Origin of the sequence: Streptomyces sp. NPDC057287, assembly GCF_042667905.1 — a bacterium.
In the GTDB taxonomy this organism is placed as follows: domain Bacteria; phylum Actinomycetota; class Actinomycetes; order Streptomycetales; family Streptomycetaceae; genus Streptomyces.
Genome location: NZ_JBHUYV010000013.1, coordinates 1 through 57,671, shown reverse-complemented (window position 1 = coordinate 57,671; position 57,671 = coordinate 1). Strand labels below are relative to the sequence as shown.

General features: G+C 70.5%; 45 protein-coding genes and 1 riboswitch (1 of these 46 running past the window's edge). Of the genes, 18 read left to right on the top strand and 27 right to left on the bottom strand.

The features are described 5' to 3' along the window. Positions 1 to 569, top strand: the 3' portion of a protein-coding gene (locus tag ACFUNE_RS24445; protein ID WP_383571875.1) for a hypothetical protein. 469 nt of this gene lie to the left of the window's left edge; 569 of the gene's 1,038 nt are visible here — the last part of the coding sequence; the start codon falls outside the window, past its left edge; the stop codon is at positions 567 to 569. A 155-nt stretch (positions 570 to 724) separates the two neighbouring features. Here ACFUNE_RS24445 and ACFUNE_RS24440 read toward each other — a convergent pair whose 3' ends face one another. From ACFUNE_RS24440 to ACFUNE_RS24430, 3 genes are all read right to left on the bottom strand, one after another. After that, a complete protein-coding gene (locus ACFUNE_RS24440; protein ID WP_383571872.1) occupies positions 725 to 1,342 on the bottom strand; it encodes a TOPRIM nucleotidyl transferase/hydrolase domain-containing protein in 618 nt (205 codons plus the stop codon). 153 nt (positions 1,343 to 1,495) lie between these two features. Beyond that, positions 1,496 to 3,193 carry an adenine deaminase C-terminal domain-containing protein gene (locus ACFUNE_RS24435; protein WP_383571869.1) on the bottom strand — a complete coding sequence of 566 codons (1,698 nt, stop codon included), beginning with the start codon at positions 3,191 to 3,193 and terminating at the stop codon, positions 1,496 to 1,498. Positions 3,194 to 3,204: 11 nt separating this feature from the next. Next, positions 3,205 to 4,533, bottom strand: a complete 1,329-nt coding sequence (locus tag ACFUNE_RS24430) for an NCS2 family permease (RefSeq protein ID WP_383571866.1) — start codon at positions 4,531 to 4,533, stop codon at positions 3,205 to 3,207. Between the two features lie 109 nt (positions 4,534 to 4,642). On the opposite strand from ACFUNE_RS24430, the gene ACFUNE_RS24425 reads away from it, so the two are divergent. Continuing rightward, positions 4,643 to 5,626: a LacI family DNA-binding transcriptional regulator gene (locus ACFUNE_RS24425; RefSeq protein ID WP_383571863.1), complete on the top strand. Its 984-nt coding sequence runs from the start codon at positions 4,643 to 4,645 to the stop codon at positions 5,624 to 5,626. A gap of 21 nt (positions 5,627 to 5,647) precedes the next feature. Here ACFUNE_RS24425 and ACFUNE_RS24420 read toward each other — a convergent pair whose 3' ends face one another. The 8 genes from ACFUNE_RS24420 to ACFUNE_RS24385 form a co-directional block, all read right to left on the bottom strand. Next, a complete protein-coding gene (locus ACFUNE_RS24420; protein ID WP_383571860.1) occupies positions 5,648 to 6,817 on the bottom strand; it encodes a hypothetical protein in 1,170 nt (389 codons plus the stop codon). A gap of 122 nt (positions 6,818 to 6,939) precedes the next feature. Further along, entirely contained in the window at positions 6,940 to 7,974 is a 1,035-nt protein-coding gene (locus ACFUNE_RS24415; RefSeq protein ID WP_383571857.1) for a 2-hydroxyacid dehydrogenase, read from the bottom strand. Continuing rightward, on the bottom strand, positions 7,971 to 8,594 hold the full coding sequence (locus tag ACFUNE_RS24410) for a histidine phosphatase family protein (RefSeq protein ID WP_383571854.1): 624 nt from the start codon (positions 8,592 to 8,594) through the stop codon (positions 7,971 to 7,973). Before ACFUNE_RS24410 ends, ACFUNE_RS24415 begins: the two co-directional genes overlap by 4 nt. Beyond that, on the bottom strand, positions 8,591 to 10,087 hold the full coding sequence (locus ACFUNE_RS24405) for an FGGY-family carbohydrate kinase (RefSeq protein WP_383571851.1): 1,497 nt from the start codon (positions 10,085 to 10,087) through the stop codon (positions 8,591 to 8,593). Before ACFUNE_RS24405 ends, ACFUNE_RS24410 begins: the two co-directional genes overlap by 4 nt. After that, positions 10,084 to 11,589: an FGGY family carbohydrate kinase gene (locus ACFUNE_RS24400; protein WP_383571848.1), complete on the bottom strand. Its 1,506-nt coding sequence runs from the start codon at positions 11,587 to 11,589 to the stop codon at positions 10,084 to 10,086. The genes ACFUNE_RS24405 and ACFUNE_RS24400 overlap by 4 nt, the downstream gene beginning before the upstream one ends. A 4-nt stretch (positions 11,590 to 11,593) precedes the next feature. Beyond that, a complete protein-coding gene (locus ACFUNE_RS24395) occupies positions 11,594 to 12,844 on the bottom strand; it encodes a sugar ABC transporter permease (RefSeq protein ID WP_383571845.1) in 1,251 nt (416 codons plus the stop codon). Beyond that, positions 12,841 to 13,671 carry an ATP-binding cassette domain-containing protein gene (locus tag ACFUNE_RS24390; RefSeq protein WP_383571842.1) on the bottom strand — a complete coding sequence of 277 codons (831 nt, stop codon included), beginning with the start codon at positions 13,669 to 13,671 and terminating at the stop codon, positions 12,841 to 12,843. The genes ACFUNE_RS24395 and ACFUNE_RS24390 overlap by 4 nt, the downstream gene beginning before the upstream one ends. Positions 13,672 to 13,703: 32 nt before the next feature. Next, positions 13,704 to 14,774 carry a sugar ABC transporter substrate-binding protein gene (locus ACFUNE_RS24385; RefSeq protein WP_383571839.1) on the bottom strand — a complete coding sequence of 357 codons (1,071 nt, stop codon included), beginning with the start codon at positions 14,772 to 14,774 and terminating at the stop codon, positions 13,704 to 13,706. Positions 14,775 to 15,100: 326 nt separating this feature from the next. On the opposite strand from ACFUNE_RS24385, the gene ACFUNE_RS24380 reads away from it, so the two are divergent. Further along, on the top strand, positions 15,101 to 15,910 hold the full coding sequence (locus ACFUNE_RS24380; RefSeq protein ID WP_383572290.1) for a DeoR/GlpR family DNA-binding transcription regulator: 810 nt from the start codon (positions 15,101 to 15,103) through the stop codon (positions 15,908 to 15,910). 291 nt (positions 15,911 to 16,201) lie between these two features. Here ACFUNE_RS24380 and ACFUNE_RS24375 read toward each other — a convergent pair whose 3' ends face one another. The 4 genes from ACFUNE_RS24375 to ACFUNE_RS24360 form a co-directional block, all read right to left on the bottom strand. After that, a complete protein-coding gene (locus ACFUNE_RS24375) occupies positions 16,202 to 16,669 on the bottom strand; it encodes a hypothetical protein (RefSeq protein ID WP_383571836.1) in 468 nt (155 codons plus the stop codon). A 175-nt stretch (positions 16,670 to 16,844) separates the two neighbouring features. Next, positions 16,845 to 17,417, bottom strand: a complete 573-nt coding sequence (locus ACFUNE_RS24370) for a VOC family protein (RefSeq protein ID WP_383571834.1) — start codon at positions 17,415 to 17,417, stop codon at positions 16,845 to 16,847. 142 nt (positions 17,418 to 17,559) lie between these two features. After that, on the bottom strand, positions 17,560 to 18,408 hold the full coding sequence (locus ACFUNE_RS24365) for a fumarylacetoacetate hydrolase family protein (protein ID WP_383571831.1): 849 nt from the start codon (positions 18,406 to 18,408) through the stop codon (positions 17,560 to 17,562). A gap of 473 nt (positions 18,409 to 18,881) precedes the next feature. Then, positions 18,882 to 19,361 carry an Lrp/AsnC family transcriptional regulator gene (locus ACFUNE_RS24360; protein ID WP_383571828.1) on the bottom strand — a complete coding sequence of 160 codons (480 nt, stop codon included), beginning with the start codon at positions 19,359 to 19,361 and terminating at the stop codon, positions 18,882 to 18,884. A gap of 275 nt (positions 19,362 to 19,636) precedes the next feature. Between ACFUNE_RS24360 and ACFUNE_RS24355 the strand changes: the two genes are divergently transcribed. Continuing rightward, positions 19,637 to 21,964 carry a pyruvate dehydrogenase gene (locus ACFUNE_RS24355; protein ID WP_383571825.1) on the top strand — a complete coding sequence of 776 codons (2,328 nt, stop codon included), beginning with the start codon at positions 19,637 to 19,639 and terminating at the stop codon, positions 21,962 to 21,964. Positions 21,965 to 22,059: 95 nt separating this feature from the next. Here ACFUNE_RS24355 and ACFUNE_RS24350 read toward each other — a convergent pair whose 3' ends face one another. The 6 genes from ACFUNE_RS24350 to ACFUNE_RS24325 form a co-directional block, all read right to left on the bottom strand. Continuing rightward, positions 22,060 to 23,250 carry an amidohydrolase family protein gene (locus tag ACFUNE_RS24350; RefSeq protein ID WP_383571821.1) on the bottom strand — a complete coding sequence of 397 codons (1,191 nt, stop codon included), beginning with the start codon at positions 23,248 to 23,250 and terminating at the stop codon, positions 22,060 to 22,062. Positions 23,251 to 23,636: 386 nt separating this feature from the next. Next, positions 23,637 to 24,311, bottom strand: a complete 675-nt coding sequence (locus tag ACFUNE_RS24345) for a GntR family transcriptional regulator (protein ID WP_383571818.1) — start codon at positions 24,309 to 24,311, stop codon at positions 23,637 to 23,639. 312 nt (positions 24,312 to 24,623) lie between these two features. Next, on the bottom strand, positions 24,624 to 25,724 hold the full coding sequence (locus ACFUNE_RS24340) for an amidohydrolase family protein (protein WP_383571815.1): 1,101 nt from the start codon (positions 25,722 to 25,724) through the stop codon (positions 24,624 to 24,626). A 244-nt stretch (positions 25,725 to 25,968) separates the two neighbouring features. Next, on the bottom strand, positions 25,969 to 27,600 hold the full coding sequence (locus ACFUNE_RS24335; RefSeq protein WP_383571812.1) for an FAD-dependent monooxygenase: 1,632 nt from the start codon (positions 27,598 to 27,600) through the stop codon (positions 25,969 to 25,971). Then, entirely contained in the window at positions 27,600 to 28,508 is a 909-nt protein-coding gene (locus ACFUNE_RS24330) for an alpha/beta fold hydrolase (protein WP_383571809.1), read from the bottom strand. Before ACFUNE_RS24330 ends, ACFUNE_RS24335 begins: the two co-directional genes overlap by 1 nt. A 389-nt stretch (positions 28,509 to 28,897) precedes the next feature. Continuing rightward, complete coding sequence (locus ACFUNE_RS24325; RefSeq protein ID WP_383571806.1) at positions 28,898 to 31,498, bottom strand: glycoside hydrolase family 97 catalytic domain-containing protein; 2,601 nt, start codon at positions 31,496 to 31,498, stop codon at positions 28,898 to 28,900. Between the two features lie 630 nt (positions 31,499 to 32,128). Between ACFUNE_RS24325 and ACFUNE_RS24320 the strand changes: the two genes are divergently transcribed. From ACFUNE_RS24320 to ACFUNE_RS24310, 3 genes are read left to right on the top strand one after another with little or no spacing between them, the layout of a single operon-like run. Continuing rightward, positions 32,129 to 33,409, top strand: a complete 1,281-nt coding sequence (locus ACFUNE_RS24320) for an ABC transporter substrate-binding protein (RefSeq protein WP_383572287.1) — start codon at positions 32,129 to 32,131, stop codon at positions 33,407 to 33,409. Then, positions 33,406 to 34,407 carry a carbohydrate ABC transporter permease gene (locus ACFUNE_RS24315; RefSeq protein ID WP_383571803.1) on the top strand — a complete coding sequence of 334 codons (1,002 nt, stop codon included), beginning with the start codon at positions 33,406 to 33,408 and terminating at the stop codon, positions 34,405 to 34,407. Before ACFUNE_RS24320 ends, ACFUNE_RS24315 begins: the two co-directional genes overlap by 4 nt. After that, entirely contained in the window at positions 34,404 to 35,312 is a 909-nt protein-coding gene (locus ACFUNE_RS24310) for a carbohydrate ABC transporter permease (RefSeq protein ID WP_383571800.1), read from the top strand. Before ACFUNE_RS24315 ends, ACFUNE_RS24310 begins: the two co-directional genes overlap by 4 nt. Before the next feature lie 48 nt (positions 35,313 to 35,360). On the opposite strand, the gene ACFUNE_RS24305 is transcribed toward ACFUNE_RS24310, so the two are convergent. Then, a complete protein-coding gene (locus tag ACFUNE_RS24305) occupies positions 35,361 to 36,563 on the bottom strand; it encodes a PucR family transcriptional regulator (RefSeq protein ID WP_383571797.1) in 1,203 nt (400 codons plus the stop codon). A 174-nt stretch (positions 36,564 to 36,737) separates the two neighbouring features. On the opposite strand from ACFUNE_RS24305, the gene ACFUNE_RS24300 reads away from it, so the two are divergent. The 3 genes from ACFUNE_RS24300 to ACFUNE_RS24290 are packed head-to-tail and all read left to right on the top strand — an operon-like array spanning position 36,738 to position 40,800. Beyond that, complete coding sequence (locus ACFUNE_RS24300; protein WP_383571794.1) at positions 36,738 to 38,078, top strand: spinster family MFS transporter; 1,341 nt, start codon at positions 36,738 to 36,740, stop codon at positions 38,076 to 38,078. After that, positions 38,075 to 39,631, top strand: a complete 1,557-nt coding sequence (locus tag ACFUNE_RS24295) for a flavin-containing monooxygenase (protein ID WP_383571791.1) — start codon at positions 38,075 to 38,077, stop codon at positions 39,629 to 39,631. The genes ACFUNE_RS24300 and ACFUNE_RS24295 overlap by 4 nt, the downstream gene beginning before the upstream one ends. Next, positions 39,628 to 40,800 carry a zinc-binding dehydrogenase gene (locus ACFUNE_RS24290; protein WP_383571788.1) on the top strand — a complete coding sequence of 391 codons (1,173 nt, stop codon included), beginning with the start codon at positions 39,628 to 39,630 and terminating at the stop codon, positions 40,798 to 40,800. The genes ACFUNE_RS24295 and ACFUNE_RS24290 overlap by 4 nt, the downstream gene beginning before the upstream one ends. A gap of 93 nt (positions 40,801 to 40,893) precedes the next feature. Here ACFUNE_RS24290 and ACFUNE_RS24285 read toward each other — a convergent pair whose 3' ends face one another. After that, positions 40,894 to 41,745 carry a FadR/GntR family transcriptional regulator gene (locus ACFUNE_RS24285; protein WP_383571786.1) on the bottom strand — a complete coding sequence of 284 codons (852 nt, stop codon included), beginning with the start codon at positions 41,743 to 41,745 and terminating at the stop codon, positions 40,894 to 40,896. Positions 41,746 to 41,963: 218 nt separating this feature from the next. Here ACFUNE_RS24285 and ACFUNE_RS24280 point away from each other — a divergent pair, with 218 nt between their 5' ends. From ACFUNE_RS24280 to ACFUNE_RS24255, 6 genes are all read left to right on the top strand, one after another. Then, entirely contained in the window at positions 41,964 to 42,806 is an 843-nt protein-coding gene (locus ACFUNE_RS24280) for a fumarylacetoacetate hydrolase family protein (RefSeq protein WP_383571783.1), read from the top strand. 33 nt (positions 42,807 to 42,839) lie between these two features. Beyond that, entirely contained in the window at positions 42,840 to 43,766 is a 927-nt protein-coding gene (locus ACFUNE_RS24275) for a VOC family protein (protein ID WP_383571780.1), read from the top strand. Between the two features lie 4 nt (positions 43,767 to 43,770). After that, positions 43,771 to 45,405, top strand: a complete 1,635-nt coding sequence (locus ACFUNE_RS24270) for a bifunctional 3-(3-hydroxy-phenyl)propionate/3-hydroxycinnamic acid hydroxylase (protein WP_383571777.1) — start codon at positions 43,771 to 43,773, stop codon at positions 45,403 to 45,405. A 245-nt stretch (positions 45,406 to 45,650) separates the two neighbouring features. Then, the gene (locus tag ACFUNE_RS24265; protein WP_383571774.1) at positions 45,651 to 46,433 is read left to right on the top strand and encodes a CoA transferase subunit A; all 783 of its coding nucleotides are present in this window, start codon (positions 45,651 to 45,653) and stop codon (positions 46,431 to 46,433) included. Beyond that, positions 46,433 to 47,083 (top strand): CoA transferase subunit B, encoded by a 651-nt coding sequence (locus tag ACFUNE_RS24260; protein ID WP_383571771.1) that lies wholly within the window; start codon positions 46,433 to 46,435, stop codon positions 47,081 to 47,083. The genes ACFUNE_RS24265 and ACFUNE_RS24260 overlap by 1 nt, the downstream gene beginning before the upstream one ends. Positions 47,084 to 47,403: 320 nt before the next feature. Further along, positions 47,404 to 48,699 (top strand): MFS transporter, encoded by a 1,296-nt coding sequence (locus ACFUNE_RS24255; protein WP_383571768.1) that lies wholly within the window; start codon positions 47,404 to 47,406, stop codon positions 48,697 to 48,699. A gap of 234 nt (positions 48,700 to 48,933) precedes the next feature. Here ACFUNE_RS24255 and ACFUNE_RS24250 read toward each other — a convergent pair whose 3' ends face one another. Both ACFUNE_RS24250 and ACFUNE_RS24245 read right to left on the bottom strand, forming a co-directional pair. Further along, on the bottom strand, positions 48,934 to 49,749 hold the full coding sequence (locus tag ACFUNE_RS24250) for an IclR family transcriptional regulator (protein WP_383571765.1): 816 nt from the start codon (positions 49,747 to 49,749) through the stop codon (positions 48,934 to 48,936). Positions 49,750 to 49,757: 8 nt separating this feature from the next. Next, positions 49,758 to 51,332, bottom strand: coding sequence for a bifunctional 3-(3-hydroxy-phenyl)propionate/3-hydroxycinnamic acid hydroxylase (locus ACFUNE_RS24245; RefSeq protein ID WP_383571762.1), 1,575 nt, complete (start codon positions 51,330 to 51,332; stop codon positions 49,758 to 49,760). A 107-nt stretch (positions 51,333 to 51,439) separates the two neighbouring features. Here ACFUNE_RS24245 and ACFUNE_RS24240 point away from each other — a divergent pair, with 107 nt between their 5' ends. Together ACFUNE_RS24240 and ACFUNE_RS24235 are read left to right on the top strand one after the other, a co-directional pair. Then, complete coding sequence (locus tag ACFUNE_RS24240; RefSeq protein WP_383571759.1) at positions 51,440 to 52,399, top strand: amidohydrolase family protein; 960 nt, start codon at positions 51,440 to 51,442, stop codon at positions 52,397 to 52,399. Positions 52,400 to 52,465: 66 nt separating this feature from the next. Further along, complete coding sequence (locus ACFUNE_RS24235; protein WP_383571756.1) at positions 52,466 to 53,920, top strand: aldehyde dehydrogenase family protein; 1,455 nt, start codon at positions 52,466 to 52,468, stop codon at positions 53,918 to 53,920. Between the two features lie 165 nt (positions 53,921 to 54,085). Here ACFUNE_RS24235 and metE read toward each other — a convergent pair whose 3' ends face one another. Together metE and ACFUNE_RS24225 are read right to left on the bottom strand one after the other, a co-directional pair. Then, positions 54,086 to 56,404, bottom strand: a complete 2,319-nt coding sequence (gene metE, locus ACFUNE_RS24230; protein ID WP_383571753.1) for a 5-methyltetrahydropteroyltriglutamate--homocysteine S-methyltransferase — start codon at positions 56,402 to 56,404, stop codon at positions 54,086 to 54,088. Between the two features lie 161 nt (positions 56,405 to 56,565). Next, positions 56,566 to 56,783, bottom strand: a riboswitch (cobalamin riboswitch). 525 nt (positions 56,784 to 57,308) lie between these two features. Beyond that, positions 57,309 to 57,671 (bottom strand): cobalamin-dependent protein (locus ACFUNE_RS24225; protein WP_383571750.1); only part of this gene is annotated, 363 nt, incomplete at its 5' end.

Sequence of the window (57,671 nt, the reverse complement as noted above, 5' to 3'; positions counted from 1 at the left end):
GTGCTGCGCCCGGCCGAACCGTCGACGCCGAGCGGCTGGCCCTCCTGTACGGGGCGGATCCCGCACAGGTCGCATCCGGTACACGCCTGAAGGACCTGCAGGCCGTGGAGGGCGGCCGCGCCCACTGGGGCCGGCAGTGGGAGAGCTGCTGTTTCGGGCAGGCGGGCGGGTGGACGTTCCTGCTGTACCACGAGACGCCGCCGGGCTCCTTCGCCGACAAGGAGGCGTACGCGGCGCTCGGGATCAGGGAGAGCGTGTGGCTGACAGCCACCTCGGCGAAGGCCATCTACACCTTCGACTACATGCGGGACGGCCGCCGTGTGGACGACGACTGGGGCCTGCTCGAGTTGATCTGGTACGAGCGTGGCCGCGCGCCCTATATGCGCGGCGGCGAACTGGACTTCCTCAACCGGGCCGTGCGCCGTGCCGAGCTGGACCACCCCGACCTGACGAGCACGTACGAGCTGTACTTCCACGCGTTGGAGGAGTCCCTCGGCCTGCGGCTGCCCCGCAGGCACTTCGCCGAGGGGGAGGTGCGGGCCGCGTACTGGGCCGGCGAACAGCGGTGAGTGCGACGCGAAGGCGCAGGAGTGCCCCAGGACCAGGAAGAGGTCTCCCGGCTCGGGCGCACTCCTGAAGTACGACCGGGGCGGTCCCGGTCGCCCCTCTCGGCGCGCACGTCGGCTGCACCGGTCCGGCGGCCCGAATCGGCACGGCCCCGGTGTCAGAGACAGGCGAGCAGGCTGTCCAGCGGGGCGGGTACGCGGTGGGAAGCCAGCGCCTCGACCAGGACGTGTCCGTACCGGATCTTGCGACCCTTCTTCGTACCGAGGAAACGCCGCAACTGCTGCTCGGGCGCCCGGCCCTGCTGCGCCGGCTGGTTCAGGAAGGTCTGCAGGGGGCGCAGGTCCCCCTCCTCCCGGACCAGCTCCTTCACCCGCGTCACGCCCAGTGCGCGGATGAGCTCGTCCTCCAGATCCGCCGCGCAGACGAAGAAGCCCTGCCGCGCCGCACCGGCTCGCTCCAGGCCGCGGTCGAAGAAGCGCCACTCGTTCTCGTCGCACAGCCCGGTGAGGCCGAGGCCCAGGCCGGGGGGTCCGAGGAGGTGGCTGTAGCGTCCGATGTTCATCGCGCCGCCCATCGGCAGGACACAGACCCCTTCGGCCGCCAGGTCCCGGCCGCGGGCGGCTGCCAGCGCGTCGACCGCTGCGACGTCGCTCGGGCCTTCGAGCAGGACGGCTGTCCGGACGGACAGCCGGGCGGCCAGTTCGCGCGCGGGGTCACCGGGCCCACCAGCCGCCCACGCCGCGACCGACTCCCGGAACGTACCCATGTCAGACACGGGACGAGTCTCCGCGCCTCCGGGCCGCCACGCCAGAGAATATTCACGGCCCGCGGCGCTGTCCGGTCAGGGACGCCGGACCCTCGGCGTCCTGGAGCCCCAGGCGTCCCGGGATTCACCGGGGTCCAGGGGCCGCCCGGGCCGCCGGAACTGTCAGTGGCACCCGTCCAGGACCTGCGCGGTCCAGTCGCGGGCGAGGACGTCCACCAGGCCCAGGTCGGTGATCTTCATGGTGGGGGAGACGGCCAGAGTGAGCGTCGAGACGCTCATGAACGGGTTGCGGTGTCGCCAGCCCCACGCGCCGAGCTCGTCCCGCACCCGCCGGGAGGCGTCGGCGACCTCGGCCGTCGGCGCCGTCGACATGACGCCGCCGACGGCCAGCGGCAGCCGGGCGGTGACGGCGCCGTCGCGGGCGACGGCCACGCCGCCGTCGTCCTCCAGTACGGCCCCGGCGGCTGCCCGCATGGAGCGGCGCGTGGTGCCGAGGGTGACGAGGTTGTGGCTGTCGTGCGCGTACGTGGTGGTGACCGCCCCGTCGCCGAGGTCCATGCCGGTCACCGGCACGCAGGCCGTGTGGTCGCGGCCGTGCCGGTTGCGCACCCAGCACAGCGCGGTGCGGCCCTCCCACTCGACCTCGCCGCCGGTCACGTCCAGTTCGATCTCGGTCGGCTCGGTGTACGTGTCGACCGGGTTGACGCGCAGGGCCCGGAAGCGGTGGCGCCCGTCCGGCAGATGCACCCGCCACCTGTACTCGTCGTCCGGGAGCCCTGGCACGTGGACGGAGCCGGCGAAGGGGTGGTCGCCCGGGTGCGGTTCCTCGTACACCGGCTGCCCGCCTGCCGCGACGAGCCGGCCGCCCGCGATGACGGAGTCGACGGCGAAGTCCTCCAGGGGCCCTTCGAGCAGCACGAGGTCGGCGCGCTTGCCCGGCGCGACGACACCCCGGTCGGGCAGCCGAAGCCGCTGGGCGGGCGTCCAGGTCAGCGCGCGCAGCGTGTCGAGCGCGGGCAGCCCGGCCGCCACGGCCGTACGGGCGATGTGATCCAGGTGCCCCTTCGCGGTGATGTGGTCGGCCGCCAGGTCGTCGGTGACGAGGCAGACGGGCGGCAGCTGCGGCAGGGCGGTGAGGGCCCGGACGACCTCGGGCTCCAGGCACTTCTCCTGGAGCATGACGGTCATGCCGAGACGGGCCTTCTCGACCACGACCGCGGGGGTGTTCTTGGTGTGGTCGGAGTCGATGCCGGTGGCCATGTACCGGCTGAGCTCCTCTCCGGTGAGGCCGGGGCAGTGTCCGTCGAGGATCGCGCCCCGGTCCCGCGCGGTCGCGATGATGGAGTGCATCCGCTTGTCGCCGGAGACCACCGCGCGGTAGTCCATGACCTCGGCGAGCGCCCGTACGCCGTCCCAGCGCAGCAGTTCGTCGACGTCGGCGGCGTCCAGATGGGCGCCGGAGTGCTCGAAGCCGGCGAGAGCGGGTACGCAGGACGGCACACCCCAGAGCTGTGTCTGCGGGGTGGACCGCCCGGCGTCGATCATCCATCGCATCGCCGCGCGCCCGGCGACGTTGACGATCTCGTGCGGGTCCGCCAGCACGGTGGTGGTGCCGCGCGGCAGCGTCAGCCACGCGAACGCGGCCGGGGTGAGGAAGGAGCTCTCGACGTGCATGTGCGCGTCGAGGAACCCCGGGACGATGAGCCGTCCGGTGGCGTCGATCAGGCGGGCGGCCTCGCCCCCGGTACCCGGCGGCACCACCCCGCTGATGACCTCGCCGGTGACGAGGACGTCAGCGGTGAAGACCTCGCCGGTGAAGACGGAGACGACACTGCCCCCGAAGATGCGGACGTCGTGCACGAGATTTCCGATCAGTGGATGGAGTTGTAGAAGAAGTAGCCGAGGAAGGGCAGCAGGACCCACATCCCGACGTGGATGTCCTTGAAGCGCCCGGCCGCGGCCTTGATCAGCACGTACGAGGTGAGACCGGCGGCGATGCCGGTGCCGAAGTTGCCCCAGAAGAGCGTGCAGGCGACGGTGAGCGCCGCGGGGAGGGCGTCGGTGAGGTCGGACATGTCGACCTTGCGCAGCCCGGCGAGCATCGACAGGCCGATGAACATCAGCACCGGGGCGGTCGCCGCTTCCGGGATCATGGTCGCGACCGGCGTGAAGAGCAGCAGCAGGGCGAACAGTCCGCCGGTGACGACCGAGGTCAGGCCCGTACGGCCACCGCTGTCGGAGCCCGCCGCCGACTCCAGGTACGTCGTCACGCTCGGACCGCCCATGGCCGAACCGCCGATCACACTGACCGAGTCGACGAGGAACGGCTTGTTGACGTCCTGCATCTGCCCCTGGTCGTCGGTGAGTCCGATCCGCTCGCCCACAGCCATCACGACGCCCGTGGTGGAGAAGAACTCGGCGGCGAAGAGGGCGAACAGGTAGGGCAGGTAGTGCGGTTCGAGCGCGCCCCACAGGTCGATGTCGAATGCCACCGGGCCCATGCTTCCGGGGGCCTCGAAGAGGGAGTCGGGAACCTCGGCGACACCGAGGGGGATCGCCGCGACGGTCAGTACCGCGATGGCGATCAACAGTGTGCCCGGCACCTTGCGGGAGGACAGTGCGGCGATCAGGACCAGGCCCGCGAGCGCCAGCAGCGCGGCCGCGGATCCGAGGTCGCCGAGCTCGAGCCCCTTCCTGCCGACCCCGATGAGACCGGCCGAGCGGAAGCCCAGCATCGCGATGTAGAGGCCGATGGCGGGCCCGATCGCCAGCCGTACGCAGTCCGGGATGATGCGGGTGACGAGCTGGCGGATGCCGAGCAGGGTCAGCACCAGGAACGCCACGCCGGACCAGAAGACCATGCCCATGGCCACCGGGTACGGCACCTTCTCCTGCCCGATGAGGGTGACCGCCACCAGCGCCACGCCGCCGAGCCCGGGGGCGAGGACGAACGGCAGGTTGGCGTAGAGCCCCATGAAGAGGGTCGCGAGCACCACCGTCACGATCACCCCGGTGGTCGCTGCCGCGTGCGGCACCCCGGCGCCGGCGAGCATCCCGGGGACCACGACGACCACGTAGGCCGAGGCGAGGAACATGCTCACACCGGCGAGCAGTTCCGTGCGGACGGTGGTTCCCCGCTCACTCAACCGGAAGAACCGGTCCACCCTCGGGACGCTCCGCGCGCTCGTATCGGTCGCCATCGCCGCTCCTCATCAATGCAATCGCTTGCAGCATGCGTTTGCACGGTAGGGTACGGACCGGCCCAGGCAGATGTAAAGCCGCGGGGAACGAAGCAGAGGAGGGGCCGCGATGGCGAGGCTCGAGGACGTAGCCCGGGAGGCCGGGGTGTCGGCGTCCACCGTGTCCCGGGCGCTGAGCCGGCCCGACATGGTCTCGGCGGCCACCCGCACCCGGGTGGTGGCCGTGGCCGAGAGGCTCGGCTACCGCCACAACTCCGCGGCCCGCGCGCTGGTCACCGGCCGGACCGGGCTGCTCGCCTTCAGCGTGCCCTCCCTTGCCAACCCCTTCTACGCGCCTGTCATCGCCGGCGCCCAGGAGGCCGCGGAGGAGGCCGGCTGCGAGCTGATCGTGGTGGTGACCAACGGGTCGCCCGCGCGTGAGCGGGCACTTTTCGACCGGCTGGCCCAGCGCGTCGACGGCTTCGCGGCCGCAGCCCCGCTCTCTCCGAGCCCGCTGTTGACGGAGGTCGCCGGCCGGCTGCCGCTGGTCACCCTCAACCGCCGCGTCCGCGGCGTCAGTTCCGTCGTGATCGACACCCCGTCGGGACTGGGCGAACTGGGCGCCCACCTGTCCGGCCTCGGCCACCGCCGGATCGCCTACCTGGGCGGCCCCGAGGGCTCATGGCTCGACCCGCGGCGGCTGCGCGGCCTGCGCGAGGCCGCCCCCGACTGCGAGGTGCTCGCTCTGGGACCCCACCCGCCGGAGTTCGAGGCCGGCGTCCGCGCCGCGGATGCGGTCCTCGACTCGGACTGCACGGCGGTCGTCGCCTACAGCAGCACTCTGCTCCTCGGCCTGCTGCACCGTATGACCATGCTGGGTGTGACCACCCCCGGGGACGTCAGCCTGGCCTGCGCGGACGACCTGTCCGCGGCCGGCCTGGCGATGCCGGACGTCACGGCGCTGCACGTGCCGGCCGCTGAGGCGGGGCGGCGCGCGGTGGAGCGTCTCCTGCACCTGGTCTCCACCGGGGCCGAAGGGGCCGGCCACCAGCTGCTGCCCGTCGAGCTGCGCGCCCGGGCGTCGACGGGGCGGCCGCCCGAGCCCCGGGGCTGACGGTCCGGTGGCGGGGCGATGTCAGCCGAGTGGGGCGAACGGGCCCGGGGTGTCGCCCGTCCAGCGGTGCAGACGGATCGCCCCTTCCTGCTCGGGGACGCCGTCCTCCTCCACGGCGCGGCCCTCCGCCACGTAGTAGCGTCCGTCGCCCAACGCGTCGAACCCGTAGCTGCCGTGGAACTCCCAGCCGCGGATCCCGGTCGCCTCGTCGCGCAGGCCGGCCTCGCGGAGGACGAGGAGACGGCCCGTCTCCGGCGCGGCCTGCCCCTCTATCTCGCCGCGCACCGGCGCGGCCGAGCCGTCGACGGTGAAGAGGGAGTAGTTGGGGAACCCCTCCTTCTTGCCCTTGTAGACCGCCATGATCCAGTTCCTGGTGTACGGGTCGTACTGGAGGTTCTGCACGCCGTAGGTCGTGTTGCCGGTACGGACGAAGAACTTGCCGTCGGGGTGCGCGGGGCCACTGTGGTGCGGGGCGTCCTGGGAGAGCGGTCGCGCGTACCTGCCCCAGGTGCTGATGTCGTAGTCCAGGATCACCTGGTAGTCGTTGTCCGTCCGGCCGGTGTGGGAGTAGACGCCGTACGCGACCTTCAGCGTCTGCTTGCCGTCGCGCCTGCCGAACCCGGGGCCGAACGACACGCCGTCGATACCGCTGCACCCGTACCGGTGGTCGGCGGTGTCGGCGGTGTCGCCGTCGAAGACACCGTCGCCGTCCATGTCCGCGGTGAAGTCCTCGGCCACCTCGTCGAGATGGACCGCGGTCATGACGCCGTCCCGCTCGGCGTCCATCCCCACCCGGTCGATCCCGCGGGCGTCGAAGACCGCGATGTAGAACGATTCCGCCGCCTTGTACTCGAGCGATCCGTAGACCCTGCCGTCCCGTTCGTCGACGTCGATGTCACCGAGGTGACCGGTGAGCCCCTCGACGGTGCCGAGGACCTTGCCGCCGAGGTCGGTCTTGACCAGCACCTGGGTGAACGACCAGTAGACGGAACCGCGTCGGCGGTCCACGGTCACGCCCTGCAGATGGCTGGTCGGCCAGGCGCCGCCGTACACCGTGGAGGGCAGCCCGGGCATCCGGTTGCCGCCGGCCCCTTCGGCGGCGACGCCGGGGGAGGGGACGGCAAGGAGGAGGACCGGGACGCTGATCCCGGCCACGAGTACGGTTCGGAACGTCCTGAGCTTGCCTCGCACGTGGTTTCCTTTCCACGAGAGCGTGAGCCGTGACCCACCGGACCGCCCCACGCCGTCCACCACGGGGCGAGCAGGGGGCGAACGGGTGGTGACCGAGCCGGGAGAGAGCCGTCGTGTGCCGGTCAGGGCCAGGTCCGCAGCACCTCCGGGTTCGCGCAGTGGGCCGGTTCCCTGCCGGCCAGGAACCGGGCGACCTCACCGGCCACGAGGGCGGACGCGTTGTGGGCGGTCTGTTTGCTGGCTCCGGCCAGATGCGGGGTCATGACGACGTTGGGGGTACGCCGCAGCCGCGACCCGGCCGGGAGCGGTTCCTCCGGGAAGACGTCGAAGGCTGCGCCGAAGAGCCGCCCCTCGTCCAGGGCGTCGCAGACGGCGTCGTAGTCGACCAGGGAACCGCGGGCACAGTTCACGAGTACGCCGCCGGGAGGCATGAGCCCGATCAGCTCGCGGGAGAGCAGCCCCTCGCTCCTGGGGGTGGCACGGGCGTGCACGGTGACGAACGAGGAGCGCCGCATCAGTTCGGGGAGGTCCACCCGGAGTGCCGGGGCCGTGTCGGCCTCACCGAGGTACGGATCGGAGACCAGGACACGGGCGCCGAAACCCTGGACGATGCGGGCCACCCGGGAGCCGATGGCGCCGTATCCCACGATGCCGACCGTGCTGCCCTCCAGCTCGGGTCCCACGCTGTCGTAGCGGTAGTAGTCGCCCCGCCAGACTCCTTCGGTGAGGTCCTGGTTGGTGGCGGGGACCCGGCGGGTGGCCGCCAGCATCAGGGCGACCGTGTGCTCCGCCGTGGCGGTGGCGTTGCGGCCGGGCGCGAAGGTGACCGCGACACCGTGCCGGGTGGCCGCCGCGAGATTGGCGTTGACCGGGCCGCCCCGGCCGACGCAGAAGAGACGGAGCCCGGGGCTCTCCGCCAGGACGCGTTCCGTCAGCGGCGCCATCTGGGTGACGCAGATGTCCGCACCGTGCAGGGCCTCGATGAGCTGGTCCTCGGTGCCGGAGGCCTCGTGGACCTCGGCCACCGCGCCGAAGGGCTCGACGGGCCAGGGCAGGGTGAGTTCGCGGAAGACCGCCTCGGGTGCGACGGGCCGGATGCGGTCGGTGAGCAGCGAGTTGCGGACGAAGTGGTCGCCGGCCGCGAGGATCGTGGTCACTCGGAGACTCCCGGGGTCACGTGCTGGTTCAGCGCCAGCAACGAGGGTGTGCCGTCGCGGAGGACGAGTTCGTTGACGGCGCAGTTGGCCAGGTGGGGGAAGACGCGGCGGTAGTCCCGCAGCGGAATCCCCAGCAGTCGGCAGAGGGCGAGCCGGATCGCGGTGGAGTGCGCCACGACGAGCACGCGGCCCTCCTGGTGTCCGGCCCGCAGGCCGCCGAGGACGTCGGCGTACCGTTCGCCGGCGGCGACCGGATCCTCGCCCTCCGGGAAGTGGCTCCCCACCGGGTCGGCCTCGAACGCCTTGAGAACGCCGGGCAGGTGCTCCCGCAGCTCGGCGCGGGTCATTCCCTCGGCGACACCGAAGTCCAGTTCGCGCAGCTGCGGTTCGAGCACGAGTGGCAGACCCGCCCGGTCCGCGCACCCTTCCGCGGTCTCCCGGCAGCGTCGCATCGGGGAGGACCACACCGCCGTGAGATCCGCCCGGCCCGCCCACGACGCGAGGCCGGCCGCCTGGGCGCGGCCGTGCTCGGAGAGTTCGATGTCGCTGACTCCGGCGTAGCGGTTCTCCTCGTGCCAGACGCTCTCCCCGTGCCGGACGAGGAAGACATGGAGGCTCATGGTGCGGTCCCTTCTCGTGCGTGGTCCGCGACGGTCCCGGACAGCCAGCCGCGCCGGACCAGCAGACCGAGCAGCCGGGCGTAACCCTCGTCGTGCGCGGACCGATGGGAGGGCCGCGGCTCCAGGACCCGGTCGGGCAGCACCATCGCGGCGGCGGCACGGTCCAGCCCTCCCAGGCCCCCGCAGGCGCCTGCGGCGAGCACGGCCATGCCGAGCGCGGGCTGGGCATGGCGGGGCAGGGAGACGGGCCGCTGCAGTACGTCGGCGCGCAGCTGGTTCCACACGGGGTTGCGGGTCGCGCCCCCGGTGAGGACGACGGCCCCGTCGGTGGGGGCGCCGAGCAGGTCCACGTAGTCGAAGCAGAGGCGTTCGAGGTACGCGACGCCCTGCATCAGTGCCGCGAAGTCCTCGGCGCGGCCGACCGGTTCCCGGCTGCTGAACGCGACGGCGTCCGGGGCGACGAAGGGGAACCGCTCCCCGGGCGAGACCAGCGGATAGCGCAGCAGCCCGGTGGGCAGCAGGGGCTCCGCCTCGTCGGTCAGCCGGCCCAGATCGGCGCCGGCGAACTCCCGGGCGACCAGGCCCGCACCGGTGCTGGAGGCACCGCCGGGCAGCCAGTGGCCGGAGGGCGAGCGGTGGGAGTAGACGACGCCGCCCGGGTCATGCAGCAGGTCCGCCGTGACGCCCTTGAGGACGAGCGTGGTGCCCAGGACCGAGTTCCAGCTGCCGACCGCGGTGGCCCCGGAGCCCAGTTGGGCCGCACAGCCGTCGGTCATCCCGGCGACCACGAGCGTGCCCGGGACGAGCCCGCACTCCGCCGCGGCTCCGGCGCAGACCTCACCGATCGGGGTGCCGGGCAGCACCAGGCCGGGCAGGACCCCGGAGGGAATCCCCAACGCGGCGAAGACGTGTTCGGGCCAGGTCACCGTCGCGGCGTCGGCCCCGGACTTGAGGGCGTTGCTGGTGTCCGTGGGCACCTCGTGCCCGACGAGCCTGCGGTTGATCACGTCACTCTGATGGGCGAGGCGCCAGCCTTCCGCCGCCGCGTGCGGATACCGGTCGAGCAGCCAGCGGAGCTTGGGGAGCCCCCAGGAGCGCTGCATCCGGCGGTAGCCCGCCCTGGCCCACTGATGTTCACCGAGCGCGTTGACCTGCTCGGCCTCCACGGCGGCGCGGCCGTCGTCGTACATCAGGCCGGGGGTGACGCACGTGCCGTGCCGGTCGGTCAGGGTGAGGGTCCCGGAGGTCGCGTCGACAGCCAGGGCCCGGATACGACGCGGGTCGGCGCCCGCGGCGCAGGCCTGCCCGACGGCCGAGCAGACCGCACGCCACCACTGCTCCGGGTCCTGCTCATGGCGTTCGCCCCGCCGGTGACTGGTCAATGGAGACCGCCCCGTGCCGAGCAGCCGGCCGTCCGAGGTCACGGCGACCGCACGGACCCCCTGAGTGCCCAGGTCGACGCCCAGCCACAGGTCCGGGCCGGCGCCGGTCATGCGCCGGCCCCGTCGGCGATGCCGCCGCGGCCGAGCGCCCAGATCGGGCGGTGCAGCTCCCGCAGCCGCAGGAACTCCGCATAGCGGTGCCCCAGCGCCCCGCCCTTGGCGGGGTCCGGCTCGCAGGTGGCGGAGATCCGCACGTGCCGTGCCGCCGCGGTGGCGAAGTCCGGTTCGCGGCCGGTCGCGACCATGCCGGTCAGCCAGGCGCCGCGGGCCCCGGTCTCCGTGTCGGCGGGGATCGCCACCGGCAGGCCGACGACGTCCGCGATCAGCCGCGTCCAGTACGCGCTCCGGGCACCGCCGCCGCTGAGCGTCAACAACTCCGGGGTGGCCTCGGAGGCGGCGAGGCAGTCGCGGATCGCCATGGTGACACCCTCCACCACCGCGCGGGCCACGTCCTCCCGGCCGCTGTCCAGGGACAGACCGGAGAGGGAACCGCGGGCGCCCGGGTCGAAGAACGGGGCACGCTCGCCGGCCGAGGAGACGTACGGCAGGAACCGCACCCCGGCCGTGTCCTCGGCGCCGCGCTCGGCCAGCGCCATCAGATCGGTGGCCGAGGAGAGCCCGAGGAGTCGTGCGCCCCAGTGCAGCATGTCGCCACCGCTCATGGTGGGGAAGGCGCGCAGATAGTGCCCGGGGACGCCCAGGGCGACGGTGATGCCCACGGGTTCGCCGGTGAGCACGGAGCCGGCGGAGTCGGTGACGATCTCGGTCGACAGCGTGGTGCCGAGCACGGTGCAGGCACGGCCGGCGCTGACCGCGCCGGAGCCGATGGCGGTGGCACAGATGTCGTAGGGCGCAAGCACCACCGGGATGCCCGGCGGCAGTCCTGTCTCGGCGGTGGCCGTGGTGCTGAGCGCCGTCACACGGTGGTCGTCGTCCCGCAGCGGGGGCAGCAGGTCACGGGCCCACTCCACGCCGTAGAGATCGAACAGCTCCTCGGACCACGTGCGCCGGCCGATGTCCAGGAAGGGCGCCGACGCCTCGGACTCGTCCACGGCCGCCTCTCCGGTGAGCTTCAGGAAGAGCCAGCCGCCGCAGGTCAGCAGGGAGTGGGCGCGGCGCGTCCGCTCCGGGTCGTGCTGCCGCATCCAGGCCAGTACGGCATTGGGCATGCCGGCGGACAGCCGGGAGCCGCAGATCCTGAAGGCCTGCTCCAGGGTGCCGTCGCGCTCCCATCCGGTGACCAGGCCGGAGGCCCGGCCATCGTTCCACAGCACGGCGGGGCCGGTGGGGCGGCCCCGGTCGTCGACGAGCCACGCGCCGTCGCCCTGCCCGGTGACGGCGACCAGCTCGGGCGGCTCGGGCAGCGCGGCCACGACCTCCCGGACGGCGGAGGCGACCGCCTCCCAGACCTCGTCCATGTCCTGCTCCGCACGGCCTGGCCGGGGCCGCAGCACCCGGGTCGGACGATGACTTACCGTCAGTTCCATACCGTCGGAGCCGTATCCGACCACTTTGACCGTGGTGGTGCCGGCATCGATCGCCAGCGACGTCATGCCCTCAGCCCCTTCCGTGCGACTGCCGCGAGCGGCGGGCGGCGGAGTCCAGGGCGACGGCGACCAGCAGCACGCAGCCCGTGATGACGAAGCGGTACGAGGAATCGAGATTGAGCAGGGTGAGCCCGCTGGAGATCGACTGGATGACGAGGACGCCGAGCAGCGCGGCGAAGGCGGAACCGCGGCCGCCGAAGAGACTGGTCCCCCCGATCACCGCGGCGGCGATGGCGTTGAGGTTCACGTCCGCCGTGCCCGTGCTCTGGTTCGCCGCCGCCAGACGGGCGGCGGCCAGGACCCCACCGGTCGCGGCGAGCGTGGAGCACATGACGAACGCGGCGGTGTACCGGGCGCGTACGTCGATACCGGCTCTGCGGGCCGCCTCCGCGTTGCCGCCCACCGCGTACAGGGACCTGCCGAACCCGGTCCGGGTGAGGACGTAGTGGAGGATCAGGACCAGGGCGGCGAAGAGCACGAACATCCACGGCACACCGCGGGTGCGGTTCAGGTAGTACACCGCGAACAGCAGCGCCGCCGCCAGCGCGGAGGACTGCACCGCCAGCCACCGCGGCGAGACGGACGACAGTCCGGCGCGGCGGCGGCTGCGGGCACGGACCCGGCCGAGGGCGAGGAAGCCGCCGGCCGCCAGGAGCATGAGGGCGTAGGCCGCCGCCTCGGGGACGAACCACACCTGGGCGAACCTCACCAGGGCGGAGTCGTACGGCAGGTTGATGGCGTTCTCGCCGCGCAGCAGCCAGAGCTGGGCGCCGAGGAAGGCCAGCAGGCCGCCCAGGGTGACGACGAAGCTGGGAACACCGAAACGGTTGAGCGCCTGCCCGTAGATCCAGCCGATCAGCGCGCCGAAGCCCGTCGCCGCCAGGATGGCCAGCCACACCGACTGCTCGTGACGGACCATCACCACGCCTGTGACCGCGGCGGCGACACCGCTCACGGAGCCGACCGAAAGGTCGATCTGGCCGACCAGCAGGACGCACACGATGCCGAGCGCGATCACCCCCAGGGGCACCATGTCGAAGGCGAGGTTGACCAGGTTGGTGCTGGACAGGAAGGTCCGGTTCAGCGACTGGAAGATCGTCCAGATCACCACGACACCGGCGACGACCGGCAGCATGCCCACGTCGCCCGCCCGGGCCCTGCGGACCGTACCGAGAACGCTGTCGCGGAAGCCGTGCCGCGCCGCAGCAGGCTCGTCCTGCGGGTCGGTGGCCGCCGCCACCGGGGAACCGAGAGAGGTCACGGAGCTCCTCCCTCCTTCCTGGATGTGGCAGCGCGGCGCGCGGCGCGCTGCGAGACGGCGTTGTCGGCGGCCCCGGTGATGGCGGCGACGACCTCTTCGGAGGAGACCTCCCGGGCGTCGAACACACCGTTGTTGCGGCCGAGTCTGAGCACGGCCACCCGGTCGGCGACCGCCCGGACGTCCTCCATGTTGTGGCTGATCATGACGGTGCCGAGCCCGTTGTCCTTGAGCCGTTCGATGAGGTTGAGCACCTCGGCCGTCTGTGCGACGCCGAGGGCTGCCGTCGGCTCGTCGAGCAGGACGACCTCGGGCCGGCCGAGCAGCGCCCGGGCGATCGCCACCGTCTGCCGCTGGCCGCCGGAGAGAGCGGCCACCGGGACGTCGAGCGTGGGAATCCTGGCCCGCAGTTCGCGCAGCAGTTCCCAGGACCGCTTCTCCATGGCGACGTCGTCCAGCATCCATGGCCGGAGCTCCTGGCCCAGGAAGAGATTCGCCTTGACGTCGAGGTTCTCGCACAGCGCCAGGTCCTGGTACACCGTCGCGATGCCCAGCGCGTGCGCGGCGCCGGGGGAGTCGAACGTGACGTCCTCGCCGTGGAAGGAGATCGTCCCCGTGTCAGGGGCGTGGACGCCGGAGAGGATCTTCACGAGAGTGGACTTGCCGGCGCCGTTGTCCCCGACCACGGCGACCACCTCACCGGCCGCGACATCGAGGTCGACCCCGCTGAGCGCGGCGACCGCGCCGAACTGCTTGCTCACCCCCCTCAGCGACAGCACGACCGCCCCGTCGGTACCAGGGGGCGTACGGGGGATCGCAGGGCTGGTCATGGGCAACCTCCTCGCTCGGGCACGGGACGCCGCTACCGGATGCCAATGCGCCGGCAGTCGTCGGCGTACACGCGGGTGCAGACGTCCTCGGTCTTGAGCACCCCCTCAGGGCCGAAGACGACCTCCTTGAGGTTCTCCCGCGTCACCACAGTCGGTTCGAACAGCCGTGAAGGCGTATCGAAGAGCGTCGAGTCCGCCGTGGGTTTCTCACCCTCCATCAGCTGGTGGGCGGCCTCCGCCGCCGCTTCCGCGACCGTCCTGATGGGCTTGGAGATCGTGTTGTACTGGTCGCCCGACACGACGCGCTGGATCGCAGCCAGCTCGGCGTCGTTGCCGGTGACCGGCGGGACCTTCACCTCGGCACCCTTGAAGGCCGCGATCGCCCCGCCACCGGTTCCGTCGTTGGCGGCCACCACACCCACGATGTGGTCGGAGTGCTGGGCGATCTGCCCGCTCACCCACTGCTGGGCCTTCTCCGGTGACCAGTCCGGGGTGTCGTACTCGGCGAGCACGTCGAACCCGCTGTCGTCGACGGCCGTGTGGATGCCCTGCTTGATCAGCCCGGCAGCGGCGTCGGTCGGAGAGCCGTTGACCTGGAGCAGGCCGCCCTTCGCGCCCTTCTTCTCGAGGTGGCCGACCAGCGACCGGCCGATGGCTTCGCCGATCGCCTCGTTGTCGAACGAGATGTAGAAGTCCGCGGGTTTGTCGGACACCGGTCGGTCGTAAGCGATCACCTTGACGCCCTGGGAATGGGCGGTCTGCACGATGGTGGACGCCGAATCGGAGTCGACCGGATCCAGCACGATCACCTTGGCACCCTGCGCCATCGCCGAGTTGGCCTGCTGCTGCTGCAACGCGGCGTCACTGTCGGCGTTCTGGTAGATGACCTTGCATTCCTTGCAGAGCGCCCCCATGCGCTTCCTGAAGAGCGGGGCGTCGTAGCGCTCGTACCGGGTGGAGGCGAGGTCAGGCATCAGGAACGCGACCTTGCCCGTGCCGCCGCCCCCGTCGTCGGAACCGGTCGCGCCGGGTTCCTCCGCGCACGATACGAGCGTGCCGAGGGCGAGGATGCCGAGGAGAGCGAGACGTGCCGGTCTTCTCATGTTCCACTCCTTGCTCATGGGCACTGAAGGCAACGCTCAGGAAACTCAGATGTTTCATTTGTGTCAACGGGCCGCAGTAATTGAACAATTGCCGTAGCGCTACTCCAGCCTTCGATGTTCGCTCGGCGTGCGAGCAGCCCGATTCGGGATGGAGGGTGCGGCTGCGGGCGATCCTTCCGGAGGGCAACTGCGGAGGCGGCGGGCGCGCTGAAGGCCTCACCGGAAGGAGTGACGCACGAGGTAAACGGGGTCAGGTCCGGGGATGTTCACTTCACAGAAAATGAACAGGAGCCTTCATGGGAGCAGAGGACCGCCAGCCGGCCGACATGAGCGGCAGGAAGCCCCGCGAACGGCGGGAACGGATCAAGGGCCGTGTCGTGGACAGGGGGTTCGTCCGGATCGAGCAGCTGGCCGACGAGCTGGGCGTGACCACCATGACCATCCGCCGGGACCTCGACTACCTGCAGGACCGGGGCTGGCTGAGAAAGGTCCGCGGCGGCGCGACCGCTCAGCCCTCGACCGCCTTCCACGGCGATGTCCGCCACCGCGCCCGCGCCATGACGGCGGAGAAGGACGCCATCGCCCGCGCCGCGCTGCCCCTGGTCAAGCCCGGGCAGGCGGTCGTCGTCGACGACAGCACGACGGCTCTGGCGCTCACGCGCCTCCTGGTCCGGCACGCCCCGTTGACCGTCATCACCAACTTCGGTCCCGTCACCCAGACGCTGGCAGGCAGCCCCGGGATCGAGCTCATCTCCCTGGGCGGCACCTACTACCCCGCCTACGACGCCTTCCTCGGGCTGCGCACCGTCGACGCCGTTGCCAGTCTCAGCGCCGACACGCTCTTCGCCTCCACGACCGCCATCACCCGCGGCCACTGCTACCACCAGTCGCAGGAGACGGTGGCGGTCAAGCGGGCCCTCATGGAGGCCTGCGCACGCAAGGTCCTTCTCGTCGACCACACGAAGTTCCGCCGACGCGGCCTCTACCAACTGGCCCCCGTGAGCGCCTTCGACCTCGTCATCGTCGACTCCGGCATCCCCGCCTTCGACCTCGACGCCCTCCAGACCGACGGTGTCGAGGTGCTCGTGGCCCGCCCGGCACCGCCCGCCGCCGCGGCCGACCCGGGGCGCCGGTAGCCGGGGCCGACCGGGCCCCCGGTGTGGTGACTTCTCGGACAGCGCGCTGCGTGCACACCGGTCGATCCCGCTCATCCCGTGACGGGGTGAGGGTGAAGCCGGGCCGTTCGTCCAGGGCGACGGCCCCGGTCCGCCATTCCCGAACCGAGCGGCTCCAGGGTTCGATCGCCGTCGCACGCGGCTGACGGGCCCGGGCGCAGGGCGTCCGTCGGCCCACCGGCCCGGTCTGTTCACGCGCACCTCGTGGTACGCGCGAACAGCCCGCACTCGACACGGCTCTCTCTCCAGCCGTCACACGGAGAGCGCGCCTGCGTCGTTCGAGGCGAGGCGCGCGTACGCGCGACGCACCTCGGGCACCAGACGGGCGGCGGCCGTCGCGTCGGTGTGGTCCGACTTGAGGCCCAGGATGTTCCCGTTGCGCCGATCCTCGGGTACGTGCTCGCCTCGCGCGGTGATGAGCGCGTGGAAGTGCGGATGGTTCTCGCCGAAGACGAGCAGGTAGGTCGCCGGTGCACCCGTCACCTCGGTGACCGCGGCGACAAGGTCCCGTGCACGACGGGCGAACGAGGCCAGCTCCGCCTCGTCGAGCCCGGTGATGCGTTCGGCGTGCCGGCGCACCCGCAGGACGAACCAGCCGGGTACGTCGTAACCGGGCACCACGTGTCCCGACCACAGGGGGTCGCGGAAGACGACGGAGGTCTCTTCACTCTGTTCCAGGCCGCACATGAAGCAGTCGGCGTGGTGGGTGGATGCGTTCAAGGGGTCCCTCGGAACGGATAGGGGTGGGCGGCGGGGCAACGCGCCTTGACCGCCGGGCGGCGGGCCGATGGGGTGCCGGCCCCGCCCCCGGCACCCCGTGGAGGAGATGGTGCTCGCGGATCACCGGGGGGTGGTGAGCCGCAGGCACGGGCCCTCACCACCGCACGGTCACCGGTCAGGCGGCCCCGGTGAGGACCAGCATCGGGTCGGGCAGGTCGCTCTCGAGAGCCCAGGAGCGGTTGATCAGGCTCTCGACGGGCGCGCCGGAGCGGCGAGCGGCGAGCAGGGCCTCAGGGTCGAAGGCAGGGCCGACCGCGTCGGTGCCGTACTCCGGTCCGTTCATGTAGGCGGTGGCTTCCTCGGGGTCGGCGAAGTTGTCGATCTGCATCTCGACGAAGCTGCCGTCCGGGTCCCTGTAGTACATGGACGTGGTGACGCCGTGCGCGATGCACACCGCGGGCGTGACGTCCTTCTCGCGCAGCAGTTCGTAGCGGGCGAGGAGGTCGTCGAGGTGGCTGAAGGTGTAGGCGACGTGGTGGGCACCGGCCGTCGTGGGCGTCTTGCGCTCCAGAGGCACCGGAGGCGTGAGGAGGGCGACGCGGTGGTGTTCCTCGTCGTAGGTGATGAAGCACAGGTTGTCGTTCTGAAACACCACGTGGCCGTCGAGAACAGCGCAGTACCAGTCCCGCATCGCGGCGGGATTGCTGGTCTGGAAGACGACGTGCGCGAACTTGGGTGTCGTGGTCATTCGATCCTCCTCGATCGAATCTGCGGGGAGTGCACCCGGGGCGGGTTTTCCGCCTGCCGGGAGAACCGCGCCCGCACTATCAGGATGGACTGGGCAGCGTGGTTGTGCGCATACGGGAGATCGGTGGCAGGCGGGGGCCGTCTCAGGGCCGCGCGACGAAGCGCTGGCGCAGTTCGCCGATTCCCTCGATCGTGCTGACCAGCTCGTCATCGTGGGCGAGCCAGCGCTGAGGGTCGCGAGCGAGGCCGACACCGGCCGGGGTTCCGGTGAAGACCACGTCCCCGGGCATCAGGGGGACCACGGCGGACAGCCGGGCGATCAGCTCGGGGACGGGGAAGATCAGGTCGCTGGTGCGGCTCTTCTGGACCTCCTCGCCGTTCACCGTGCAGCGCAGACCGAGGTCGTCGGGGTCGTCGAACTCGTCCGGTGTGACCAGCCACGGCCCTATGGGCGCAAAGCCGGGGAAGGACTTTCCGAGGCTGAACTGAGGTGCCGGTCCTTCGAGTTGTGTGATGCGCTCGGAGATGTCCTGACCGACGGAGAGGCCGGCCACGTGGTCCCACGCGGTGTCGGAGGAGATGCGATGCGCGTGCGTGCCGATGACGACGACGAGCTCGATCTCCCAGTCGGTGTGGCCCCCGGGCGGTAGCTGCACCTCGGTGACGGGTCCGGTGATGCTGGAGGCGAACTTCGTGAAGACCGGCGGCATGGTGTCGGGCAACGCGAAGCCGGATTCCGCGGCGTGGTCACGGTAGTTGAGGCCGGCGGCGACGATCTGGCGCGGGGCCGGGGTGGGAGCGCCCAGACGGCCGGGTTCGAATGCGGTTCCTTCGGGCAGCCGGGCCTGCGCCGCCCACCTGCGGAACTCCGTCCACCGTTCGTAGACGGCTTGCGGGTCCGCTGCGAAGCGGCCGTCGCTGGCCGTCTCGACGTCGACCGCCAGGCCGTCGACGAGGAGTGCCAGGCGGCCGGAGAGGTTGGCGATGCGCACGAAGTGGCTCCTGTGTTCTCGGTGCGGTGGTGGTCGGTCGGCTCGGACAAGGGGGGTGATCCTGTGGTCGATCCCGAGGAGCGCTTTGCCGTACACCGCGTAGCTGACGGCGGCGGCGGGGACCACGTGGCGGGCGGGGACCGCGGAGTGGCGCCGGATCCGTCGCGTCCTTCTCCTTCCGGCTCGGCGCACGGACACGATGGGTCTGCGCGGGTGACATCCCGACCGCACGGCGGAAGGGCCTCGGCAGCGGTGCGGCCGTGTCCGCGCGGCTCGCGGCGCTGCTCCACCGTAGATCGCTATATGTGATAACAGCAAGCAGCTGGGCGGGAAAACTTTTTCCGGCGCCGTCACCTGCCGGGCCCTCCGGCCCTCCGGCCCTCCGGCCCTCCCGTCCGAGCGCACGGCGGTTGCTGTACGCGTGCCGTCCGGGCGGCGGGGCCTGGCGGCGGGGCGGAGCGGGCCGCCCGTGATCAGCGAGCGGCGGTTCGACGCAGCAGTGGAGCGAGCCGGTAGGGGACCATCTGACGCATGACGAGTGCCGTACTGGTGCGTTCCACCCAGGGGATGTCGAGGATGTGGCCGGCGACGCGGTACAGGTCCTCGGCGTCGGTCGCGACCACGTGCACGAGCAGGTCGGTGTCACCGCTCAGCCCGTGTACCTGGAGGACCTCGGGGATCGCCGCGAGCGCCTTCGCGACCTCGTCCAGCCGGCGCTGGGAGACCTGGGCGGTCACGAACGCGGTGAGCGGATACCCGAGAGACCCGGGATCGACGCGCCGCTCGAAGGACTTCACGGCCCCGCTGCGGTCGAGTGCCGCCAGACGCGACTGGACGGTGTTGCGGCTCAGTCCGCTCGCTTCGGCGAGTGCCACGGCGCTGGCACGAGGATGAGCGGAGAGAGCCAGGAGCAGGCGCGCATCGGTGGGGTCGATCCGCTCGTGGTTGGGCACAGTGCGCACCTTCCGGGGCTGAGAGGGCGAGTGGTTGGGCATTCTGCGCAACTTCACCGCAGGTTCTTGTGCACCATCCTGTCCCGGTGGTCTCCTCGTCCGCAACGATCCCGCCCCTGGCAGCACGCCGCCGACCGTGATCCGGTCGTGAGCCGGCCGGACGTGTGCCCGGGCACCGCCGGTGTGCTCCCGACGCCGCACGTTCTCCCTCTTCCCAGCAGGGCCGCACGTCTGTCCGTCAGATGTGCCGAGCACACAAGGAGACCCGTTTCGTCATGACCGTCGCACCTGCCGCCTCTCAGCGTTCCACGGCCGCCGCCCTCGATGTGCTGAGCGAGATCGAGGACCGTGTGCTCTGGCTGTCCAGCGCGATCGTGCACCACGCCAACCGGGTGCGCCCCAACCCGTCGGGGCTCAAGGTGGGCGGCCACCAGGCCTCGTGTGCCTCCATGGTGTCCATCATGACCACCTTGTGGTTCCGTCATCTTCGCCCCGAGGACCGCGTCTCGGTGAAGCCGCACGCCTCACCGGTCCTGCACGCGATCAACCACCTGCTCGGCGAGCTGGACGCCTCCTACCTGTCCACCCTGCGCGCCTTCGGCGGTCTGCAGAGCTACCCGAGCCGCTCGAAGGACCCCGATCCGGTCGACTACTCCACCGGATCGGTGGGTATCGGCGCCACCGCCACGATCTGGGGCGCTCTGGCCCGCCGCTACGCCGGCAGGGGTTCCGAAGGCGGTGCCGCCGGTCGTCAGTACGCGTTGGTGGGGGACGCTGAGCTGGACGAGGGTGCGGTGTGGGAGGCGGTACTGGACCCGCAGGTCGCCGAACTCGGTGAACTGGTGTGGATCGTGGACCTGAACAGGCAATCCCTGGACCGCGTCGTGCCGCACATGGCCGCCGGCCGTCTGCACGGCATGTTCGCCGCGGCCGGATGGCAGGTGCTCACACTCAAGTACGGCACACTGCTGGAGCAACTGTTCGCACGCCCCGGCGGGGACACGCTCCGCGCCCGTATCGACGACATGTCCAATGCGGAGTACCAGCGACTGCTGCGCTGCACGGCGGACGAGTTGCGTGACCGGCTGCCCGGCACCGGGTCCGGTGCTCCGGCGATCACCGGGCTCCTCGGCGACGTGGACGACACCACGTTGATGGAGTCGGTACGCAATCTGGGCGGTCATGACCTGGCAGCCCTCGACACCGCGCTCTCCGAGGTTGAGGACCACCGGCCCACGGTGATTTTTGCGTACACGGTCAAGGGGCACGGCCTGCCCAACCAGGGGCACCCGCAGAATCACTCCTCTCTGCTGACGGAGCAGCAGATGCGTGAGCTCGCCGACGAGGTGGGCGCCGATCCCGACCATCCCTGGGAAGGCCTGGCCGCCGACTCGGAGGCGGCCCGTCTGTGCGCCGAGGCCGCAGCTCGGCTGCGCCGCGACAGCGTTCCCACGGCTGCGCCGCCCGTCGTCCCGACGGACATCGGCCGTACCCCTGTCGGTGTGGCAACGACTCAGGCCGCCCTGGGCCGGGTACTGCTCGACCTGACCCGCACCGCCCCGGAGGCGGCGCGGAGGGTGGTGACGGTCAGCCCGGACGTCAGCTCGTCGACCAACCTGGGCGGCTGGGTCAACAAGGTCGGTGTCTGGTCGCCGACCGAGCGGGTGGACTGGTTCGCCGACGACGCCGAGACCATCCTGCACTGGCGGGAGCGGCCGACCGGCCAGCACATCGAACTGGGCATCGCCGAGACCAACCTGGTCGGTCTGCTGGGAGAACTCGGTTCGACCTGGAGCCGCTGGGGTGAGCCCCTGCTGCCCATCGGCGTGCTGTACGACCCGTTCGTCCAGCGTGCCCTGGAACCCTGGTCCTTCGGTATCTACGCCGGCGGGCAGTCGATCCTGGTGGGCACTCCCTCCGGCGTCACCCTCGCGCCGGAGGGCGGTGCTCACCAGTCCATCACCACCCCGTCCCTCGGCATCGAACAGCCTGGCTGCACCACATGGGAGCCGGCGTTCGCCCTCGACACCGAGTGGACGCTGCTGGCGGCCCTGTCCCGTCTCGGCCGGCCCGACGGCGGATCCGCCTACCTCAGGCTGTCCACCCGCCCCGTCGACCAGACTCTCGCCGATGTCCCCACCGATCCGGCGGCCCGGGAACGTCGCCGTCGTCAGGTCGTCGCCGGCGCCTATCCCCTGCGCCGGCAGGAGGGCGCGCAGGTCACCATCGCCGCCATGGGAGCCGTGGTGGGTGAGGCGCTGGCCGCAGCGGAGCGCCTGCGGCACATCGGCGTTCCGGCCGACGTCGTCTGTGTGACCAGCCCAGGGCTCCTCTACCAGGCGCTCGACGCTCGCGCCGGACACTGCGACGCCCCCGACTGGATCCTGGACCAGGTCTTCCCCGCGGAGCGCGCCACACCGCTGGTCACCGTCCTGGACGGACACCCGCACACCCTCGCGTTCCTGGCGTCCGTCCACCATGTGCCGGTCCGGAGGCTCGGAGTCACCGGCTTCGGTCAGTCCGGCTCGATCGAGGAGGTCTACCGCCACCACCGGATCGACACCGACAGCATCGTCCGTGCCGCACTGGACCTCACCGAGTGAACGACCCCGCCCGGGGGCCGCGTCGATTCGGCTCACACGTCTCCCGGCCGGCCCTCCGGCCGGGAGACGTGCTGGTCGTGGCGGTCAGGCGCCGGTCACGTGGCGGGGGAGTACTCGATACCGCCGGCCCAGACACGCTGGATGTTGCGGGTCGTCCGGATGTCGGCGAGCGGGTCGCCGTCGATCAGGAGGAGATCGGCGCGATACCCGGGGAGGATGACGCCGCGGTCGCGCAGTCCGAATGACCGGGCGGGCAGGCTGGTCGCGGCTCGCAGTGCCTCCAGGGCGGTGAGCCCCGCCCCGACCAGCAGTTCCAGTTCGTGGTGGAGGCTCACGCCGAACTCCGGCTGCACGGGTATGCCGGGAGTGTGATTGGCATCCGTGCCCACCAGGATCCGCGCGCCCGCCCGGTGCAGCGCGGCAACGCTGCCCTCGGCGGCCGCGTAGTCCCAACCAGGGACGCCGAGGCCGGCGAAGCCTTCCATCATCGTCAGGGTGGGTACGGCGACCGTGCCGCCCGCGGCGTACCGTGCCGCGACCGCCGGGGACAGCGGGCTGTCGAGCGGCACATGGTGAACCATGTCGACGTCCGCGGCCAGGGCCTGCTCGATGGTGGCCGCGGTGGTCGCGTGGGCCATGACGAGCCTGCCGGCGGAGTGCGCCGCGCTCGTCAGGGCCCTGACGGTCTCCGGCGAGAGTCCCGGTACATCGATGATGACCTTGATGTAGTCCGACCCTTCGGCGATCCGGGCCCGCACGAACGGGAGGGCCTGCTCCGGACCGGTCACGACCCCGTTCGCCGGGAAGGTCGGCAGCCGGCTCTGAGGGCTTCCGGGCGCGACGGCCGGAGTGCCCGCACTGCGGATGTCGGTCAGGCCGGGGCGCCGGCGCAGCGCATCGATGACGGAGGGCGGAAAGCACGCCATGTCCAGGCCGGTCGTCACACCGAACCGGGCCAGTTGCTGCAGGGTGCTCACGTCCTGCAGGTGGAGGTGTGCGTCGATCAGTCCGGGAAGCAGGACCGCTCCCTTGCAGTCGATCCTGCGCGCACCGAAGGCGCTGACTCCGATGCGCCCGTTCTCGATGACGACGGTGCGCGGCGTGGTCAGTTCGTTGCCGTCGAACACCCGGACGTTGGTCAACGCGACCTTGCCGCCGAAGCGGGAGGTGCTCTCGCGGGCCTGCGCGGTACCGGGTGCGGCAAGCGCCTGCACACCTGCTGCGGCGACTCCGGCTGCCGCGGCCGTCTTGAGGAAACCGCGCCGGTTCTTGTCATTGATGCACATCGTCGTGCCTCTCTTCCAGGCGAGTGCTGAAGGTGAAGTGGCATGCCGACCGGCTCACGGGCGCCGGGACGCCGGTCGTCGGCGGGGCATGGTGCGATCACTGCCGGGAGCCGTACGGGCCCGAGTGGGCCGGTCACGGGAGGGCAGTCGAACAACGGCGCCGGGCGGTGCGGTTCGGCGGCGTCGGACCTAGTGGCCGGTGGCCGGTAGGCCAGATCTGAAGGTATCCGCTATATGTGATAACAGCAACCCTCCGGGGCCGTTCTGTCACTGGCCGCTGATCCTCAGGGGTGGCCGCCTCGACCACGGCGAGCGCTCTGCCGTCCGGCTGTCAGCCGGGTCCACCAGCCGCGTCGGCGCAGCCCCCTCCCGCACCGCGCGGGTGCTCAGGAAAGAGCCGAGATGGCGATCTTCTCGTTCCGGGCGAGATGCTGCTCGACAGCGGCGGCAGCCGTCGCGGGGTCGCGGGTGCGGAAGGCCGCCACGAGAGCGGTGTGGGCTTCCCCGCGCCGTTCGTGTTCGGCAGGATCGGGGTCGAGCTGACCGAAGCCGATGCGGATGTAGCGTTCACCCGCACGCCAGAGCGTGGTGAGGATCCGGATGTCCCACGCCGTCGCGGCGGGCGCCAGCAGCGCGAGGTGGAAGTCGTGATGGTCGTCGTAGATGTCGGCCATCCCGTGGTCCCTGGCACCGAAGTCGGCGGCCAGTTCGCCGAGGCGGTCGAACTCCTCGTCCGTCAGGAGACCGCACGAACGCCGGGCGATCTCCGGTTCCAGGGCGCGCCGCAGGCGGTAGATCCCGTGGAGGTCGTCGAGATCGAGCGGGGTGACGACAGCACTGCGGCCGGGCCGCATGATGACCAGGCCCTCGCTCTCCAGACTCCGCAGGGCCTCGCGCACCGGAATGAAGCTGATGTCGAGCATGCCGGCCAGTTCGCGCAGCGAGTACTCAGCGCCGGGAGCCAGTGAGCCCGCCAGGATCGCTCGGCGCAGTTCGTCGGTGGCCTGCTCCACGACGGACCGTGACGTGATGGGCTGGACAGCCCCTCGGGGTGTCGCCACGGTGTATCCCTCACTTCGGCCGTCCGGTATCGATATCAACTATAGCGATGCCCCGGTGTGCGGAAACCGCTTCCTGGCAGGATCCACACAGCTGTTCGCCGAGTTCGACCCGGTCATCGACCGGAGCACGTGAGCGGGCTCACCCCAGGGCTGTCCCCCCGCTCTCCTGGAACGCTGCCTCTCCGGCCGGGTGGGGTGGAGGGTGGACACCCGTTGCTCGGGCCCTGTCGGCACGGACCGGCTCTACGGCCGCCGACGCACGCCGTTTCCCCGGTCCGAGGCCCCATGGGCCGACGTGTGAAGGTCCACTGGTCAGAGCGCGAGAATGCGTTCGGCGTTGCGGTGGGCGATCTTCTTGCGCTGGGCCGTGGAGAGGTCCGCGTCCCGCAGGAACCCGACGGCCTGAGCGCTCTTCTCGAAGGGGTAGTCGATGGCGAAGAGCACGTTGTCGATGCCCACGGCCCTGATGGCGGCCTGCAGCATGTTGTCGTCCATCACACCGGACGTAGTGATGGCGATGTTGTCGGCGAGGTAGTCGGACGGCTTCTTCTTCAGCGCCACGCGCGTCGTGATGTTCTGGATCTGCACGTCGAGACGGGAGGCGTGGAAAGGAAGGAACTCGCCCATGTGGCCGAGGATGAGCCTGGCTCCCGGGAAGTCGTCGAAGACCCCGCCGAGGATGACGCGCAGGGCGTGTCCCGCCGTCTCGGCCGCCCAGCTGTACAGGGGCCCGACGAGTTCGGGCCGGCCCTGTGTCAGGCCCCAGTCCCCGGACGGGGCTGGAGTGGGATGCAGGTAGAGGGCGGCGCCGAGCTCCTCCAGCGCAGCCCACACCTCTCGGAACTGCGGTTCGTCCAGATAGTGCCCGCAGGTATGGCCGTTGACCAGGAAACCGGCCATGCCGAGATCGCGCATGGCACGTCGGGCTTCCCGCACGGCGGCCTTGGGATCCTGCAGGGGCAGGGCGGCAAGACCGCCGAACCGGGCGGGGTGCGCGGCGATGATGCCGGCCAGTGCGTCGTTGGCGTGCTGGGCGTCCCTCACGGCGATGGCCGCGTCCGGCTGCATCTGCACCCCGGGCGGTGTGAGGGACAGCACCTGCATGGTGACGCCGTTCTCGTCCATGTCGGCGATGCGGTACTCGGTGATGTCCGGCAGCCGCTTCATCCACTGCGCGACGACCTCGGGCTTGAACGGGATGGCGCCGTTCAGTGCCGTGCCCTGAGTGATGAGGCCCGGCAGCATCACCGCTTCCTCGATAGCGATGATCTTCAGACGGGAAGCCGGTTCGGGCCTGCGGGAACGGGCCTGGGCGACGCCCGTGCCCATCAGCGCGGAGGCGCCGCCGATCGCGACTCCCGTCCCCGCTCGGGTGTTCAGGACCCGGCGCCTCGTCCATCCGTGCGTGCTCATGAGTAACTTCTCCTCGGGATAGGGGACTTCGTGTTGTTGTGCTGGGCCTGGCCCTGGGCCTCGTCCGTGCCGGTCGCAGGCCTCGGCTCTTCCGGTACGGGTCCGCCCCGGCCGCGAGGCAGTACCTCGGACAGGGCGCGGCCGGGGCGGGGTCGGGTGGCGGCGCGCAGGCGCCGGACGGCGGGGAGGGAACGCCCGCGTCGATCGAACGGGACCTGCCTGCGGGGCAGGTGTCCCGAGAGCGTCAGGACGGATCCGGTACCGCGCTGTGGGGCGGAAGACCCCTCAGCCTGTCGATGACGGCGAGGCTGTCCTCCGGAGCTTCGTCTCCCAGCCAACCGATCACCTGATCGGGGCGGATCAGAAGGAGGCGGGCCCCCACCAGGTCGGCGTAGTCGTGCCGGGTTCCGTCCAGGTCCACCACGGTGAGCGGAACACCTCGGGAGTGTGCGGCCTCCGCGATGGTCTTCTCCGACGTGCCGTGCCCCAGGACGAGGAGCGTCAGGCCGTCGCCGAGCAGGTCGTACAGGGAGCGGCCGTCATCGAGGAACACGTGGGGCAGGCGGGCACCGGCCCGTACGGCGCTCTCCTGCCCGCCCGCACCGGGGGCGACGACCGGTGAGCCGGCGATGTGAAGACCCAGTACGAGATCGAGCGAGTGGAACTCCGCAGTCTTCGTCTCCTGGATGCGCGCGCCCGCGACGCGACGGGCTTCGTCCCCTGCCGGGCCGGCCTCGTCGAGGTTGTCGGCGAGCAACTCGGTGGAGAGGACCCGCATGTTGTCGGTCGCTTCGCGGATGACGCGTTCCTGCACGGGGCGGCGTTCGCTCTCGTAGCTGTCGAGCAGGGCGCTGCCGCCCCAGCCGGCGAGGACGGCCGCGAGTTTCCAGCCGAGGTCGACCGCGTCTCCGATGCCGGTGTTCAGCCCGTGGCCGCCGAACGGCGGGTTGAGGTGCGCGGCGTCTCCGGCGAGGAACACCCTGCCGTGACTCATCCGGTCGACGATCTGCATCCGCGCGGTCCAGGGGTCGGTCGAGAGGACCGTGGCCCGCACGGGCCGGCCCGCGACACCGTCGATGATCCGACGCGCCTCTCTCTCCCCGGCCTCCCGGTCGACGCCGAACGCGATGCCCCACCAGGTGCCGTTCCGGTCCAGGGGGCCGACCAGCGCCGGGGCCGACGGGTTGACGATCCAGTACTGGACCGCCGGCCCGTGTCGCACGTGGTCCGAGAGCTCGGTGCTCTCGAAGACCATGCCGAAGTTCGGGCGGAGCGCCTCTCCTCCCAGATAGCGGGAGCCGATCTGTTCCCGTACGACGCTGCGCGGGCCGTCGGAACCGATCACGTAGTCCGCGGTGACGACGCTGCTGTTGCCGGAGCCGTCCTCGACGGTCACGGAAACCGAGTCGTCGTTCTGGCGCACGGCGACGACCCGCGAGCCGAGGACGAGCCGGCCGGTGCCGAGCTCGTCGAACGCCTCGCGGAGCACCTCCTCCAGGACGTACTGGGGTGCCTGCTGGCCGATCTCCGGAAAGCGGTCGCCCTCCGGCACGAGCCCGAGTACGCCGGTGAAACGCGACAGCTCCCGGCCGGACAGCGAGGTGCAGAACACGACGTCCTGCGACCAGGAGGTGTGAAGCGGGGCCCGTGCCCTGAGCCGGTCGGCCAGACCCCAGCGACGCAGATGTTCCATGGTGCGGACGTTGAGGGTCTTGCACCGGGGGCGGGCCCTGGACACGGTGCGGCGCGGTTCGACGATCAGGCAGTCGACTCCGCGCCGGCCGAGCTCCATGGCGGCGGACAGGCCGACCGGCCCGCCTCCGGCGACGAGGACCTGGACCCTCGGCGGGAGGGGTTTCTCCTGGACGGATGACATCAGTCCTCGCTCTCGGCCCTCGCCTGTGCCGAGGCCCAGGCCGCACACTCCTCGGCGAAGGCGAGCTGACGCAGGTGCAGCGCGTGGCCGAGTGTGTGGTGGTCGATGCAGTGACCCGTCCCGCGGGCGACACCCGCTTCCACGAAGGGAGCGGCGGTGAACATCTCCGCGAACCGGGCGACGTTCTCGGGGGTGCTTTCCCACAGGGCGTCGAACTCCGCGAGCGCGTTGTGCACAGGAACCCGCACCCGCGGAGCGACGGTGGGCAGGTGCTCCTTCGGCCACGCCGGAGCCTGGATCAACTCCCGTACGGGAACCGGTGCGTAGGAGTCGTGCGCTTGCCGCAGAGCATCGGCTCCGTAGGTGTGTTCCGGCCCGAACATCACCAGGTCCCGCTGGTCGTAAGGCAGGTCCTCGGTCGCGTCCGGGGGAAGGGCACCGAGAGCTTCGGCCGCCCCGCCGTGAGGGATGACGGCACCGATCCCGGTCGCCGAGACGCCGATCAGCGGGAGCTCGTGGGCACGTGCGGCGATCATCAGAGCGATCATGCCGCCGATCGAGTGCCCGACGAGGAACAGGCCCTCGGCCGCGAAGCGTTCGGTCGCCTGCACCAGGGCGTCGCCGAGCAGTTCCACGTGCCGGCCGAAGGTGTTGGAGTCCGGTTCGAGAGCCGTGCTGCCGCCGTAGCCCGGGCGGTCGAAGGCCACCACCCGGTAGTCGGCCGCTGCCGCCGTATCGAGGAAGGAGCCTTGCGGCGTGCCGGCGACGTCGAAGTAGTGCGCCGTGAAGGTGCCGCCGTGCAGGGCGGCGATCAGGGGTTTCCCGCTCGGTTCTGCGGGGCCGGCGGTGAGCGCCGTGATCTTGTGTCCGTCGACCTCGAAGGTCAGAAGGTCGCGTTGTTCGGCCATCTTTGGCCTCCTGCCAGGGTGGGTGCCGGCGTGCCGCACGGAAGAGCTGTGCGCCGATGACAGCGGTGCGCAGTTCGTGGGGAGGGCCGGCCACTTCGAACCGGTGCGCCTGGCGAACCGGTTCGGTCGGTGTCGGCCCTGCGAGCGTAAGCGCTATATGTGATAACAGCAAGGGTGAGGACGCGCGATGTGGTGGACCGGAGGCTCCTTCCGGATCTCTCGTCCCGGAAGGAGCCCCCGCGGCGGGCCGGAGAACGCAACAAGGTGTTCCGGCCGGAAGGGGTGCCCCCGGCGTTCACCGGGGGCACCCCTCGTGGTGTCCCGACACCTCGCGGCTGCGAATGACGTTCCGTCAGTTCCTCGCGGAATCCAGCAGGGAACGGCCGGGATCAGCCACGGGTCCACCTCTGATTGGCGGCGCCGTTGCACGGCCAGATGATGGCCTGGGTGCCGTTCACCGTGCCGGCGTCGTAGGCGTCCAGGCACTTGCCGGACGCCACGTTGACGATCGAGCCGCTGGACATGACACGCCAGCTCTGGCCGGCCGAGTTGTTGCAGTCCGTGATCACGACGGCGCTTCCGTCGGCGGTCGCCCCGCCGGCGACGTCGAGGCACTCGGTGGGGTAGATCCTGAGCTGGTTGGACGCCGTGGAGGTCCAGGTCTGGTTGGCGCCTCCGTTGCAGTCCCACAGTGCCGGCCGTGTGCCGTTACCGGTCTCGTTGTTGGGCACGTCGAGGCATCGGGCCGAGGCCTGCCCCTTGACGGGGCCGGGCGCGGCGGCGCGTGCCCACTTCTGGTGGGCGCCGCCGTCACAGCCGCGGATCACCAGTGCCGTGCCGTTGGCCGTACCGTGGTCCCGGGCGGTCAGGCACTTTCCGGAGGCGGGGTTGACCACGGTCCCGTCGGTGCCCACGGTCCACTGCTGGGCGCCGCTGTTGTTGCAGTCCCAGATCTGCACCACCGCCCCGTCGGCGGTCGCCCCGCCGTCGACGTCCAGGCACTTGCCGGCGAACACGGTGAGCTGCCGGGAAGGGGTCTGCGTCCAGAGCTGGTTGGCGTCGCCGTTGCAGTCCCAGAGCTTGACGTCCGTCCCGTTGGTCTGCGCGCTGCCGGGCACGTCGACGCAGAGTCCGGCTTCCTGGCCCTTGAGCACTCCGTCGTAGTCGGACGACCCGCAGGTCGTCATTCCGGCGGTGTAGGGGCACAGGACGGATGCGAAGCCGCCGTTGCGCGGCATCGCCACGGACAGGGTGTCTGTCGCGGAGACCACGCGGGTCTCCCGCAGGAGCGGGCCGGGGCCGTCACGTACGGTCTCCAGCAGGTACCGGCCGCTGCCGAGGAAGCTCAGCGGTGACTGGAACGTCTTGGCGGGGAGGGCCGATATGCCGCCGACGTACCACTTGCCGCCCGCCCGGCGGGCCATGTACGTCTCCTGGCCGGGCGCACCGGCGAGGAGCCTCGTCTCGTCCCAGGCGGTCGGGAGCTGGTCGAGGATGCGCAGTGCCTCGGGCCGGGACTGGTAGCTCTCGGGGTTGTCCGCGTAGTGCTGCCATCCGGACTCGAACACCACTGCGGTCGCCAGCTCATGGCCGTCGGTGGTGTCCCGGTTGCTCAGGCTGAAGACGACGGGGGTGAAGTCCATGCTGGAGACGACGTTGCGGGTGAACGGGAGCACCGTGTTGCGTGCGGCGCGGTTGTTCTGCTGTTCCGCACCGTAGACAGCTTCTCCGGTCATGACGTGCGGCCAGGTGCGCTGCATCCCGCGTGCCGTGGCGGCTCCGTGGAAGTTGACCAGCAGTTCGAGTTCGGCAGTCCGGGCGAGCACCGTGTCGTACCACTTCAACGTGGGCTGCGTGTATTCGTAGCTGAAGTCGATCTTCACCCCGGCGACGCCCCAGCTCTTGACGAGCGGCAGCCATCTCTCGCGCTGTTCGGCCGTCTGGAGGGCGGAGGAGTTGAACCAGGCGATCACCTTGACGCCGTGCGCCTCGGCGTAGTCCACGAGATCCGGCATCCAGCTCGACTGCCAGCCCTCGTCGACCAGGACGTAGTCCCAGCCGTGGTGCTGGGCGAAGTCGATGTACTCGCGCTGCCGGGCGGGGTCGGAAGGGCTGGAGTGCTCGGTCAGCCAGGACCAGGCGGAGGCCCCCGGCTCGATCCACGAGGTGTCGCTCACCTTGGACGCCGGGGCGAGGTCGTCGACGAGCGTGGACGTGGTGACGGTCGCGAGGTCACCGACGGCGGCGGTGCGCCACGGGGTCGAGAGGGGCAGCGTCGTGGTGACGGGCGCATCGGTGAGCGTGGTGGAGTAGGTTCCCGATCCTGCCTGGTGCGTCAGCCGGCTGCCGGCGTAGCGTCCGTCGAGGTCGGTCTCGGCCAGCAGGGCGTAGTTCGATCCGACCTTGAAGAGCGCGGGCACGGCGTAGTTGTTCGCCGGGGCCCCGCCCGCTGTCGTGCTGAGCCACTGGCCCTGGTCCTCACGGTGCCCAGGGACGACCCAGGCGTTCGCGGACGTGGGTACCGTCCAGGACGACGCCTCCCTCTCGACCGTCACGCTTCCCGAGCCGGGCAGGGTGTACCGGTAGGCGGCCCCGGTGCTCGACACCCGCACCACGACGTCCAGCCGGGCGCCGCCGGCACCGGTATAGGACAGGGTCGTCTGGGTGTAAGCGGTCTGCTGGGAGCGCTTCTTCCCGGTCGTCATCGTGTACGACTCGGTGACCGTCCGGTCCTGACGGCCGGTGAAGGTCAGGCCTTTGGTGAGGTCGGCGGCAGTGGTGTCGAGGCCGATGGGGGCCGGGCTCAGCACGGCCGCTCCCTGGCGGGACACGGCGAAACTCAACGCGCCCTCGTCGAGGCTGACCTGTGCGGAGACCGGCGAGCCGGCTGTCGGGCCGCCGATCGTCCAGGTCGTGACCGCGGCTGCAGCCGCGTGGGCGGGGACGGCGGGGAGTACTGCGGCGGCCAGAGCAGCCACTAACGCGTACACGGACGGAAGCGAGGTTCGGAACTTCCCTTCGAGCATGTGTCGCATTCCTTCGATGGGGGATAGTGCGGCTCAGTGTGTAGTTGTGTTTGATTGACCGTCAATGCTTCGCACAAGAATGAACATCGGGGCAGGTTGTTCGGCCGCCCCTCTGGTGGGAGCTCCTGTCGGAGTGAATGACCCGCTGGCTCGTTCCGGGAAAGCCCTTTCCGTCAGGGAAGGAATGCGCGATTCGACACCGCCCGGTGCGGCCGGGCAGCTGCGATGACCTGGAGTGTCCGGCAATCGGCTTGCCACGTCGGTGACTTGGGCGCTAAGGGTGCCCTCGGACCGGTGGTGTCGGGTCGTTCCGGCGGGTGCGGTCCGACTGTGCCGGACACCAAAGTTGTTTGTGTTCGGGAACGTTGACGCAGCCACAGGCCGCGCGTAGAACTACGCCTGCGATCGATTGCGTTGCAACTTGGTGGCTTCTGTTGGAACGGTGGGCGCTTTGCAGACGAGGTCTGCATGCCGTATTTCCTGCCGCCGCCACCCCGTCCCTCTCACTCATGCCTTGGAGGCAACATGCCGAATGTCGACCCGGACAATGGTGTCGTCCGTTCCGCCTACACCCGCAGAGGTGTGCTGAGGGGGATGGGCGCCGCCGGACTGACGGTGGCCGCGGGAGGTCTGGTCTCGGCCTGCGCCGACGACTCGGGCTCCGGCGATCCGGAGAACTCGTCGGGCCCCGTGGCCGGCAGCACGGTCACCTTCGGATCGAACTACTCCGATCCCGCGACCAGATCGGCGTTCGCCGCGCTCACCGATTCCGCGACGGCATCGACCAAGGTGAAAGTCAAGATCAACACTGTTGATCACAACTCCTTCCAGCAGAACATCACCAGCTACCTGCAGGGCACACCGGACGACCTCTTCACCTGGTTCGCCGGTTACCGCATGCAGTACTTCGCGGCCCAAGGGCTCGCCGAGCCGATCGACGACGTGTGGGAGAAGATCGGCGCCAACTTCGGCCCCGTCGCCAAGCAGCTCTCCACCGGGCTGGACGGCCACCAGTACTTCGTGCCCCTCTACAACTACCCGTGGGTCGTCTTCTACAAGAAGAGCCTGTTCAAGAGGAACGGCTACACCGTCCCGACCACCTGGGACGCGTACCTGGCGCTGTGCAGGAAGATGAAGACCGACGGTCTCGTCCCCATCGCGTTCGGCGACAAGGACGGCTGGCCGGCGCTCGGCACGTTCGACATCCTCAACATGCGGCTGAACGGCTACGACTTCCACGTCAAGCTGATGAAGCACGAGATCCCGTGGACCGATCAAGGCGTGAACAACGTCTTCCAGCACTGGGCCGAGATGATGCCGTACGTGCAGAGCGGCGCCAACGGCCGCATCTGGCAGGACGCGGCCAAGGCGCTGGCCGCAGGGCAGGCCGGGATGATGTTCCAGGGGACCAACCAGGTGGCCGCGCAGTTCGTCAGCGACAAGGCGGACCTGGACGACCTGGACTTCTTCCCCTTCCCCGCGATCAACTCCAAGTGGGGCCAGGACTACATGGACGCCCCCACCGACGGCTTCATGCTGAGCAGGAAGGCCAGGAACCCCGCTGCGGCGAAGGCACTCCTCGAGTACATCGGCACCGGGGCGGCCGAGGCCGAGTACCTCAAGACCGACCAGTGGGACGTCGGCCTCGCCAAGGGCCTGGCGGTGCCCAGCTACAACGCCATCCAGAAGAAGTCCGTGGAGGAGATCGGCAGGTGCAAGGCCGTCGCCCAGTTCATGGACCGGGACGCCGACCCCGCCATGGCCACCGCGATGATCTCCGTCATCCAGAAGTTCATCGACGACCCCAGCACCGGGAACATCTCCGCGCTGCAGAAGAGCGCCGAGTCCCAGGCGAAGGCGATCTACACCGGATGAGCACCCTGACCCGCACACGCCCGTCACCCGCGCCGCCGGGCCCGCCGGCCCCCCGGCGGAAGCGGTCCCTCCGGCATCTGGACGCCCGTGACCGCCTCGTCGGCGCCCTGCTCCTCTGCATTCCTCTGCTGCTCAGCGTGGCGTTCGTGTGGCTCCCCGCGCTCGGCACGGTGCTGCTGTCGTTCACGCGGTGGAACGGCGTCGGCGATCTGCGTACCGAGGCCTGCGACCCGGCACTGCCCTCGATCCTGAACAACGGGTGTGTCAACGGCGTACAGAACTACCACCAGGCCGCCACCAACTACCCGGAGTTCTGGCCCGCGGTCCAGCACAACTTCATGTGGCTGGCGGTGTTCGTGGTCATCGCCACACCGCTCGGGATGCTGTTCGCGGTGGTGATCGACCGGGGCGTCAGCGGCAGCCGCATGTACCAGAGCATCCTGTTCCTGCCGGTCATGCTCTCGCTGGCGCTGGTCGGCATCATCTGGGAGTTCATGTACTCCCAGGACTACGGCGTGATCAACACCGTCATCGGACGCGCCGGTGACAGTGATGCCGTCGACTGGCTCGGTGACCCGGACCTGAACCTCTGGGCCGTTCTCCTGGAGGCGACCTGGCGGCAGGCGGGGTATGTGATGGTCCTCTACCTGGCGGGCCTGAAAGCCGTCGACCCGACCCTCCGGGAGGCTGCCCGGATGGACGGTGCGAACGCCTGGCAGACGTTCTGGCGGGTCGTCTTCCCCACGATGAAACCGATCAACGTCGTCATCATGGTCATCACCGTCATCGAGTCGCTGCGCGCCTTCGACCTCGTCTACATCACCAACAAGGGCATCAACGGACTGGAGCTGCTGTCGGTCCTGGTCACCTCCAACATCGTCGGTGAGACCCAGCGGGTCGGCTTCGGCTCCGCCCTGGGCGTCGTCCTCCTCCTGATCTCACTGGTGCCGATCTCGCTCTTCCTCCATCAGACCTTCCGCAAGGAGGAGACACAGTGAGTTCCCAGACGCTGCCGGCGGCCGCGGCACCGGCGAGCGGATTCCGCGTGGTGCGCCCGCGGGGGCAGATCCTCTCCCAGGTCTTCCTGGTCACCGCGTCCGTGCTGTGGCTGCTTCCGCTCCTGTTCGCGCTGTACGTCGCCGTCCGCCCGTACTCCGACACCCGTAAGCACGGATACGTCTCGCTGCCGCACGATCTGACGCTGAGCAACTTCAGTGACGCGTGGTCCCAGGCGAACATGGGCCGGTTCTTCTGGAACTCGATCCTGATCACGGTGCCGGCGGTCGTCATCGTGCTGTTGCTGGCCGCCGGTGCGGCCTTCGTCCTCACCCGTGTGAACGTGAAGATCAATGTGGCCCTGCTCATCCTGTTCACGGCCGGGAACCTGCTGCCCCAGCAGGTCATCATCACCCCGCTGTTCCGGATGTACCTGAAGATCCCGCTTCCCTCGTTCCTCGCGGACAGCGGCCTGATGTACAACTCGGCCTTCGGGCTCATCACCATCAACGTGGCGTTCCAGCTGGGGTTCTGCGTCTTCGTGCTGAGCAACTACATGAAGTCGGTTCCCGGCGAGATGTACGAAGCGGCGCTGGTGGACGGAGCGAGCCTGTGGACCCGTTTCTGGACCCTCACGGTCCCACTGTGCCGGCCCGCCCTGGCCGCGCTGGCCACACTGCTGACGACCTGGATCTACAACGACTTCTTCTGGGCCATCACGCTGATGTCATCCGGCGACAAGCGTCCGGTGACCTCCGCTCTGGCCAACCTCCAGGGGCAGTTCGTGAGCAACCAGAACCTCATCGCGGCCGGCGCCATGATCGCCGCGATTCCCACCCTGGTGGTCTACGTCCTGCTCCAGAAGCAGTTCATCGCAGGGCTGTCCCTCGGATCGAGCAAGGGGTGAGCAGCGGGCGGTCCGGCGCGGGGCCGGGCCGTCCCGGCCGGCGCCGGTTCAGTGGCGCCGGCGGTTGAGCAACCACCACGTGGTCACGAGGTCCTCGGTGCGGTGCAGGTCCAGTCCGGTGAGCTCCTGGAAGCGGTTCACCCGGTACCGGACGGTGTTGGGGTGCACGGAGAGCCGCTGGGCGACTTCCCGCACGTCCTGGTCGCATTCGAGGTAGGCCCGGGTGGTCTCCTCGATCTCGCCGCTCGAACGCCCCGTGGCGTCGAGCGCTGCCAGGTGGCGTGCGCAGAGGCCTTCGGCGACGCGTGCGTCGGCGAGTACGAGGGGGCGGGGTCCGAGGCCGGACAGACGCACGAGGCCGGACATGGCGAACCGGCGTGCGGTCTCCAGCGCCAGCACCGCTTCCTGGAATCCCGTGTGAAGCTGATCGAGGGGGAGTGGGGGGCAGACGGCGACCAGGTGCTCCGTGACCTCCTCGGGTGACTTGGGGGCGACGATCCCGAGGACTGCCCCGACCTGGGCGAGCAGGAGGCGGTCGGCGGGCACGCGGAGGGCGGAGGCGATCGTGCGACGGACCGAGTCCGCGTCCTCGGTGGTCCCGGCCCGCGCGGCGAGGGCCACGTGGTGGGTCTGGGGCGAGAGCCCGAAGAGGTGGGCGTCGCGCTGGATCCGCTCGCCGGGGAGGGTCCCGCTGAGCACGCCGTTCGCGAAGGCCGAGCGGCGTTCCGCATCGAAGTGGGCGCGTTCCAGGGCGAGATCGTGCTGGACCCGGGCGAACACCGCGCACGCTTCGTTGGAGAACTCCCAGGTGCTGTCGTGGGCTGCGAGCAGAAGGTCGGGAGACAGGCCCACTTCGGCCGCGATCTCGTCCAGGAGGGTGAGCAGTTCCCGGGAACCCAACTGGTAGCCGACGGCGAGTATGTCGAGGGGAAGTCCTTTGGCGGCACGCTCGGCGGCGAACTCGCCGAGCATGTCGCGCAGCGCCGCGTCGGGGACACGCAGGGAGGAGAGCTCGGAGACGAGGATGTCCATGAACCGCCGCGCGGAGCTGCGGATGTCGTCGTCCGTGAGCACCGCGTAGCCCGGGACGTGCCGGCGCACCAGTGCCAGGAAGCGGTTCGCGAAGACGTCGTGCAGTGTGCGCAGGCGTGCGACGGCGGCGACCACCGCGGCGCGGGCCGGGTCGTCGAGGGCGGCGAGGTCAGGCATCCGCCGACGTGCCGGCCAGGTGGTGGGGGCCTCTTGGTCCATGGCGGCAGCCTATCGGTCCATTTTGTGCTGGGGAACAAAGTTGTCGCGATGATGCTATTGCGGTGTCCGTAGATCACAGGGAAGAGCACGGCCACACTGTGGCGACGCTCGTGGTGACCTTGTTCCGGCTGCCATATCGGGCTCTCCCTCTTCGACGGCGAAGGGATCTCCCCCGTGGCACGATTCATCGCGAAGTCATCAGGCCGCCCGCCCGGACCTCGGTCACCGGCGGGTCATGTACTGGCTCTGCTGTTCATCGGCAACCTGCTCAACTTCTACGACCGGGCTCTGCCGTCCGTCGTGCTGGAGCAGATCAAGGACGAGTTCGCCCTCGACGACACACAGGTCGGCATCCTCTCCTCGGCGTTCGTGCTCGTCGCGGCAGTCGCGGGTGTTCCGCTCGGGCGCCTGGCCGACCGGATCCCGCGTCCGGCGGTCGCGGGCTGGGGTCTGTTCGTGTGGAGCGCCTTCACGGCGGCCGGCGGACTGCTGACCAGCTTCTGGGGGTTCTTCGCCTCGCGGGTGGGCGTGGGCATCGGTGAGTCCAGTTACGCGCCGGCCACCGGATCCCTGCTGTCGGACCTCTATCCGGCCGAGCGCCGGGCCAGGGCACATTCCCTGTTCATGCTCGGCTTCCCGATCGGTACCCTGCTCGCCTTCCTCACCGCCGGCGGGCTCACCGTCGCCTTCGGCAGCTGGCGGGCCCCGTTCCTCGTCGCGGCGGTGCCCGGCCTCGTCGTCGCCTTCTTCGTACTGCGTATCCGTGAGCCCGCGCGCGGCGCAGCCGATCCGGCGCGCCCTGGCGCCCCCACCCCGCCTGCGGACCGCGGAGAGTCCCTCCTCTCGCTGCTGAAGGCGCGTTCCATGTACGGGATGCTGCTCGCGTTCGCCGGGTACAACTTCGCGGCGTACGCGATCGGCACCTTCCTCACCCCCGTCCTGCAGCGCTACTACGGCCTCTCCCTCGTCGACGCCGGCCTGCTGGGTGGCGTCGTCGTCGGTGTCACCGGACTGGTCGGCCTGCTCGCGGGAGGCCGGGTGCTCGACCGGGCTGCCAGGAGATCGCCCGAGGCACGCGTCCGGGCGGCTGCCCTCAGCCTCGTCGGTGCCGCGGTGTTCTCCTTCGCCGGACTGGTCGCCGGCAGGGGCGCGCTGTGGCAGCTGGTGGTGTTCCTGAGCCTGGGATACCTGCTCGGCATCGTCTACCTGGCCGCCGCGGTGCCCGTGGTCTCCGACGTCATCCCGCCGGAGCGGCGTTCCGGTGCGCTGGGCCTGATGTTCGCCGCCGGCTACCTGCTCGGCGGAGCCGGTGGACCGGTCTTCGTCGGAATTCTCTCGGACTCGCTTGCCGCGGGTTCCGCGTCAGCCGCGGAGGCGTCCGCACACGGCCTTCGCACGGCACTGATGATCGCCGTTCCCGTGGCCTTCGCGGTCGCGGCGACCGGCATGTTCCTGGCGGCGCGGCACGTCCGGGCGGACCGCCACTCGATGCTCTCCCGGGAGGCCACGGCATGACACGCGCGGACACCACCAGTACGAGCGAACAGGAAGGGGCGGCCCCCGTGATCCGACACGTACGGGTCCTCGTCGTGGGCAGCGGATTCTCCGGAATCGGTCTGGGGCGGGCCCTGAAGGAGTCGCGGTTCACCGACTTCCTCATCTTCGAGCGGTCGTCCGACGTCGGAGGCGTCTGGCACTCGAACAGCTACCCCGGCTGCCGGTGCGACGTTCCGTCCCACCTGTACTCGTTCTCCTACGCACCCAACCCCGACTGGTCCTCGACATACTCCCCGCAGCCGGAGATCCAGGCGTACCTGGGGCGTTGCCTCGACCGCTTCGGTCTGCGGCCGCACCTGCGCACAGGGGTCGACGTGGAGGAGGCTCGGTGGGACGAGGACGCACAGCTCTGGCATGTCACCACGAGCACAGGGCCGTGGACGGCGCAGATTCTCGTCAGCGCCGTGGGCCCGTTGACCGAACCAAGGATCCCCGACGTGCCGGGCCTGGACCGCTTCCGCGGGAAGATCATGCATTCGGCGCGCTGGGACCACGACCACGACCTGACCGATGAGCGCGTGGCGTCGATCGGCACGGGCGCCTCCGCGATCCAGTACGTCCCCGAGACGGCCGACAGGGTCGGCAGGCTGTACGTGTTCCAGCGCAGCGCCCCGTGGATAACCCCGCACGACGGGCGGGCGGTCACCGACGCCGAACGCGAGCTGTTCCGGGCCCGGCCCTGGCGCCAGAGAGCCGAGCGCGCCAAGGTGTACGCCGCCAAGGAACTGCTGGTCCTCGGCTTCGCCAAGCAGCCGAAGCTCATGCGCATGATCGAACGCCTGGCGCGCCGGCACCTGGAGCGGCAGGTGGAGGACCGGTCGCTGCGCCGCGCCCTCACCCCTGACTTCACGCTCGGCTGCAAACGCGTCGTACCCTCGAACGCCTGGTATCCCGCCCTCCAGAAGCCGAACGTCGAGCTCGTGCCCCGGGCGCTCAGCGAGATCCGCGAGCACAGCGTGATCGACGCGGACGGCGTCGAGCGGGAGGTCGACACCATCATCTTCGGCACCGGATTCCACGTCACCGACATCCCGTTCGCCGACAGGGTGCGCGGCCGTGACGGCCGGCTGATGAGCTCCGCGTGGGCGGGATCGCCGCGTGCCTACCTGGGGGTGTCCGTCCCCGGTTTCCCCAACTTCTTCATGTTCCTCGGACCCAACTCCGGTCTGGGACACAGCTCGATGGTCTACATGATCGAAGCCCAGGCGGAGCACGTGAAGAACGCGATCCGTGCACTCGACGTCTCCGGTTCGACGTCCATCGAGGTGGACCGCCGGACGCACGACGCCTACAACGCCGACCTCGACCGCAGGCTGGCGAGATCCGTGTGGGAGCTGGGCGGCTGTCGGACCTTCTACCGGGACGCCAATGGACGCAACGCCACCATCTATCCCGACTGGACCTTCCGGTTCCGCCGCCGCGCGGTCCGCTGGAATCCGGACGACTACCGTCTCGCCACGGGGCCGCACACCACGGACGTGCGGACAAGCGCGATCTCGGACCGCGCATGAAGGCCACGAGTCTGACCCATGGGCAGTTGGAAGTGGTCGACCTGCCGACGCCGCGCCCCGGAGCGGGCCAGCTGCTGGTCGAGGTCGGGCGCTGCGGCATCTGCGGCTCGGACCTGCACTGCCGCCTGCACGCGGATCAATTGGCCGATGCGCTGGAGCTGTGCGGTTACCCCCGGTACGTCCGTTCCGGACTGAGCGTGGTGCTCGGCCACGAGATCTACGGTGAGGTCGTCGACCACGGACCGTGGGATGCCAGGAGGATCAGGCCCGGCACGCCGGTCGTCAGCGTCCCGCTGGTGCGACGGGGCCGGCAGGTGGACGGTGTCGGCCTGTCCGCGCACGCCCCGGGCGGGTACGCCGAATACGTCGTCGTACAGGAAGCGCTGACGCTTCCGGTGCCGAACGGGCTGCCCGCGGACCTCGCCGTGCTCACCGAACCCATGGCGGTCGCCTGGCACGCGGTGAACCGCGGAGAGGTGACCCGCGGGGACGTCGCGATCGTCCTCGGCTGCGGCCCGGTGGGCCTCGCGGTCATCTCCGTGCTCAAGGCCCGGGGCGTAGGCACCGTGATAGCGAGCGACTACTCCGGGGGCCGCCGGACGCTCGCGGAGAGGTGCGGTGCCGACCTCGTGGTCGACCCCGCCGTCGAGTCGCCCTGGGAGGGAGCCGCCGCCGGGCACGGATTCATGACCACCATGCCCGACGAGTACAACGCGGGGATCGACGCCATGGAAGGCCTGGCCCGGCTGCCGGTGCCCTGGTGGACGGCCTGGCGCGCGCTGGAAGCGCTGGGTACGACCCGCCCCGCCCACCCGGTGGTCTTCGAGTGCGTCGGGGTGCCCGGCATGATCGACGGCGTACTGGCCGCGGCGCCACTGCACTCGCGAGTCGTCGTCGTCGGGGTGTGCATGGGGCCCGACACGATCCGGCCCTCGCTCGCGGTGAACAAGGAACTCGACCTCCGATTCGCCGTCGGTTACACGCCGCTGGAGTTCCGGGACACCCTCCACGCACTCGCCCGGGGCACCCTGAACGCCTCCCACCTCGTCACCGGCCGGGTGGGACTGGCGGGCGTCGCGGCCGCGTTCACCACCCTGGCCGATCCCGAGGACCACGCCAAAATCCTCATCGACCCGTCACTCGACACGGACGTGGTCCTGAAGCGGTGAACCGCATGCCGCCGGTCTTCCCCACCGGCGGCATGCGCGGCGACCACGGTCGTCCGCGCCGATGCGACTCCCGGCCGTTGCCGGAGCGCCCGGTCAGCCGTGCGCGGCGGAGTCCTCGGCGGCCTGGGCGGTGGTGTTGTGCTCGTGGATGAGCCGCAGCGCCTCGTCACGGTCCCGCCGGTCCAGGGCCTCGACCAGGTCGCGGTGCAGCTCGTGCCGGAGCGCGATGTACTCGCCCAGAGGCTGGTCACCGGTCGGCAGCACGGAGAGTGTGTGGCCCTCGATCAGGTCGAGCAGATTGGTGTACAGGGAGCTGAGCAGGGCGTTCGGGCTGATTGCCGCGATGGCCGCGTGCAGGCGCCAGTTGGCATGGACGAACGAGACGGGATCCGCCGCGTCCGCGGCCTGTCCCATGGCGGAGATGTGGCGACGCAGCTCAGCGATGTCGGCCGGCGAGGCGTGCCAGAGGGCGTCCTCGACCAGGAGCGGCTCGAGGGCGTCGCGGATGCGCACGGCGTCGGCGACGTCGTTCGCCTGCGCGTCAAGAGCGAGGACGGAGTTGCCGAGGCGGACCATGGGGGACTGCTCGGCGCTGAACAGTCCGCCACCCGGCCCGGGCTTGACGGTGACCAGCCCCCGCGTCTGCAGCAGCCGCAGGGCCTCGTTGAACGTGCCCACGGACACTCCGCACAGCGTCCGGAGTTCTTCCTTGGTGCCCAGCCGGGATGCCGGAGGCACCGCGTCGATCAGTTCCGTGACCTTCTCCGCCGCGAGTTCGGCGCGCCCGGAGGGCGTCTGCCGGAGCGAGCTCTCGAGTCCGGTACGAACGCGCGGCGGACCGTCCGCCAGGAGCCTGCTGCGACGCATGTCGGCCCCGTCCCGGCCGCCGGCCCGGGCTGCTTCGGGGCCGCTGCGCCGGGCCGCTCCATCAGGGGTGACACTCACTTCGTCTCCTCGACTCGACATATTCATCATGCTCAATTTGCTCGACCCTCTTGACGCCCTGGTTCACCCGGGCGCAACATCAGGGTAATCATCATGCTGAATTGCCGGTGGGGGAGCAACCCCCCGTGGTCGCCGGCGGGCCCCATATAACACGTGACGGATGGTGACCCTCCGCCGACGCGGAGCCGCCGCTCGATCCCCAGTCCTGGAGACACCTCATGCGTATCGCCAATCTCTCCGGCCGTCTGGCCCTCATTGTCGACGGTCGTGCCGTGGACGTCGAACAGGCCAGTGACGGCCTCTTCCCCGCCGACCCGCAGGACGTCTACGAGCGGTGGGAGGAGTTCTGCGGCTGGGCCGCCGGCGCGGATCTGCCCGCGGGTGCGGCCTTCGACCCGGCCGGGCTCGGCTCCCCGGCCCCGGCCCCGCGGCAGACCCTGGCGATAGGGCTCAACTACCGGGACCACGCCGCCGAGTCGGGGTTCGCGGTGCCCCAGGGGCTGCCGCCGGTCTTCACCAAGTTCGTCACCAGCATCAGTGGCCCGGTCACCGAGGTGAAGCTGCCTGTGGAGGGCCACACGGACTGGGAGGTCGAACTCGTGGCCGTCATCGGCCGTCGCGCCGAAGGAGTCTCCGAGGCCGAGGCCTGGAGCCACGTCGCCGGTCTGGCAGTGGGGCAGGACATCTCCGAGCGTGTGGTGCAGCTGGCCGGTCCCGCGCCTCAGTTCAGCCTGGGCAAGTCGTTCCCCGGGTTCGCCCCCATCGGGCCGTGGCTGGTGACCCCGGACGAGTTCGCCGATCCCGACGACCTGGAACTGCGCTGCGCGATCAACGGCGAGGAGGTCCAGAAGGGCCGCACGCGCGACCTGATCCACTCCGTGCCCGCGCTGATCGCCGGCCTGTCCGCGGTACTGCCCCTGCTGCCCGGGGACGTGATCTTCACGGGCACCCCGGCCGGTGTCGGGGTCGGGCGCGACCCGCAGCGTTTCCTGGCCCCCGGTGACGTGCTCGAGAGCGCGATCGAGGGAATCGGCGCCCTGCGTCAGACCTTCGTCGGCTGATCCCCGCAGCCCCGACGGACAAAGGAGTCTGCGATGGCACTGCACCGCCTGACCTCCATCACCATGGGGGTCCCCGATGTCGCCGAGACGGCGGCCTACTACACCGACTTCGGTCTCACACCGGACGGCGACGGCTGGTTCACCACCCAGGACGCCGGACGCCAGCTCCGCATCGTCCACACGCCGACCCGCCGCCTGGTCGAGGTGCGAATCGGCGTCGACACCCCCGACGACCTGGCAGCGGCCGCATCCCGCCTGGAGCGGCTCGGGACCGCGAGCACCGTCGGCACCGGGACGCTGACCACGTACGACAGGGCCACCGCCGTGCGCGCCGTCCTGGAGGTCGCTCCCCGTCTGACCCAGAACCGGGTCGAGGCCACCGTCCACAACGGCCCCGGCCGCGCCGACCGTACCGGTCGCCGGGCACCCGGCATCCTGCGCACGGAGCGCGTGCGCCCCCGCAAGCTGGGCCACGCCGTCGTCGGCACCACCGACTTCGACGCCACGACCGCGTTCTTCCGTGACGGGCTCGGCTTCAAGGCGTCCGACTACATCAAGGGCCACGGGGCGTTCCTCCGTTGCTCCACCGACCACCACAACATCCTGGTCCTGGCCGCGCCGGTGGCCTTCCTCCACCACTCCTCCTGGCAGGTCGACGACATCGACGAGGTCGGCCGCGGCGCCACCGCGATGCTGGAGGACCACCCCGAGCGCCACGTCTGGGGCCTGGGACGTCACCACGCGGGTTCGAACTTCTTCTGGTACCTGAAGGATCCGGCCGGCAACTTCAGCGAGTACTACTCCGACATGGACTGCATCGTGGACGACCAGCTGTGGACCCCTGAGGTCCTGGAAGGCGCCAAGGGCCTGTTCAACTGGGGCCCGCCGCCCCCGCCGTCCTTCCTCGCCCCCGAGGATCTCGGCGCCCTGATGACCGGCACCCACAGCGGGACGAGGTAGCACCGTGAGCAGAAGTTCTTCGAAGGTGCACGACGTCGCGATCGTCGGCTTCGGGCCCGTCGGCCAGATGCTGGCCCTGCTGCTCGGCCGGGCCGGCCACGACGTCATCGCACTGGAGCGCTGGCCCGAACCGTACGACCTGCCCCGCGCCGTGCACTTCGACCACGAGATCGGCCGGATCTTCCAGTCCGCCGGTGTGGCGGACGAGGTACGCGCGGTCACCAGCCCGGTGCCCGACCACTACGAGTGGCGCAACGCGGCCGGTGAACCGCTGGTGCGCATCGACTGGTCCGGGAAAGGCCCCTCCGGCTGGCCCACCGCCAGCTTCTTCAGCCAGCCACAGCTGGAGGCCGCCCTCGCCGCCGCCGCCGAGAGCCAGGCCACGGTCACCGTACGCCGAGGCTGTGGAGTCACCGGTCTGCAACTCGGCGACGAGTCCGTCTCCTTGACCACCAGTGGCGCCGAAGGCGCCGGTCAGATCCGTGCGCGCTACGTCATCGGCGCGGACGGGGCGAACAGCTTCGTCCGCTCCGGCATGGCCACGTCGATCACCGATCTCGGCTTCTTCTACGACTGGCTGATCGTCGACACGCTGCCTCACGAGCAGGCCGAGTGGTCTCCGATGAACTGGCAGTTGTGCGATCCGGAGCGGCCCACCACGATCATCTCGGGCGGTCCGGGCCGGCGCCGCTGGGAGTTCCTGCGGCTGCCGCACGAGAGCATCGAGCAGCTCAACACCGCCGAGGCGGCCTGGAAACTGCTGGAGCCCTGGGGGCGTACGCCGGAGAACACCACCATCGAGCGGCACACCGTCTACACCTTCCAGGCCCGCTGGGTGGACCGCTGGCGCGAGGGCCGGCTGATGCTCGCCGGCGACGCCGCCCACCAGATGCCGCCGTTCGCCGGACAGGGCATGTGCTCCGGCATGCGCGACGCCGTCAACCTGGCCTGGAAACTGGACCTCGTACTCGACGGAAGGGCCGACCCCGACCTGCTGGACACCTACACCTCCGAGCGCAGCGAGCACATCCAGCACGCCATCGGGATGTCCATGGCCCTGGGCCAGGTCATCTGTGTCCTCGACCCCGACGAAGCCGCCGCCCGCGACGCCCGCATGATCGCCGCCGGCGCCGACCCCCGGCACGCGCTGCCGGCCACCCCGCCGCCGGTCCTGGGCGACGGCGTCCTCCAGCGGGCTCCCGACGGCAGCCGCGCTCCCGGCGTCGGCCACCTCACCCCGCAGTACGAAGTCACCCACCAGGGCCGCACCGCTCTCCTGGACGACATCACCGGCGGCGGGTTCACCGTCCTGACGGACGGAACGGGGCCGCTCGACGCTCTGGACGCCACCGACCGCGACTTCCTCGCGGGCATCGGGGCGACCCTCGTGCCGCTGTACACGGGCAGCGCGCCGCCCGAAGGCTGCCTCGACGCAGCTGACGGCTACCTGCCCCACATGCGCGACCACGGACACGTCGCCGCTGTGATCCGGCCCGACTTCTACCTGTTCGGCGCCGCGACCGACGCCCCCGGACTGCGAGAACTGGTCCGACAGCTCCGCGAGCAGTTGCGGCAGCCGACCGGGACCGCGGACAGGTCTCCGGCACCCGAGCAGTTCGGGGCAGCGGCCGCCCGGTAGGCCCCGCTCCCGCGAAGGCACGGCCCCGCCGGAGCCCTCCACGGGCGATGGCAGGAGCCCCTCGAACCGCGGCGCACGGGCCACCGCACGGCCCGGACGCCGTCGTGCGCCCGGCATCACGAGCCGGGAGCACCGCCCGGCGTCCGGACCTGCCGCCGCTGCCGCACGGTCCGGACGCCACCGGCGCACCGCGCGCCACGTCACGCGGGTGAAACGCCCCTTGCGAAGACCTCCGAAGGACGAGCATGGACAAGACATTCCCCTCCGCGGCCGAAGCCGTGGCCGACATCCATGACGGTGCTTCCCTGGCCGTGGGCGGCTTCGGCCTCTGCGGCATCCCGAGCACCCTCATCGCTGCCCTGTACGACCAGGGCGCGACCTCACTGCGGCTGGTGTCCAACAACTGCGGGACCGACGACCACGGGCTGGGCATCCTGCTCGGCGCCGGACGCGTCGCCCGCGTCACCGGGTCGTACGTCGGCGAGAACAAGGAGTTCGCCCGCCAATACCTCAGCGGTGAACTCGAAGTCGAGCTCGTTCCTCAGGGAACCCTCGCCGAACGACTCCGCGCCGGAGGCTGCGGCATCCCCGCCTTCTACACACCCGCAGGTGTGGGCACCCCGCTCGCCGAGGGCGGAATTCCCTGGCGTCACCACGCCGACGGCTCAGTCGCCGTCGCCTCGCCCGCCAAGGAGACCCGCACCTTCGAAGGCCACGCCTACGTCCTGGAGGAGGCCATCACCTGCGAATTCGCCCTGATACGAGCCGCACGCGGGGACCGGCACGGCAACCTCGTCTTCGACAAGTCCGCCCGCAACTTCAATCCCCTGGCCGCCATGGCCGGCCGTACGGCCGTCGCCGAGGTCGAGGAACTCGTCGAACCGGGGGCACTGAGCCCGGACGAGATCCACCTGCCAGGTGTATTCGTCCAGCGCGTCGTCGTCCTCACTCCGCAGCAGACGGCCGACAAGCAGATCGAACGGCGCACGACTTCCGCGCCCACGGCACGAGGAACGGTGACCGGCTGATGGCCTGGAACAGGAACGAGATGGCCGCCCGGGCCGCAGCGGAACTCCGCGACGGCGACTACGTCAACCTCGGTATCGGACTTCCCACCCTCGTGCCCGGCTTCGTACCTGAAGGCGTGCACGTCGTGCTCCAGTCGGAGAACGGCATTCTCGGGACCGGCCCCTACCCGTCCGAGGACGCCGTCGACCCGGACCTGATCAATGCGGGCAAGGAGACCGTCACCGTTCTTCCAGGTGCGGCCTTCTTCGACTCCGCGCTGTCGTTCGGCATGATCCGGGGTGGCCACATCGACACCGCCATCCTCGGAGCCATGCAGGTCTCGGCCGATGGAGACCTCGCCAACTGGATGATCCCCGGCAGGATGGTGAAGGGTATGGGCGGGGCGATGGACCTCGTCCACGGGGCCCGTCGCGTCATCGTCCTCATGGAACACACCGCGAGGGACGGCAGTCCGAAGATCGTCCCGGAGTGCGTCCTCCCGCTGACCGGACGGGCCTGCGTCCACCGGATCATCACCGATCTAGGCGTCCTCGACATCACCGACGACGGACTCGTGCTGGCCGAGACGGCGCCCGGTGTCACCCCGGAGCAGGTCGCCGCCGCCACCGCGGCACCCCTGCATATGGCCGAGGACGTCCTCGCGTCGTGAACCGGACGTCCGCCGGCCCGGGACACACGGTTCGTGCCCGCCCGGGCCCTGACGTCGGGCAGACACACCCTCGGTCCACTGCCGAACGGGCCGCCCCGGTCCCGCGGTCGGCCACCTGAACGCTCGTCAGCCGCGTCCGGGCCGGCGCCCGCCGACAGCCCGCGACGGTGCACAGGGGCTCCGCCCCTGCCCGCACGGTCCGTATCGGCCGAGTCGGTACCGCGCCCACGGGCAGCCCTCCGGTCGGTCCGGGCGCGGGCGTACGCCCCGGCCGGATCGGCAGTCCCTTCATTCGTGCAGTCCTCATGAGGAGTACGGACATGAACTCCAGCCAAGGCGTATCCGGGACCGGGGCCCGCCCGGGCCCCGCGGTGGCCCTCGGGCTCGTCATCCTGTGCATCGAGGGGTACGACCTCTTCATCCTGGGTGTGGTCGGCCCCTCCCTTCTCGTCCACCCCGGGTGGGAGGTCACCAAGTCGACGCTGGGACTGCTGGGCGCGCTCACCGCGCTCGGCATGCCCCTGGGCTCCATCGCCGCGGGATGGATCGGCGACCTCCACGGTCGCCGCCTCCCCATGCTCGTCAGCCTGGTCTGGCTGTCCGTGAGCATGTTCCTGAGCGCCGTGGCCGGAGATCTCACGCTCTTCGCCGCGTCGAGGTTCCTCACCGGCATGGGCATCGGGGCCCTGATCCCCCTCGTCACCGCCTACGTCAGCGAAGCGGCCACGCCCGCTCGCCACTCCCTCCAGGTGGGCACGGCTACCGCCGGGCTCGGCCTCGGCGGCATCATCACCGCGGTCGTCGGGCGGACCCTGCTGCCGGGATGGGACTTCCAGACGCTGTTCCTCTTCGGGGCCGTCCCCCTGGTACTCGTTCCCGTGGTGTGGCGCCTGGTACCCGCGGTCGTACAGGACCACCCGGAACACGCACCACTCCCGGCGGAGTCGGACCCGCCCGTGTCGGCCAACCGGCTCGGCCGGCTGCTCTCCCCGCAGTACCGCCGGGCGACGCTGCTGTTCTGGGCAGCCACGTTCGCAGGGCTGGTCATCGTCTACGGTGCCGGCACCTGGCTGCCGACCCTGATGGTCGACTCGGGCTACGACCTCACTTCGTCGTTGGACTTCTCCATCGCCTTCAACGTCGGTGCCGTCGTAGGGATCCTCGGTGCCGGCCTGATAGCCGACCGCGGACTTCTGAAGGCCGCCACGTCGGTCAGCTTCCTTCTCGCGGCCGCCGCCATGATCACCCTCAGCACTCCGCAGCCCCGGCCCCTGCTGCTCCTCGCCTCCGCCGTCGCGGGCTTCGGCGCTCTCGGTACCCAGGCGCTCGTCAACATCTTCGTGGCCGTCTCCCACCCCGCGCGCCTGCGGGGCACCGCGCTCGGCTTCAGTCTCGGCGTGGGTCGTGTCGGTGCCATCGTCGGCCCCAGCTACCTGGGCGCGGTCACCGTCCTGATCAGCTCGCCCAAGGCCGGCTTCTACGCCTTCGTCGTTCCGGCCCTCATCGGAGCGTTTCTGACAGGGCTGCTGAAGCCGGAGCGACGGGGCCCCCGTGACAGGTCGGAGGGACCTGCCGTGTCCGCAGTGGCGGATCGCGCGAGCGGACAACACCGCTGACAGAGCCCGGCGTCCGTCAGGTGTGCCCGGTGCGCGGCGCGCAGTGAGGCCGTCCACGTGCCGGGAACCGGCCCGGACGCCAGGACGCCGTTGCGAAGGGACGTTCAGCGGGACGAGGTCATGATGACGCTCCTCGGGGTCTTCCTCTCCACGACGGCCGGCAACAAGCGGTCGACGCCGACCGCCCCGCGCGCCAGTAGGCGCGCGGGGCGGTTCCCCACCGTGGCCCCCGCGTCACTTCTGCGGTCGGGTCGTCACCGGGGCCGACGGCAGGTTCCGGTGCCCCGTCTCCGACGAGATGGCCGCGGCCGTGGCGCACACCTGCTCGGTCAGGCGGGCCAAGGCCTCCTCAGTGGCGTGGCGGGTGGGCAGGGCGAGGGCGATCACGAGCGGAAGGGCACCGACAGCGGGAAACACCGGTGCCGCCACGGAGGAGACGCCCGGCAGTACTCCACCGGACGTGACGACGTAGCCGTCGCGGCGCACCTCGGACTTGATCGTCTCGATCTCGACGCCGGTGAGCCCGGGCTGCTCGCCGGTCTCGGCCTGGCTCGCCAGCACCGGGTCGGTGATGGCGGCCGGCAGGTGGGCCAGGTAGACCCGGCCTACCGATGAACTGAGCAGAGGCATGGTCGCGCCCACCCGTACGGTGATCGGCAAGGCGTAGGAGCCGTAGTCCCAGCGGACGATGACGGGTCCGTGGTCGCCCCACACGGCGAGATTGACGGCATGGCCGGTGCGGTCCCGCAGCTCCGGGAGGTATTCGGACGCCAGCCCCACTTCGTCCATCCGCCTCAGGGACTCGGCGCCCAGGCGGCGCATGGACGGGCCCATGTCGTAGAGGCCGGAGCTTCTGGACTTGGAGACCAGGCCGACCCGGGCGAGGCTGACCAGGTAGCGGTGCGCCTTGCTCGGCGCCATCGCGCAGGCCGCCGAGATCTGGGTCAGGGTCATCGGCCCCAGGCCCTCTTCGAGCGCGAGCAGCACCGTCATGGCGTTCTCGACGGACTGGATGCCCTGACGTGCGTCGTCAACGTCCTCTGCGGCCATGATCCGTACTATAGGACAGCCCTCGCGGGCGGAGGTGTGGCAGCCGACCGTCCGAGGGCGCGGAGCAGGTCCTGGGCCAGGTCCTGCGGATCGAGGCCGCCGCCGGCAGCTCCGTACACGTAGAAGTCCGGGCGTACGGCGACCGCCGACCAGCCGTGCTCGGCGAACCAGCGGGCGTAGGTCCCGTCGACATCGGTGAGCGGCCCGTCCGCGGAGATCGCGGCGACCTTGACGCCGGCGCGCTCAAGCTCCCTCGCGGTGGGGCCGAGGCCGGCCACGACCTGCGGCGTCGCGAGGAAGGCGAACCCTTCCCCGACGATCTGATCGAACCTGCCACGGGCCGTGCCGTCGTCCAGGACCCCCTGCCAGGAGAGCGAGCCCCGGCCGGGAAGCGACCGGGCGGCCAGCAGGCCGCAGGTCAGCGCGGGGAACCGGATCGTCTCCTGCTTCCGGCCGGCCGAACGTTCCGCGATCAGTCTGCGGTCACGAGCCGCCGCCACAGCGGGGTCCCTGGTGGTCTGCAGGCGTCCCAGCTCGATTCCCATCTCGGTGACGGTGCGCACATGGGGCTCGCGTTCGGCCTGGTAGGTGTCCAGCAGGTCGGGCGACGCCGCACCGTTCAGCAACCGGTCGAGTTTGAACGCGAGATTCTGGGCGTCGCGGATGCCCGAGCACATGCCCTGCCCCAGGAACGGAGGCATCTGGTGCGCGGCGTCACCGGCCAGCAGGACGCGGCCCGTGCGCCAGTGGTGCGCCACGCGTGAGCGGAACGTGTAGGTGGCGACGCGGATCAGGTCCGCGTCCTGCGAAGTCAGATGTTGCGCGACCCGCGCCCACACCTTCTCGGGGGCGCTTTCCGTCTCGAAGTCGTCCTCGGAATCCAGCATGAAGCTGAAGCGGTGGTGGTCCGGGCCCAGGGAGATGATCGACGTGGGCCGCAGCGGATCGCCGACCTGGCGCGCGGCGGGAACGGACGTCGGGCGGCGCAGCCGGAAGTCACACACCATCCACGGCTCGGAGAAACCGTAGTCGTCCAGGCCGACGCCCAAGGCCTCACGCACGAAGCTGTTGCCCCCGTCGCAGGCGATCACGTAGTGCGCGGTCACGGTCGCGCCGCCCTCGACCGTGACCACAGCTCGGGAATCGCTCTGATCGATGCCGACCACCGACGTTCCCGTCCTGACCTCGATCCCCGGTGTGGCACGGCAGACCGCGTCGAGCGCGTCCTCCAGATCGGGCTGGTACATCATGTACCACTCCGCCCAGCCGCTGGAGCCCCGCTCCTGGTAGCGGTGCTCCCTGAGCACCTCGCCCGAGGACCCCGTCCACTCGTAGCTGCGCTGGACCTTGACCTTGGGCAGCAGCTCCTCGGCGATGCCCAGCCGGGCGAGGGTCCGCATGGTCTCGTCGTCGAAGCTCGCCGCCCGGGGAAGGTTGTAGAGCCCGTCGTAGCGCTCCAGCACCACCACGCGATGGCCCGCGCGGCCGAGCAGCGCGGCCGTGACCATTCCCACCGGCCCGTAGCCGACCACGACCACGTCCGTCGTCGTCGCCGTCGTGTCACTGAACCCGTTCACCGACATCGCCCTGACCTCCTCATGCCGTCGCTGTTGACATGCGGGACGCTAAGTTCCATCATCCGTAAAGTCAATGCACAATGGTGAAACGTAGAGCTGGTACAGGAGCTTCGATGCGTACGATCGGTCTCGAGGAACACTTCGTCACTCCCGCCCTCGCCTCCTACGGCGCAGGATCCGCTTCGATCGCCCAGCCGCACGCCTGGGCCGAAGCATCGAGGCTGCTGCTGGACCTCACCGAGGAGCGCCTGCCGGCGATGGACGCCGCGGGCCTCGACGTCCAGGTGCTGTCGCTGAACTCGCCGGGCATCCAGGCCGAGAAGGACCCGTCCGTCGCCGTGCGGCACGCGGTCGCCGTCAACGACCTGCTGGCCGCGACGATCGCCGAGAACCCCACGCGCTTCTCGGGCTTCGCCGCTCTCCCGTTGCAGGACCCCCAGGCCGCGGCCAAGGAGCTGGAGCGGGCGGTGACCCAGCTGGGTCTCAAGGGCGCGCTGGTCAACGCCCACACCCAGGGCCGCTATCTGGACGACCCGACCCTCCGCGTGGTGTGGGAGCAGGCCGCGGGACTCGACGTCCCGCTCTACCTGCACCCGGCCAACGGCGCGGACACCGCGCACGTCCTGTCAGGGCACCCCGAAATGGTCGGCCCGATGTGGAGCTGGGGCACGGACACCGCCTCGCACGTGCTGCGACTGATCTTCGGCGGGGTCTTCGACGACTTCCCCGACGCGAAGCTGTTGCTGGGTCACATGGGGGAGGGGCTTCCCTACGTCATGTGGCGGCTCGACTCGCGCTGGGCCTTCCACAACCATCACGGCGTCGAGCTCGCCCGCGGCAACCCCTCGGAGTACCTGCGGCACAACCTCTACATCACCACCAGCGGCGTCTGCGACGCACCACCCCTGCTGTGCGCCCTCCTCGCTCTGGGCGCGGACCGCATCCTCTTCGGCACGGACTACCCCTTCGAGGAGATGGCGACGGCCACGCAGTTCCTTCGGACCGCGCCGATCAGTGAGGCCGACCGTCGCAGGATCGCCGGCGGCAACGCCGAAGCGCTCCTGCGGCTCTGACCGCACCGCCCGACCCGCAGCCCCCCGGACCCGGAGCAGGCCGGGCCGCCAGAACGGAGCGCAACCATGGAACACCAGCACCAGCAGGCACGGCACTGGATCGGCGGCGAGTGGGCCGATCCCGGGATGCCCAACTCACCGAGTACGAATCCGGCTACCGGCGAGACCATCGGCACCTACACCGACGGTGGTCAGGGCGTCGCCGAAGCCGCGGTCCAGGCCGCCGTCCACGCCTTCGAGAACAGCGAATGGCGCGACGACGCCATGCACAGGGCCACGACCCTGCACCGTCTGGCAGATGCCTACGAAGCCCGGACCGACGACCTGATCGACACACTCTGTCTCGAGAACGGCAAGCTGCGCCGTGAAGCGGCCTACGAAGTGCACTTCATCCCCCGTGCCCTGCGCTTCGCCGCGGGCCTGGCGCTGCAGAGCTTCGGCCGGGTGACCGGGACCACGCCCGGCCAGCAGTCCATGTCGATCCGCCAGCCGGTCGGCGTGGCCGGGATCATCACGCCCTGGAACTCGCCCGCGTATCTCTCGGTGCGTTCGCTGGCACCGGCGCTGGCCGCCGGATGCGCCGCGGTCGTGAAGATGCCGGCCCAGGCCGCCCAGACCGCACGCGTGATGTCGGAGATCCTGGCCGGGGTCGGGGAACTGCCACGGGGCCTGGTCAACGTCTTCATCGAGTCCGGCAGCGAGGGCGCGAGCCATCTGGTGAGTTCCCCTCGGGTTCCCGTCATCAGCTACACGGGCAGCACGGCCGTCGGGCGAGTGATCCTGGCCAACGCCGCCGTCTCCCTCAAGCGTGTCGGTGCGGAACTCGGCGGCAAGACGCCGCACCTGGTGTTCGCGGACGCGGACCTGGAGGTGGCGCTCGAAACCGTGGTCCAGTCCTGCACGATCTTCGCCGGCCAGTTCTGCATGACCGGCAGCCGCGTGCTGGTGCAGGACGAGATCGCCGACCGCTTCCTGGCGGCGCTCGCCGAGCGCCTGGACAAGGTCCGGCCCGGCCCCGCGTCCGATCCGGAGAGCCAGATCGGGCCGATGATCGACAAGGCGGCTGTCTCACGGGTGGACGCCATCGTCGAGAAGGCCGTCGCTGCCGGTGCGAAGCCCCTGGTGCGGGGCGGCCCGAGCACCGAACCCGCGCTGTCCGGGGGCGCCTTCTACCGTCCGACGCTGCTGGAGGTCGGCGATTCCTCGCTGCCCATCGTCCAGGAGGAGGTTTTCGGCCCGGTGCAGGTCGCCCAGCGCTTCAGCACCGAGGACGAAGCCGTCGCTCTGGCCAACGCCACCGAGTACGGCCTGAGCGCTTGTGTGTGGAGCAGGGACGCCGACCGGCCGCTGCGCGTCGCGCGTCGCCTCGAAGCGGGCCTGATCTCGGTCAACAGCTGGGCCAACCTGGCGGTCGAGACGGAAGAGGGAGGCTGGAAGAGCAGCGGCCTGGGGCGGCTCGGCGGGGTGGCCAGCCTCGACGACTTCACCGAGTACAAGCAGATCACGCAGAACTACCGCTGACCCGGTGCTCCTCCCGCCCTGACCTCGCGGGGCCAGGACGGGAGGACCACGTCGTCGGCGACGTGCTTCACCTCGGAGGCATGGACGGTCCCGCGGTCGATGGAGTCCGGGCTGCCGGTCCGGGGCCGGGGCGTCCGCAGACGCCCCGGCCGTCGTACCTTCCGGTCAGGAACCGGGCAGTTCGCCGCGGACCGTGCGAGCCGCGGAGACGAGGTTCTCCAGGGACGCCCTGGTCTCGGGCCAGCCACGTGTCTTCAGGCCGCAGTCGGGGTTGACCCACAGCCGTTCGGCAGGAATGGCCTTCAGCCCCTTGCGCAGCAGGCGGGCGGCTTCGTCCGCGCCAGGCACCCGCGGCGAGTGGATGTCGTACACGCCGGGGCCCGCCTCGCGCGGATAGCCGTGTGCCGCCAGTTCACGGGCGACCTGCATGTGGGAGCGGGCGGCTTCCAGGCTGATGACGTCGGCGTCGAGGTCGTCGATGGCCTGGACGACGTCGCCGAACTCGGCGTAGCACATGTGGGTGTGGATCTGGGTGTCCGGCCGTACGCCACCCGTGGTGAGCCGGAACGACTCGGTGGCCCAGGCCAGGTACCCGGCGTGGTCCGCCGCACGCAGGGGCAGGGTCTCGCGCAGCGCCGGCTCGTCGACCTGGATGACCGACGTGCCGCCCGCTTCCAGATCGCCGACCTCGTCGCGCAGGGCGAGCGCGACCTGCCGGGCGGTGTCACCGAGCGGCTGATCATCGCGCACGAAGGACCAGGCCAGCATGGTGACCGGACCCGTCAGCATGCCCTTGACCGGACGGTCGGTGAGCGACTGTGCGTACGAGGTCCAGCGCACCGTCATCGGCTCGGGGCGGGAGATGTCCCCGGCCAGGACCGGCGGCCGGACGTAACGGGTGCCGTACGACTGGACCCAGCCGTGCTGGGTCGCGAGGTACCCGGCCAGCTGCTCCGCGAAGTACTGGACCATGTCGTTGCGTTCGGGCTCACCGTGCACCAGGACATCGATTCCGGTCTTCTCCTGGAAGGAGATCACCTCACCGATCTCGGCCTTGATCCGCTCCTCGTAGGCGGCTGTGCCGATCCGCCCTGCCCGCAGATCGGCGCGGGCCGTGCGCAGTTCGTCGGTCTGCGGGAACGAACCGATGGTCGTCGTCGGCAGCAGCGGCAGCTCGAGGCGGGCGCGCTGGGCGGCCGCTCGCTCCCCGTAGGGCTGGGAGCGCCGGCCGTCGGCGTCGGTGATGGCGGCGGCCCTGGCCCGTACGGCGGGGTCGTGGGTGATCGGGGAGTCGGCGCGCGAGGCGAGGTCGGCCCGGTTGGCGGAGATCTCGGCGGCGATGGTGTCGGTGCCCTGGGCGAGGCCCCTGGCGAGGGTGACGATCTCGGTGGTCTTCTGCCGGGCGAAGGCGAGCCAGCGGCGGACCTGAGGGTCGATGTCCCGCTCGGGGGCCGTGTCGAGGGGGACGTGGAGCAGGGAGCACGAGGCGGCGACATCGACCTGGCCGGCGAGGCCCAGGAGCGTGGCCAGGGTGGCCAGCGACTTCTCGTAGTCGTTGATCCAGATGTTGCGTCCGTCGACGACACCGGCGACGAGCCGCTTACCGGGGAGCCCGCCGGCGGCGGCGAGCTCTCCGAGGTTCGCCGCCGCGGCCCCGGTGAAGTCGAGGGCCAGTCCGTCGACCGGGGCCTTGGCGAGGACCGGCAGAGCATCTCCGAGCCGGTCGAAGTAGGAGGCGACGAGCAGCTTGGGACGGTCGGCCAGGCCGCCGAGGCCGTGATAGGCGCGGGCAGCCGCGTCGAGTTCGGCAGGGGTGCGATCCTGGACGAGGGCGGGTTCGTCGAGCTGCACCCACTCGGCGCCGGCGGCGCGGAGATCGGCGAGGACCTCCGCGTAGACCGGAAGGAGTCGGTCGAGCAGGGTGAGCGGTTCGAAGTCTGCCGGCGCCCCGGGAGCGGGCTTGGCGAGCAGAAGATAGGTGACCGGGCCGACGAGCACGGGCCGGGCGGTGTGTCCGAGCGCGAGGGCTTCCTTCAGCTCGGCGACCTGCTTGGTGGAGTCGGCGCCGAAGACGGTGTCCGGGCCGAGCTCGGGGACGAGATAGTGGTAGTTGGTGTCGAACCACTTGGTCATCTCCAGCGGCGCGACGTCCTGGGTGCCGCGTGCCATCGCGAAATAGCCGTCGAGTGCGTCAGCATGGACGGCCTCACGGTGCCGGGGCGGGACAGCGCCGACCATGACGCTGGTGTCCAGGACGTGGTCGTAGGAGGAAAAGTCTCCGGTGGGGAGCTCGTGGACGCCGGCGTCCGCCAGTTGCTGCCAGTTCGACCGGCGCAGCTCGGCTGCCGTCGTCCGGAGGGCGTCGGCGGTGATCCGGCCCTTCCAGTAGCCCTCGATGGCCTTCTTCAGTTCCCGGTTCGGGCCCTGGCGGGGGTAGCCGTACACGGTGGCCCGTGTTGCCGCGGCTGCGGGCTTCGCTGTCACGGAAATCTCCTTCGCGAGATGACTCCTTGAATCCCGGGACGGGACACGGACGCGAAGGGACGACGAACCGGACGGAACATGGACACGCTTGTCGGCGTGAGGGTCCGTCCGATCTGTACGCCGACCCGCCCACGAGGTCACCGGGATATCCGTACGCGAGGGGTCGCGTGCGGGCAACGGGCAGGTCTTCGGACTCGCGGGCTCGTCTGCCGGGGGCAGACTCCTACTGGCCGTCGCTTCCCGGATCCGTCCGGATCCAGTGCGTATGACGGCGGTCGTTCCCACTCACCGCTGCGGGGCAGTCCCGGATTCCCACCGGGTTCCCTCTTACGACGCGTCTGCCTGGCGGGCAGGGCGAACCAGCTGCACCAGCCACCATAAAGGGTGGAACGCTCCGTGTGCGCCGCTGTCTGCATTCCGGTACGTGGCAGGGGAGACCGGCTCCGCTGATGCCGCACCGGGCCGGTGCCAGGCGGGGTGCCGACCTGACCGCCCCGGCCGCGAGGCAGAGCACCTCGGACAGGGTGCGGCCGGGGCGGGGTGTGAGGGGCCTCGTGGTCGAGGCAGGCAGCGGAACCGTGGCGGATCCGCCGGCCCGATGGCTGTCCAGGAGCACCGGGCCGGCGGAAGTCGGCGGCTCGCGGCTCAGCGGGGAGCGGTGAGGGGCATGAGCACCATCCTGGCGATCAATTCCGAAATTGTCAACATTTTGGCCTCTTCCTTTCGCTTGAAGCCGAGTGAGCTATTGGCCTCAGGAGGAGGTGCAGGGGTCGTCGCTCACCCTGAAGTCCGGCTGCGCAATGCGCGACTGTCGGTGTGTGCGCCTATCCGGATTGCGTTGTGGTGGAGGCCGGGTGCGGTCGGACTGAAAGTAAAAGTGTTGACAGGTTGGTCAAAGTTTCCTTCAGTGCTCGTGCCCGACAGCGACGGCCAGCCGCTGAACCAGGTCGTGGGCGGCTTCAGGGATCACGGTTCCGGGCGGGAAGACGGCCGCAGCGCCCATGTCCAGCAGTACGTCAACGTCCTGGGGCGGGATCACCCCGCCGACGACGATCATGATGTCTTCCCGGCCTTCGGTGGCGAGTTCCTCGCGTAGTGCGGGTACGAGGGTGAGGTGGCCGGCGGCGAGGGATGAGACGCCGACGATGTGTACGTCGGCTTCGACGGCCTGTCGGGCGACCTCGGCCGGGGTCTGGAAGAGGGGGCCGACGTCGACGTCGAAGCCGAGGTCGGCGAAGGCGGTGGCGATGACTTTCTGGCCGCGGTC

Bases quoted from the DNA above. Each gene is read 5' to 3' on its own strand.
- ACFUNE_RS24245 (WP_383571762.1), bottom strand. From the start codon at position 51,332: ATGTCGGTGAACGGGTTCAGTGACACGACGGCGACGACGACGGACGTG.
- ACFUNE_RS24265 (WP_383571774.1), top strand. From the start codon at position 45,651: ATGGACAAGACATTCCCCTCCGCGGCCGAAGCCGTGGCCGACATCCAT.
- ACFUNE_RS24290 (WP_383571788.1), top strand. From the start codon at position 39,628: ATGAAGGCCACGAGTCTGACCCATGGGCAGTTGGAAGTGGTCGACCTG.
- ACFUNE_RS24280 (WP_383571783.1), top strand. From the start codon at position 41,964: ATGCGTATCGCCAATCTCTCCGGCCGTCTGGCCCTCATTGTCGACGGT.
- ACFUNE_RS24250 (WP_383571765.1), bottom strand. From the start codon at position 49,749: ATGGCCGCAGAGGACGTTGACGACGCACGTCAGGGCATCCAGTCCGTC.
- ACFUNE_RS24425 (WP_383571863.1), top strand. From the start codon at position 4,643: ATGGCGAGGCTCGAGGACGTAGCCCGGGAGGCCGGGGTGTCGGCGTCC.
- ACFUNE_RS24390 (WP_383571842.1), bottom strand. From the start codon at position 13,671: ATGACCAGCCCTGCGATCCCCCGTACGCCCCCTGGTACCGACGGGGCG.
- ACFUNE_RS24320 (WP_383572287.1), top strand. From the start codon at position 32,129: ATGGGCGCCGCCGGACTGACGGTGGCCGCGGGAGGTCTGGTCTCGGCC.
- ACFUNE_RS24235 (WP_383571756.1), top strand. From the start codon at position 52,466: ATGGAACACCAGCACCAGCAGGCACGGCACTGGATCGGCGGCGAGTGG.
- ACFUNE_RS24240 (WP_383571759.1), top strand. From the start codon at position 51,440: ATGCGTACGATCGGTCTCGAGGAACACTTCGTCACTCCCGCCCTCGCC.
- ACFUNE_RS24295 (WP_383571791.1), top strand. From the start codon at position 38,075: ATGACACGCGCGGACACCACCAGTACGAGCGAACAGGAAGGGGCGGCC.
- ACFUNE_RS24330 (WP_383571809.1), bottom strand. From the start codon at position 28,508: ATGGCCGAACAACGCGACCTTCTGACCTTCGAGGTCGACGGACACAAG.
- ACFUNE_RS24340 (WP_383571815.1), bottom strand. From the start codon at position 25,724: ATGAGCACGCACGGATGGACGAGGCGCCGGGTCCTGAACACCCGAGCG.
- ACFUNE_RS24305 (WP_383571797.1), bottom strand. From the start codon at position 36,563: ATGGACCAAGAGGCCCCCACCACCTGGCCGGCACGTCGGCGGATGCCT.
- ACFUNE_RS24355 (WP_383571825.1), top strand. From the start codon at position 19,637: ATGACCGTCGCACCTGCCGCCTCTCAGCGTTCCACGGCCGCCGCCCTC.
- ACFUNE_RS24380 (WP_383572290.1), top strand. From the start codon at position 15,101: ATGAGCGGCAGGAAGCCCCGCGAACGGCGGGAACGGATCAAGGGCCGT.
- ACFUNE_RS24260 (WP_383571771.1), top strand. From the start codon at position 46,433: ATGGCCTGGAACAGGAACGAGATGGCCGCCCGGGCCGCAGCGGAACTC.
- ACFUNE_RS24410 (WP_383571854.1), bottom strand. From the start codon at position 8,594: ATGAGCCTCCATGTCTTCCTCGTCCGGCACGGGGAGAGCGTCTGGCAC.
- ACFUNE_RS24275 (WP_383571780.1), top strand. From the start codon at position 42,840: ATGGCACTGCACCGCCTGACCTCCATCACCATGGGGGTCCCCGATGTC.
- ACFUNE_RS24430 (WP_383571866.1), bottom strand. From the start codon at position 4,533: ATGGCGACCGATACGAGCGCGCGGAGCGTCCCGAGGGTGGACCGGTTC.
- ACFUNE_RS24315 (WP_383571803.1), top strand. From the start codon at position 33,406: ATGAGCACCCTGACCCGCACACGCCCGTCACCCGCGCCGCCGGGCCCG.
- ACFUNE_RS24335 (WP_383571812.1), bottom strand. From the start codon at position 27,600: ATGTCATCCGTCCAGGAGAAACCCCTCCCGCCGAGGGTCCAGGTCCTC.
- ACFUNE_RS24405 (WP_383571851.1), bottom strand. From the start codon at position 10,087: ATGACCGGCGCCGGCCCGGACCTGTGGCTGGGCGTCGACCTGGGCACT.
- ACFUNE_RS24255 (WP_383571768.1), top strand. From the start codon at position 47,404: ATGAACTCCAGCCAAGGCGTATCCGGGACCGGGGCCCGCCCGGGCCCC.
- ACFUNE_RS24370 (WP_383571834.1), bottom strand. From the start codon at position 17,417: ATGACCACGACACCCAAGTTCGCGCACGTCGTCTTCCAGACCAGCAAT.
- ACFUNE_RS24385 (WP_383571839.1), bottom strand. From the start codon at position 14,774: ATGAGAAGACCGGCACGTCTCGCTCTCCTCGGCATCCTCGCCCTCGGC.
- ACFUNE_RS24350 (WP_383571821.1), bottom strand. From the start codon at position 23,250: ATGTGCATCAATGACAAGAACCGGCGCGGTTTCCTCAAGACGGCCGCG.
- ACFUNE_RS24400 (WP_383571848.1), bottom strand. From the start codon at position 11,589: ATGACGTCGCTGGCGATCGATGCCGGCACCACCACGGTCAAAGTGGTC.